We start from the raw sequence: 56,355 nt of genomic DNA on the forward strand, positions 1-56,355 counted from the left end.
GGCGTTGCGGGCCTCCACGAGCGGCCCGCAGCGCCCCCTTTCCATGTCCGGGGTCACCGCCGGCTCAGCCGGTGACGGTGCCGAACCGGATGTCGTACGACCCCTGCGGGTACAGCGTGCGCAGCGTCCGCTCGGCCTCGGCGCCCACCTCCTCGCGCGCCGCCCGGGTGAGGTCCGTGAAGGGCTCGATGACGAGGGCGTCGTCGCGCAGGCGCCACACGCCGGCGAGGAAGCCGTCGACGAGGAGCGGGCAGTGGAAGGTGTTCGCCTGCCAGGTGCGGCCGCGGTGCGGGGGCGGGATCACCCGGGTGCGGTCGGCGTGGGACAGCAGCAGGTTGTCGAACTCGGGCAGCAGGCGGGGCGGGGCCGGGGTGTCCGGGTCGGGGCGCGGGGCGTCGGGCAGGTCGAAGAGTTCGACGCCGTTCGGGTCGCGGAAGGTGACGAGGGAGGGCCGCAGGCGTTCGAAGGCGGGCCGTGTCCGGGTCAGCCCGGCCCAGGTCTGCAGGTCCCGCACGGAGGCCGGCCCGAACGCGGCGAGATAGCGCAGCACGACCGCGTCCAGGGCGGCGGGCGGCTCGGCCGGGCGGCCCAGCCAGTGCTCGACCGTGGTCACGGCGACCTGGGCGCTCCTCCCCCACAGGCCGCGCGGGGTGACCTGGACCAGGGGCAGCGTGCAGCGGGCGGCGACGGCCAGGGCCTGCGGATCGGCGTCCGGCCATTCGGCGCGCAGGGCCTCGCGCAGCTGCTTCATGGTGCGCGGCTCCGCCTCGACGAGGTCGCGGGCGAGGGCGGCGAGCCGGCCGAGGTCGACGCCGACGAGGCCGTCGCGGAACTGCTTCATGTTCAGCTCCCGGTCCCGCGCGGGCTGCACCAGGGGGCGCAGGGTGAGGCTGTCGTCGGCGGTGTGCAGATGGATGGTGGAGCGGAGCGTCACCATCCGCACCACCTCGCGGCCGTCGAGCAGCCCCGACAGCTCCTCGGGGGTGAAGCCCTCCAGGCGGGCGGCGAGCGCGTGGTACGGCGGCTTCACCTCCTGCGCCTGGAGTCCGACGAGATGTTCCACGGCCGCCTTCGCGGACATCGGCGAGCGGTCGAGGAGCAGCTGCCGGGCGAGGGTGGCCCGGTTGAGGGCGCGGGTGCCGAGCACGGGGGCGGTCGTGGCGGGCTGGGCCTTCGTCGTGGTCATGGGCGGCACGCTAGCCGCCGTTGCGGACAGCTACGGTCCTCGATGGGGGACCGTCGGACGGTGACGGTCACGTCGCGGCCCGGGGAGGCCAGGACCCGGGCCCGGCCCGGCTCGGTGCGCAGCACGGTCGCCGCGTCGGCGGTGATGTGCCAGGTGCCCGGCGGCAGGGAGAGTTCGGTCGTGCGCGGGCCGTGCCGGGACGCCCGGTAGGCCAGGCGGTACACGCCGTCCGCGGGGTCGTACGAGGCCGAGGCGACGGTGCCCGCGACGCTCGCCGCGTACGGCTCGGCGGTCAGCTCCTTGTGGGTGCGGAAGGCGCCGGTGTCGTCGACCGCGCAGTACCCGCCGCCGTAGCACCACACGTAGCCCGCCCAGCCGGAGGTGTAGCGGCCGAGGGAGGCCATGGCGTCGCGGTAGAAGAGGCCCATGTTCGGCAGGGAGTTGTCGAGCGGTCCCCACTCCCCCACCACGACGGGCACCCGGTAGCGCCTCGGGTACTCGACGACGGCCCGCTCGTAGGCCTCGATCCAGCCGGCACCGGGGTCGTAGTCGGCGCCCGCCTCCATGGCGGTGTTGTAGAAGTGCGGCGCGTACACCACCTTCGGGTCGTCGACGCGTCCGAGGCCGGTCGGTACGCCCTCGCCGACGATCGGTGTGGGCTCGACGAAGATCCAGGCGTCCCGGTCGGCCGAACGGACCGCGTCGGCGAGGCGGTTGTACATCGGGGTGATCTGGTCGCGCTCGATGCGGCGCGCGGCCGTCGGCAGGTCCTCCCCTTCGCGCGGTTCGCCCATCGGTTCGTTCATCAGGTCGTAGCCGATCACGGCCGGGTGGCGGGCGACGTGCCCGGCGAGCACCCGCCAGGCACCGGCCTGCGCGCGGCGCAGGTCGGGGTCCTCGTAGAGGTGGGTGAAGGCGCGCTGGACGGCGGGTTCGAAGTACTCGGCGAACCAGTCGTCCGGGTGGGGGGTGAAGGGCAGTCCGTCGGTCCTGGTGGCCCAGGCGGGGATGCCGCGATGGCCGAAGGCCGGGCCGAAGACGTCCTGGTGGGCGTCGATCAGGACCTTGACGTCGTTGCGCTCGGCCCAGTCGAGGACGCGGTCGATCTTCCTCAGGTATCCGGTGCTGTACTGCCCCGGCCGGGGCTCCAGGTCGTCCCAGAAGACCAGCAGGCGGGCGAGGTTGAAGCCCTGGGCCCGCATGTCGGCGAAGTGCCGTTCGGTGACGGCCGACAGGGCTTCGTCGCCCCGGTTCACCTTGTCCTCGACGTTCCAGCCGCGCAGGGTCAGCACCCGCCCGTGCCGGTCGGTGAGGGGAGGGATGTCCGGTGCGTCCGGCCGCGCCTGGGCGGCCGTCGCGGGGGTGAGCAGGGCACCGACGGCCACACTCGCGGTCAGGGTCGTTCGCAGCACGGGCAACCTCCTGCACGTAGCCGACTCCGATCGGTCGCCCGTAAACGGAACATGACGCTCCCTCAGCTTTTTTCGGCAAAGGTGTTCCCCTGGCGACTACCGGCCAGTAAATACCGTGGGTAACCCCACGTCCAGGAGGTGTCATGAGACGCTCCGGGTACCGGCTGCGGTGGCTCGCCACCGCGGCCGCGGCCGTCCTCGCCATGGCGACGGCCGCCGTTCCCGCCACCGCGACCCCCGCCACGGCCGCCGGCACACGGCCCGCGGCCGCCACCCCGCTCCCGTCCGACCTGGAGGCGATCAGGGCCAGGGAAGCCACCGCGCTCTACGGCGACCCCGCCGAACGCCCCCTCGCCGAGCGCAGGACCGCGCTGATATCGCTCGGCGACAGCGAGATCTCCGGGGAGGGCGTCGGCACCTACGAACCGCCGACGAACGGCCCCACGAACTGGTGCCACCGCTCCCCCGACGCCGCCGTCCACCGCACCGGCATCGCCGCGGACCTCACCTTCAACGTCTCCTGCTCCGGCGCCTCCACCGGCAACATCCGGATCGGGGGCGCCAAGCAGTACGCCGACGAGCTGGTGCAGAGCGACAGCCTGGCGATCAAGGCGCGCAACACCCGGATCAAGATGGTGCTGCTCGTCGCCGGGGCCAACGACGACCTCCAGTTCGGTCCCGTCATGACCGACTGCGTCCAGCGCTACCTGCTCTCCCAGGGACCCTGCGAGCCGAAGTACGCCCCCGGCTGGCAGGCCCGCGTGGACGGCCTGGTCCCGAAGGTCGAGCGGACCGTGCGCGACCTGCGGTCCGTGATGCGCGACGCGGGGTACGCCGACGGCGACTACAAGCTCGTCGTGATGAGCTACCCGAGCCCGATCGGCCCCGACTTCCGCGACAACCCCGGCTTCGGCGGCAAACTCGCCTGCGGCGGCCTCGGCTACGACTCCGACACGAAGTGGGGCCGCGACACCGCCGTACCGGCCTTCGAACGCGGGGTCCGCAAGGCCGCGGCCGCCGCGGGCGCCTCCTACCTGGACGCCTCACGCCTCTTCCACGGCCACGAGGTGTGCATGGAGGACACCTGGGCGCGCGGCCTGTACATCGATCTGTCCAAGCCCGGCACGCCGGACGAGAACTCCGTCCGGCAGTCCTTCCACCCCAACGCCCGCGGCCACGCCGCCTTCGCGTCCTGCCTCACCCGCTTCTACGCCTCGGACCTGCGCGAGGCCTCCTGCGCGGACGTCGCCTCCTCCGGCAGCCCCGTCCTGTTCCCCCACGCCTGGGACGACGTCTTCGCGCCGCTGAGGAACCAGGCGACCGGCACCTGCGTGGACGTCGCCGCCTCCGGCAGCGCCAACGGCACCGGCGTCCTCGGCTGGGACTGCGCCGACACCCGCAACCAGCGCTGGTGGTACGACCCGGCCCGGCGGACCTTCCACACCCAGCTCACCCAGGACCGCTGCCTGGACGTCCCCGGCGCGCGGTACCGCGCGGGCACCGCGCTGAACGTCTGGAACTGCTCCGGCTCGGCCAACCAGAAGTTCGTCCGCGACGGTGCGACGATCCGCCCGTCCGCCGAGCCCGGCCTGTGCCTGACGCAGGCGGCGGCCCGGGAACCGCTGCGGCTGCAGCCGTGCGACGGCTCGGCCGGCCAGCGGTTCACCTCGTAGGGCGTGGCACCGCCGCTCAGGTCGCGGTGGCCTGGGCGGCGGCCCGTCCGGTCTGACGCCCGGAGAACAGGCAGCCGCCGAGGAAGGTGCCCTCCAGCGAGCGGTAGCCGTGGACACCGCCCCCGCCGAAGCCGGCCACCTCCCCGGCGGCGTACAGACCGGGGACCGGATCGCCGGAGGCGTTCAGGACCCGGCCGGACAGGTCGGTCTGGAGGCCGCCGAGCGTCTTGCGGGTGAGGATGTTGAGGCGTACGGCGATGAGCGGACCGGCGGCGGAGTCCAGGATCCTGTGGGCCGGGGCCGTGCGGCTGAGCGAGTCGCCGACATAGCTCAGCGCGTTGCGGATGCCCATGACCTGGACGTCCTTGGTGTAGGGGTTGTCGATCTCCCGGTCGCGGGCTTCGATCTGGCGCCGCAGGTCGTCCAGCCGGATCAGGTTGTCGCCGGTGAGCCTGTTCATGCCGCTCACGAGTTCCGGCAGGGTCGTCGCGACGACGAAGTCGGCCCCCTTCTTCTTGAACCTCTCGATCGGCTCCGGGGTCTGCCAGATACGGGAGAGCAGCATCCAGACGTTCTTCTCGGTGAGGTCCGGGTTCTGTTCGGAACCGGAGAGCGCGAACTCCTTGGCGAGGATCTTCTGGGTGGTGACGAACCAGGAGTAGTCGTACCCGGTGCCGGTGATGGACTTCAGGGTGTGGAGGGTGTCGTAGCCGGGGATGTCGGGGCTGCCGAACCGCTTGCCGGTGGCGTCGAACCACATCGAGGACGGGCCGGGCAGGATGCGGATGCCGTGGCCGGGCCAGATCGGGTCGTAGTTCCTCAGGCCCTCGGTGTAGTGCCACATGCGGTCCGGGTTGACGATCCGGCCGCCGGCCCTCTCGGTGATCGCGAGCATCCGGCCGTCCACATGGGCGGGCACGCCGGTGACCATGGTTCTGGGCGGGGTGCCGAGGCGGGCGGGCCAGTTGCGCCGGACGAGGTCGTGGTCGGCGCCGATCCCGCCGGAGGTGACGACCACGACGGGGGCGCGCAGTTCGAACTCCCCCACCTGGACGCGGGAGCTGGGCCTGCCGCGCGCCGCGTCGCTCGGTTCGAGGATCGCGCCGCGGACGCCGGTGACGGCGCCGCCCGTCGTCACGATGCCGTCGACGCGGTGCCGGAACCTGAAGGAGACCTTGCCGTCCGCGCGCGCCGCCCGCACCTTCTTCTCGAACGGCTCGACGACGGCGGGGCCGGTGCCCCAGGTGACGTGGAAGCGGGGCACCGAGTTGCCGTGTCCGTCGGCGAGACCGCCGCCGCGCTCGGCCCAGCCGACGACCGGGAACCACTGCATGCCCAGCCCGGCGAGCCAGGACCGCTTCTCGCCGGACGCGAACTCCACGTACGCCTGCGCCCACTTGCGGCCCCAGTGGTCCTGGCCCGACGGGTCGTCGACGCCCCGGTCGAAGCCGGCCGTGCCCAGCCAGTCCTGCCAGGCGAGGTCGTGGGAGTCCTTGATCCCCATGAGGCGCTGTTCGTCGGAGTCGACGAGGAACAGGCCGCCGAAGGACCAGAACGCCTGCCCGCCGAGGCTCGCCTCGGGTTCCTGGTCGAGGAGCAGCACCTTGCGGCCGGCGGCGGCGAGTTCGGCGGTCGCGACCAGTCCGGCGAGGCCGTGGCCGACGACGATCGCGTCCGCGTCCTGCGACTCGGCGGCGAAGGCGGGCATCGCGCCCGCGAGGGTGGCGGCGAGCACTCCGCCGGCCGCGGTGAGGGCGTGGCGGCGGGTGATCCCGGGCACGGAGCCGGACGTGGATCCGGACGCTGATCCGGACGCGGTACCGGTCCCGGGGTGCGCTGGGGAGTTGTCCATGGACTGCCCTTCCGGAAAGAGGTGCGGAGGGTGCACGGGGGTAGGGAGGAGAGCCGTGAGGAGAGCGGTGTTACCGACGGTAGCCCCAAGGGGTGACCCGCCGCCAGAGTGCTGCGAGGGGCCCCACAGAGGCCCAGGTCACAGGGTGGGCGAGGGGAAGGTCACAGCCGCGTCCCCTGCTGCTCCTTTGTCCTTCTGGCCTAGCATCCGAGCATGACGGTCCTGCCTGACGACGGGCTCTCGCTGGCCGCCGAGTTCCCTGACGCGACCCACGAGCAGTGGCAACACCTGGTGGAAGGTGTGCTGCGCAAGGCGGGCAAGGACGTGTCGGGAGCGGCGGCGGAGCTTGCCCTGTCCACTCCGCTGGAGGACGGGTTGCGCACCCGCCCCCTGTACACCGCGAACGACAGCGCACCCGATCCCGGTTTCCCCGGATTCGCCCCCTTCGTCCGCGGCGGCCGCGCCGAGGGCAACACCGCGGGCGGCTGGGACGTACGCCAGCGCCACACGGCGGTCGCCGACGGGTCGGTGCTGGCGGACCTGGAGAACGGCGTCACCTCGCTCTGGCTGGTCGTCGGCGAGGGCGGCATCCCGGTGTCCTCACTCGGCCGGGTCCTGGACGGCGTCCATCTCGACCTGGCCCCCGTCGTCCTCGAAGCGGGCGACGAGACCGAGGCCGCCGCACGGGAGCTGCTGCGGCTCCACGCCGAGCGCGGCGTCGCCAAGGAGGCGGCGCGCGGCGGTCTCGGCGGCGACCCGCTCGGCCACGAGGCCCGTACGGGCCGGGCCGCGGAGTTCGCGCCGGCCGCCTCCCTGGCCCGGCTGTGCGCCGAGGAGTACCCGGGGCTGCGGGCGCTGACCGTGGACGCGCTGCCGTACCACGAGGCCGGCGGCTCCGCCGCGCAGGAGCTGGGCTGCTCCCTCGCGACCGGCGTGGCCTACCTGCGGGAGCTGACCGAGGCGGGCCTGACCGTCGAACAGGCCTGCGCCCAGCTGGAGTTCCGGTACTCGGCGACCGCGGACCAGTTCCTGACGATCGCCAAGCTGCGCGCGGCGCGCCGGCTGTGGGCGCGGGTCACCGAGGTGTGCGGGGCGCCCGGCAGTCAGATCCAGCACGCCGTCACCTCGCCGGTGATGATGACGCGCCGGGACCCTTGGGTGAACATGCTGCGCACGACGGTCGCCACGCTGGCCGCCGGGGTCGGCGGCGCCGACTCGGTCACCGTGCTGCCCTTCGACCACGCCCTCGGCCTGCCGGACGCGTTCGCCCGGCGCATCGCCCGCAACACCTCGACGATCCTCATCGAGGAGTCGCACCTCGCCCGGGTGATCGACCCGGCGGGCGGCTCCTGGTACGTCGAGCGGCTGACCGACGAACTCGCCCACGCCGGCTGGGAGTTCTTCCAGCGGATCGAGCGGCAGGGCGGCCAGGCCGCCGCGCTGCGCTCGGGCCGTCTCGGCGAGGACCTGGCCGCCACCTGGGCCGCGCGCAGCGAGAAGCTCGCCAAGCGGCGCGAACCCGTCACCGGTGTCAGCGAGTTCCCGCACCTCGCCGAGCAGCCCGTGGAGCGCGAGCCCGCCCCGGCGTCCCCGGCGGGCGGACTGCCCCGGGTGCGCCGCGACGAGGCGTACGAGACGCTGCGCGCCCGTTCCGACGCGCACCTCGCCGCCACCGGCGCCCGGCCCCGGATCTACCTGGCCACCCTCGGCCCGGCCGCCGCGCACACCGCGCGGGCGACGTTCGCGGCGAACCTGTTCCAGGCGGGCGGCATCGAACCCGTCACCGAGGGCACGTTCGAGGACAGCGGCGCCACCGAGGTCTGCCTGTGCTCCAGTGACGCGGTGTACGAGGAGCAGGCGGAGTCGGCCGCCCGCGAGCTGAAGGCGGCGGGCGCCGGACACGTGTTCCTGGCCGGCCGCCCTGGGCGGTACTCCGACATCGACGCGTACGTCTTCGCGGGCTGCGACGCCGTCGCCGTGCTGTCCGCGACCCTCGACCGGATGGGAGTGTCCTGATGGGAATCCCCGACTTCTCGGGAATCGAACTCGGGGTGCCCGCGTCCGCAGGCGGCGCCGACGAGTGGCGTAACGCCGTGAAGCAGGCGACCGGCGGGGACGATCCGCTGTGGGAGACCCCCGAGGGCATCCCGGTGAAGCCGCTGTACACCGGGCGCGACCTGGAGGGACTGGACTTCCTGGGCACCTACCCGGGCATGACCCCGTACCTGCGCGGCCCGTACCCGACGATGTACGTCAACCAGCCGTGGACGATCCGCCAGTACGCGGGCTTCTCCACCGCCGAGGAGTCCAACGCCTTCTACCGGCGCAACCTGGCGGCCGGCCAGAAGGGCCTGTCGGTCGCCTTCGACCTGCCCACCCACCGCGGCTACGACAGCGACCACCCGCGGGTGACCGGTGACGTCGGCATGGCGGGCGTGGCCATCGACTCCATCTACGACATGCGGCAGCTCTTCGACGGCATCCCGCTGGACAAGATGACCGTGTCGATGACGATGAACGGAGCCGTGCTGCCCGTGCTCGCCCTGTACATCGTGGCGGCGGAGGAGCAGGGGGTGCCGCCGGAGAAGCTGGCGGGGACCATCCAGAACGACATCCTCAAAGAGTTCATGGTCCGCAACACCTACATCTATCCGCCGAAGCCGTCGATGCGGATCATCTCCGACATCTTCGCCTTCACCTCGCAGCGGATGCCCCGCTACAACTCGATCTCCATCTCCGGCTACCACATCCAGGAGGCGGGCGCGACGGCCGACCTGGAGCTGGCGTACACGCTCGCGGACGGCGTGGAGTACATCCGGGCGGGCCGGGAGGCGGGCCTGGACGTGGACGCGTTCGCGCCCCGGCTGTCGTTCTTCTGGGCGATCGGCATGAACTTCTTCATGGAGGTCGCCAAGCTGCGCGCGGCCCGCCTGCTGTGGGCGAAGCTGGTCAAGCAGTTCGACCCGAAGAACACCAAGTCCCTGTCGCTGCGCACCCATTCGCAGACCTCCGGCTGGTCGCTGACCGCGCAGGACGTGTTCAACAACGTCACGCGTACGTGCGTCGAGGCGATGGCGGCCACCCAGGGCCACACCCAGTCGCTGCACACCAACGCGCTCGACGAGGCGCTCGCGCTGCCCACCGACTTCTCCGCGCGCATCGCCCGCAACACCCAGCTGCTCATCCAGCAGGAGTCCGGCACCACCCGGGTCATCGACCCGTGGGGCGGCAGCGCCTACGTCGAGCGGCTGACGTACGACCTCGCGCGGCGCGCCTGGCAGCACATCCAGGAGGTCGAGCAGGCCGGCGGCATGGCCAAGGCCATCGACGCGGGCATCCCCAAGCTGCGCATCGAGGAGGCCGCGGCCCGCACCCAGGCCCGCATCGACTCCGGGCGGCAGCCGGTCATCGGCGTCAACAAGTACCGGGTGGACAGCGACGAGCAGATCGACGTCCTGAAGGTCGACAACTCCTCGGTGCGCGCGCAGCAGATCGAGAAGCTGCGGCGGCTGCGCGCTGAGCGGGACGAGACCGCCTGCCGGGACGCGCTGGACGCGCTCACCCGGGCCGCGGGGGGCGAGGGCAACCTGCTGGAGCTGGCGGTGCGCGCGGCCCGCGCGAAGGCGACCGTCGGGGAGATCTCCGACGCCCTGGAGAAGGTGTACGGCCGGCACGCGAGCCAGATCCGTACGATCTCCGGCGTGTACCGCAACGAAGCAGGGGAGTCCCCGTCCGTGGACCGTACCCGCACCCTGGTATCCGCCTTCGAGGAGGCCGAGGGCCGCCGCCCGCGCATCCTGGTCGCCAAGATGGGCCAGGACGGCCACGACCGGGGCCAGAAGGTGATCGCCACCGCGTTCGCCGACCTCGGCTTCGACGTGGACGTCGGCCCGCTGTTCCAGACCCCGGCCGAGGTCGCCCGCCAGGCCGTCGAGGCGGACGTGCACATCGTCGGCGTCTCCTCGCTCGCCGCCGGACACCTCACCCTCGTACCGGCGTTGAAGGAGCAGCTCGCCGAGGAGGGCCGGGAGGACATCATGATCGTGGTCGGCGGGGTGATCCCGCCGCAGGACGTGCCCACGCTGCTGGAGATGGGCGCGGCGGCGGTCTTCCCGCCCGGCACGGTCATCCCGGACGCCGCGCACGACCTGGTCACGCGGCTGGCGGCCGGTCTCGGCCACGACCTCTGAGGCCGGGGCCCGCATGGCGATCGATCTCGACACGTATGTGAAGGGTGTGCTCGACGGCAAGCGGGCCCTGGTGGCCCGCGCCATCACGCTCGTCGAGTCCACCCGCCCCGACCACCGGGCCCTGGCGCAGCGGCTGCTGACCGAGCTGCTGCCGCACGGCGGCCGGGCCCGGCGGATCGGCATCAGCGGCGTGCCCGGTGTGGGCAAGTCCACCTTCATCGACGCGTTCGGCACGATGCTCACCTCGCTCGGCCACCGGGTCGCGGTGCTCGCCATCGACCCGTCCTCCAGCCGCACGGGCGGTTCGATCCTGGGCGACAAGACCCGCATGGAACGCCTGGCCGTCGACCCGGCGGCGTTCGTGCGCCCCTCCCCCACCGCGGGCACGCTGGGCGGGGTGGCGAAGGCGACGCGCGAGTCGATCGTGGTGATGGAGGCCGCCGGCTACGACGTGATCCTGGTGGAGACCGTCGGCGTCGGCCAGTCGGAGACCACCGTCGCGAACATGGTCGACTCCTTCCTGCTGCTCACCCTCGCCCGCACCGGCGACCAGTTGCAGGGCATCAAGAAGGGCGTCCTGGAACTGGCCGACGTCATCGCCGTGAACAAGGCGGACGGCCCGCACGAGCGGGACGCCCGCGCCGCCGCACGGGAACTGGCGGGCGCGCTGCGGCTCATGCACGGCAAGGACGCGTTCTGGACGCCGCCCGTGCTGAGTTGCAGCGCACGGGAGTCGACCGGCCTGGACGTCGTCTGGGAACGTCTCGAACAGCATCGCACCCTGCTGAACTCCACCGGCCGCCTCACCGCCAAACGGCGCGACCAGCAGGTCGACTGGACGTGGAGCATGGTTCGCGACGAACTCCTCGACCGCCTGCGCTCCGACCCGGCGGTACGCGCCCTCGCCCCCTCCCTCGAACAGCGGGTGCGGGACGGGGAGTTGACGTCCACCCTGGCGGCGGAACGCATCCTCGCCGCCTTCCGGGACAGCGACGGGGGTGACGGGGCGGGGCGCTGAGGCCGGTCGGCCGGCATCGGCGGCGAACGCGCGAGCGATCTCGGCAGGTCGCCACCTGACGTCGTCGTCCACGCGGACGCGCGCGGTGCCCGGCGGGTGCGCCGCGGTGCGCCGGGCCGAGCGCCCCGCTCACCCGGGCGGGTGATGGACAGTGGGGTTCGCCGCGCGGTGCGATACGGGGGTCGTCACCCAGCGTGTTCTCTCCGCCATGGCGGACTCGCCTTCGGGAGTGCTCCATGACCAGTCCCAGCCCCCAGTCCCCGCCCGCCGAACCGCAGGTCACCGTGCGGTCCGCCGGTGTTCCGGCCGTGCCGGGAGTCCTCGTCGCGGACGACGTCGTGTTCGTTCCGCATCCACCGCGGGGCCTGGTCAGCGCGGAACTGCTGACCGCCGAGATCGCCCCGGGGGCGGACGGCGGTGCCGCCGCCGAGTCCCTCGACGTCGGCGGCGTACGGCTGCTGTGCCTGGACGACGGCCGGATCAGAGCCGTGCTGGCGGTGCTCACCCTCACCAAGCCGTCCACCCTGCGCCGCAGGGTGCCGCAGTACACCGCGGCGCTTTTCGAGGACGCCGTCGCCGAGTACGGGGGCGATCTGTGGGCCGCGCTGGGCTCGCTCGGCTACGGCGTGCCGGCCGGTGCCCGCCGGGACAGCGACGCGGAGTCGGGGCCGGACCTGCGGGCGTTCACGGGCCTGAGCGGAACGCCGGTCGAGATGTACGACAGCGTCGGCACGTTCGCGGAGAGCGGCTGCGGGTGGCGCTGACCGGCGCCGGAGGAACTGGTGCGCGCGGTAAGGGCGGTGGCCGACGGCGACGAGTGGGCTCGACCCGTCGGTGACGCCGGAGCTGCTGCGGGAGTTCGCCGCCCGGCAGCCCGGCGCCTCGCAGGACCCGTGCCGGCCACCGCCGAGGTGAACCGATGCCGTCCTGTCACTCCTTCACGTCGTGGCCACGGGCCCGCAGGTCCTCGGCCAGGGCCGCGCGGGTCATGCGTCCGACGATGCCGTCCGCCGTCAGGCCCTTGCTGGTCTGGTACTCCCGGACCGCCTTCTGGGTCTTGGGTCCGGCGATGCCGTCGGCGGGCCCCGGGTCGAACCCGAGTTCCGTCAGGGCCTCCTGGACTCCTTGAGGGCTCGTAAGGTTGAAGAAAGCCATGATTCCGCCTCCTGTACCTCCCTTCCAGTGTGGTTCCTGGGGCCGCGTTCGGCGAATCGTGCGGTGGCCGGTGCGGTCGGCCGGACGTAGCGTCGGGAATGTCTTCCGCCCTTCCCGGAGTCGGCCATGAACCTCCAGGAAAAGCTCCCGATCGTCTACGTCAGGGGATTCGCGGGCGATACTTCAGGCATCAACAAGGTCGTCACCGATCCCTTCTACGGCTTCAACGAGGGTTCCACGCATGTGCGGGTGGGTCCGGGCGAGAAACCGGCTTTCCATCAGTTCGAGAGCCCGCTGCTGCGGCTTCACCTCGATGACGGCTACCACGTTCTCGTCCAGGGCGGCCAGGAGTCCTATCTGGCCTCGCACCGGGACATTCCGGCGGACAGCATCTGGGTGCATCGTTTCTACGACGCGTCGGCCACCAGCTGGGGCGCCGATCCCCGGGAATTCCGGCTGGAGGACGCCGCCGCCGACCTGCTGCGGTTGATCCGCAGGCTGCGGGAGAGGACCGGCGCGCCCCGCGTGTTTCTGGTCGCCCATTCCATGGGCGGGCTCGTGTGCCGCTGCCTGCTGCAGAAAATTCTGCCCGAGCAGGGTGAGGATCCGGCCGACTTCGTCGACAAGCTCTTCACGTACGGGACACCCCACGGCGGCATCGTCTTCGACAAGGGCTTCGGCGTCTTCGAACGGCTGCGGGACACCTTCGGCATCCAGGGGGGCGACATCTTCGGCCCGCGCCGGATGTACGAGTATCTGACGCCGCGCCTCGAATGGCGCGGCGGCGATCCGCCGGACGGCTGGGACGCCCGGGTCATGCCGCAGGGCGCGGGACGGTTCCCGCTGGAGCGGGTGTTCTGCCTGGTCGGCACCAATCCGGCCGACTACGACGTGGCGTTGGGGATGTCCGCCGCCGCGGTCGGCGCCCGCAGCGACGGACTGGTGCAGATCGACCGGGCCGCGGTGCCGGGCTCCCACGGGGCGTTCGTGCATCGCAGCCACAGCGGCCGGTACGGGCTGGTGAACTCGGAGGAGGGCTACCAGAACCTGCGCCGCTTCCTCTTCGGCGACCTGCGGGTCGAGGCCTCGCTCGTCGGTCACCGGATGCCCGCCGAGCCGGGGACGAGCTGGCAGGCCGAGGTGCTGATGGCCATTCGCGGGCTGCCCGTCGTCGTGCACGAACGGCAGGCCGCCCACTGGTGCCCGGTGCCACTGCCGAGGCCGGACGCCGCCGGCGCCGCCGAGCCCGTGCCGCTGACGACCACGTTCCTGCGCACCGACCTGCCCCGGCCCGCCACGTCGCCGACCATGCGGTACGCGCTGCACCTGCGGATCCTGTCGCTGCGGACGGACAAGGGGTTCCTCGGCTTCGGCGACCACCTGGAGCAGACCGCCGACTTCGACGACGCCCTGGTCGTGGACGTCGGCACCGGTCCGGCGCCCGCGATCTGGGCGACCTGGAACTCGCTGATCCCCGGCGCGATCAAGGACCACGAGCCGCAGGGCCGTCCGCTGACCGACGAGGATCCCGCCGTCGGCCGCTGGGTCGCGCACATCCCCTTCCCCGTGAACGCCCACCCGATCGTCGGCGAGGGCGCGAGCATCCGCCTCACGGCGACGCAGTGGCGGTGAGGCGGAGGCGGTGGGTTCGATGCGGTGGGGCCGAGACTGCGAGGCCACGGCGGTGAACCCCGCCCCCGCACACGGTCCCCACGGAACCCGCACACGCGCGCCGATAAGCTGATCTTCATGGCGATGGAGGGGGCCGGATACCCGGCGTGGGTGGCGTGCCCGGCGTGCGGGGGCACAGAGGTGCGCACGGTGGAGCAGGCGCGCACGGCGAAGGGCGCGTCGCGCCGGAACCTGTACGGCCGGCTGGCGCCCGGCCCCGACTCGGGCGGCGACGGGTGTGTGCACTTCGTCGAGGGCATGGTGCTGACCGGCATCGGCGTGGCGCTCGCGTACACCGGAGTGAGCCAGGAGAAGCCGCTCTACACGGTCGGCGGCGCCGTGCTCGCCCTGGTGTGTCTCGTGGGCACGTTCTTCGTGGTCCGTGACGACCGCCGCGGCAAGGCCGCCGCCGAGGCGGGCGGCGGACGCGCCGACCGGCTGTGGCGGCCGGCGCACTACTGCTACGGCTGCGGCTCGGTGTTCTGCCCGGGCGGCACCCCCTGGCCGGGCGCGCTGACGCCGGCCCAGTTCAAGAAGCTGGTGTGGACGGAGGCGGGCTACGCCGACCAGCTCCAGCCGGGCGACGAGGCGAAGGACGCGGAGCTGCCGCCGGGCCTGCTGCCCTGGCGCTGACCGGCGTACGGCAGCACCCGCGCGATGCGGTCGCCGTCGGTCGGCTGGGCCGAACGGCCGTGTGCCGGTTGCGGGCCTTCGAGGCCCAGCCGTCCCATGGAGCCGGATGGCCGGTCGAATGGGAGGCAGCATGCCGGGACGGCGGTACGGCCGGGGCGTGGCGGCCGTGGCGGTGCTGGCGGCCGTCGGCGCCTGCGGGTCCCTGCCCGAACGCCGGGACGCCGTCACGCTGCAGGTCACCCGCTTCGAGCGGCTGCTCGCCGCCGAACGGTACGCCCCGCTGTGCGGCACCCTCGCCCCCGCCACCCGCGAGGAACTGGAGCACACCGCCGAGGCCGCCTGTGCGCGGGCCATCGGCGAGGAGGAACTGCCGCCGGGAGGGGCCGTACGGCAGGTGGACGTGCACGGCGCGCAGGCCCGGGTGGTGCTGGAGCACGACACCGTCTTCCTCTCGCACTTCCCCGACGGCTGGAAGGTGACCGCCGCCGGGTGCCTGCCGCGGCCCGAACGGCCCTACCAGTGCGCGATCGAGGGCGGGTGACCGGTGTGAGGACGCTGTTCGCCACCACCCTGCTGATCATCGCCGCCGGCCTCGTGTACTTCACGGCGCTGGGGCTGACGCAGCGATGAGCCGCGCCGGGCGCTTCCTGCGCGAGAACAGCCTCGGGCTGGCCTTCCTGACCGCCTTCCTGATCGCCCTGGCGGGTCAGGCGATCGCCGGGCACGCCGACTTCAACAACCAGCTCACCTCCGAGGGCCTGGCGCCCGTGAGCCTCGCCGCGTACCTCGCCACCTCGGACTTCGCCGTGGACGTCACCGAGAACTGGCAGTCGGAGTACCTGCAGTTCTTCCTCTACATCTTCGGCACCGTGTGGCTGCTGCAGCGCGGCTCACCGGAGTCGAAGGAGCTGCACAAGGCGGGCACCGAGTCCGACCGGGACCAGCGGGTCGGCGAACACGCGCGGCAGGACTCGCCGCGCTGGGCCCGCGACACGGGCTGGCGGGGGCTGCTCTTCTCCCGCTCCCTGGGCCTGGTCATGGGGACGGTCTTCGTGCTGTCCTGGCTGTCCCAGTCGATCACCGGCGTCGCCGCGTACAACGAGCAGCAGCTACGGCAGCTGGAGGGCCCCACCAGCTGGGCCGCCTACCTCACCTCCGCCGACTTCTGGAACCGCACCCTGCAGAACTGGCAGTCCGAGCTGCTGGCGGTCGCCTCCATGGCGGTCCTGTCCATCTACCTGCGCCAGCGCGGCTCCCCCGAGTCCAAGCCGGTGGGCGCGTCGCACGGGGCCACCGGCGTGGAAGGCTGAGGCGCGCGATTGGAGGCCGTCCCGCGAGGGCACTCGGCGGGACCGTGACCACGCCACGACGGATTCTGCTCACCGGGTGGTTCAGCTTCCTCCACGGGGAGGCGACCGCCGGGGACGTGCTGGCGCTCGCCCGCACCGAGGAGGTGCTGGGGCGGGCCGGGCTGCCGTACGACGTCGTCTGGAGCCCCGGTTTCCGGCCGCGGGCCCTGCACCTGGACGAGGTGCGTGCCGAGCGGTACTCCCATCTGGTGTTCGTGTGCGGCCCGTTGCACGGCCCGCAGATCGAGCAACTGCACCGGCGGTTCGCCCACTGCGTGCGCGTCGCGGTGGGCACGTCCGTGCCGGACCCCGCCGCACCGGCCGTCACCGGGTTCCACCTGGTGCTGGCCCGGGACGCGCCCGGCATCACGCCGACGACCGACCTGGCGGCCCGGGCACCGGCGGCGCCCGCCCTCCCGGTGGCCGGGGTGATCCTCACCCACGGCCAGCACGAGTACGGGTCGCGGCGGCGGCACGACCAGGTCGCCGAGCGGGTGACGCGCTGGCTGGCGGGGAAGGACTGCGCGCGTCTGGAGCTGGAGACCCGGCTCGACACGCGTGACTGGCGGCTGTGCGCGACGCCCGCCCAGCTCGCCGCCGTGCTGTCCCGGCTGGATGTGGTGGTCACCGACCGGCTCCACGGCCTGGTCCTCGCCCTGCGGGCAGGCACGCCCGCGCTGGCCGTGGACCCGGTCGAGGGCGGCGCCAAGGTCACCGCCCAGGCCCGTGCCTGCGGCTGGCCCGCGCTGCTGCCCGCCGCCGAGGCGGGCCCGGAGGGGCTGGAACGGTGGTGGGGGTGGTGCCTGGGAGCGGGGCGGGAGGCGGCACGGCGGGCACGGGACCGGTTCGCCGGCGACGGTGTACAGGATGCTGTCGACGGTCTGCTGTCCGCACTGGACGGTCGCCCGCTGACCGCATACGGCTGAGCGTTTGGCGACGGTGTACAGGATGCCGTCGACGGTCTGCTGTCCGCACTGGACAGTCGCCTGCCGACCGCATACGGCTGAGCGTAGTCCGGTGACGGTATACAGAATGCCGTCGGCAGTCCGCTGCCCGCACTGGACGGTCGCCCGCCGACCGCATACCGCTGAGCGTTTGCCGGGAGAGGCCGTCGGGGACCCAGTCGCCAGGAGGTGATCGTCGTGCCAGGACCCGGAAGCAAGAAGTACGACACCCAGCGGGCGAGACTGCGCAAGGAGGCCGAGCGGTCCGGGATCTCGGACCAGGACGCCAACGAGCGGGCCAACGAGACCTTGCGGCAGGACCCCGAGCGGCGAAGCGGCGGCCCGCGCACCGAACGCGGCCGCGGCCCCAAGGGCGAGCGTTCCGAAGGCGGTGGCTGAGCGCCGGACGTGGGGCGAGGACCGGCCGGCGTCGGCCCTCACCCCGCGTCCGGCGCTCAACCGTGTGCCCCGCCGGCCGCCCCGTCACCCGTCGCCGTCACCCGGGTCCCCCGGCGCTCGTCCCGGCGCCAGCGTCAGGGCCACGGCCGCGAGATCGGGTACGACCTGCGCGCCACCTCCACCGTCCACCGACGACGACTCCGGCCACGTTCCGCTCGTCGGCAGGAGGAACGCGCGGGCGCCCGCGCGGTGCGCGGCCTCGGCGTCGGCTGAGGTGTCGCCGACGAGGGCGCAGGCGTCCGGGGCGGTGCACAGCCGGCCCGCGGCCCAGAGCAGCAGGGTGGGTTCGGGGGCGCGGCAGCGGCACTCCTCGCCGGTGCCGTGCGGGCAGACGGCCCAGACGTCGAAGGGGCCGAGGAGTTCGTCGACGCGTTCGTCGAGCTGCCGCGTCCCGGCCGCGGTGAGCGGCCCGCGCGCGGTGACGACGCCGGTGCGCAGCCCGTGCCGGCGCAGGTGCCACAGTGCCTCCGCGGCGCCCGGCACCGGGCGCACGCCGTCGGGGCCGTCCCCGGCGTTCTCGACGAGTACGCGGTCGCGGTTGAACAGCACGGCGCGGATCCGGGTCATTCGGCGACCTCCCGCCAGGCCACGGCGTGCCGGTGCCGCCGTTGGCCGGTCAGCCAGTGCCAGGTGGCGGTGGGCGGGACGAGCACGCTGGTGGCGAGCAGGGTCGTCACCTCGTCGGGGGTGCGCGGCCCGGGGCTGATCCGCGACCGGGCGAGTTCGGCGGTGCCCGCGGCCCAGCCGGCTCCGGCGGCGAGGGCGGCCGAGCGCCGGCCGGCGGCGGCGAGGGCGCAGGCGGCGGCTCCGGCAGCGGTGACGGCGAGGTGGCCGGGGAGGCGGCCGCGCGGGGCGACGGCCCGGTGCCACCAGCGGGGGCCGTGCAGTCGCCGCATGAGCGCGTCGTCGGTGTGGACGCGCTGGGCGCGCAGCGCGGCCCGGCGGTCGGCGGGTGGCACCGGCATCCTGCTGGTGCGGCGGCCCTGGCGGATGCGCAGGCCGGCGTCGAGGAGGCGCAGGGCGAGGTCGGTGTCGGCCCGGTCGGCGCTGTGGAAGCGCTCGTCGAAGCCGCGGGCCTGTTTGAGGGCGTCGGTGCGGTAGGCCATGTCGGCGGTGGTCCAGCGGGCGCGGGCCCGGGCGGCGGTCTCGCGTTCGGCCTCGGTGGGTGCGCGGCCGTCGGGCAGGGGTACGGCGAGGACGCCCTGGCTGCCCGCGATGTCGGGGGCGTCGGCGGCGAGGTCCGTGTCGAGTTGTGCGCACCAGTGCGGGCCTGGCTGGACGTCGTCGGCGAGGAAGACGGTCCAGGGGGTGGTGACCGCGCGCAGTCCGGTGTTGCGGGCGGCGGCGGGGCCGCGTCCGGCGCCGGCGAGGACGGCGGTGTGGGCGCGCAGGTCGCCGAGGACGGCCAGCGGGTGGTCCAGGGCGCCGGGTTCGGGATCGGGCCGGTCGTCGACGAGCAGGATCTGGCGTGGTGGGGGCCCGATGGACGCGGCGAGCGCGGCGAGGCAGTCGGCCAGGGAGTCGGGGACGAGGGTGGGGATCACCACGGCGTACGCGGTCATGTGCGCGCCCCCTTTCCGCGTCGGCTCCCTGCGCGCGCTGCTCTCTTCGCGGGTGCCAGGGTGCGGGCGGATCAAACGCCGGAGCGAGGTTCCGGGCGCACCGGAGGGGGTTCCGGGCACACCGAGCAGACTATAAACCACGCGTATACACGCGATGTATAGTCCCGGCATGCCTTCAGCGACAAAGAAGATGAAAAGACCGGCGGCCGGGTTCCGAACGGCTGCGCTTGTCTCCGCGGCCGTCTCCCTGACGCTCGCGCTGACGGGGTGCACCCGCCTCGACACCACCGCGCCAAGCACCGTCCGCGCGCAGGCCGCGTCCGGCGCCGAGGCCGCCGGGTTCGGCACCGTGGACTGCCGTCGCGCCAAGTGCATCGCGCTCACCTTCGACGCGGGCCCCAGCGAGCACTCCGCGCGGCTGCTCGACATCCTGAAGGACGAGCAGGTCCCGGCGACCTTCTTCCTGCTGGGCAAGCGGCACATCGAGAAGTACCCGGAGCTGGTGAGGCGGATGGCCGACGAGGGCCACGAGGTCGCCAGTCACACCTGGGACCACAAGATCCTCACCAGCCTCGACGAGGACGGGATACGCGAGGAGCTGGAGCGCCCGAACAAGGCGATAGAGGACCTCACGGGCCGCCGCCCCACCCTCATGCGCCCGCCGCAGGGCCGCACCGACGACACCGTGCACGAGATCTGCCGCGAGCTGGGACTCGCCGAGGTGCTGTGGACCGTGACGGCGAAGGACTACACCACGAACGACTCCGCGCTGATCGAGAAGCGCGTGCTGGAGCAGGCGGACCGGGACGGGATCATCCTGCTGCACGACATCTACGACGGGACCGTGCCGGCCGTGCCCGGGATCGTCGAAGCACTCAAGGAGCGCGGGTATGTGTTCGTGACCGTTCCGCAGCTCCTCGCGCCGGGGAAGGCCGAGCCGGGCAAGGTGTATCGGTAGCCCGCGTCCCTAAGATCGTCCCGTGGTCACCTTCACCCTGGAGCGCACGGCGCCGCTCCCCCTGCCCGAGGCCTGGCGCCGGCTCACCGAGTGGTCCCGGCACGCGGACGCCGTCCCGCTGACCCGCGTCACCGTGCTGACGCCGCCGCCGACCCGGGCCGGCACGGTCTTCGTGGCCCGTTCGGGCGTCGGGCCGCTCGCCTTCGACGACCGGATGGAGGTGACGGTGTGGCAGCCGCCGGGCGACGGCACGCCGGGGCTGTGCCGGCTGGAGAAGCGCGGACGGCTCGTCCTCGGCTGGGCGGAACTGGAGGTCCGGCCCGGCCCCGGCGGACGCGCCCGGGTGATCTGGCGGGAGGAGCTGGGCGTACGGCTGCTGCCCGCGCTGTTCGACCGGCCGCTGGAGCGGACCGCGCGGGCGGTGTTCGGACGGGCGGTGAACCGGCTGCTGCGGCAGCCGTGAGTCACCGCGGCGGACTCGCTCACGTGCCGGGTGCGGTGAGCGCCGGCTCGGTGGTCCGGCGGTGCGCCCTCCGGGCGTAGAGGGTGACCAGGAGGAGGACCGGAGGCAGGCCGGCCGCGGTGAACAGCAGTGCCTCCGGCAGACCGCTGCTCAGCATGGCGGCGGGGAAGCCGACGCAGCTGAGGTACGCGCCCGCCAGGATTCCGATGAGGCCCCACGAGCGGGCGGGCGGCGTGGTGGACGCGGGGTGCGAGCGCAGCCACAGGCCGCACAGGAGCGCGCCGAGCCCGAAGGGCAGTGTCAGCAGGCCGAAGGCCGTGGGCCACCGCCAGTCCTCGGCGGGTGACGCGTGCGTCTCCTGGGTGGTGGCGCCGGAGCGCACGGTGCGGATCTCGCCCTTCCAGTAGGTCAGCGTCACCTCGCTGCCGCCGCGCACCGTGTCGAACACCGGCCGCGTCCCCGCCATGCGCACCCGCCGTACGGTGTCCGAGCCCTGCTCGGTGAAGTGGATCCAGTGCCAGACGCTCCTGCCGTGGGGCTCGTCGTCCGCGCGCGTGACGGTCGCCGGGACGGACGTCGTGCACGAGCCGGAGCGGTCGCCGTCCGGGCAGGCGGGCGCGGAGGCGTACTCGCGCTGGTTCGCCAGCGCGCCCGGGACGGCGGCGAACAGACCGGCGGCGACGAGGACGAGGAGCAGGCCGGCGACGATGCAGCCCAGGCCGCGGCGGGAACGTGTCATGCGTGTCATCGTGGCACCGGCCCGGCCGGCCCCGGACTGCCTCGAACCGGCAGTCTTCGGGGGGCCGGATTGCCGTACTCGCGCACCCCGGAGCGCGGTGACGGCCGGTCAGGCCACCGAGCCGATGCGGCCGGCGGGGGCCGACGGCGTGTCGTGGTGGATCGGGGTGTGCGCGCCGGTGAGGGAGGCACCGCTGCCGCCGCGCCGGGCGGCGACGATCTCCGCGGCGATGGACAGGGCCGTCTCCTCGGGGGTACGGGCGCCCAGGTCGAGGCCGATCGGGGAACGCAGCCGGGCCAGTTCCAGCTCGGTCACGCCGACCTGCCGCAGCCGCTCGTTGCGCTCCAGGTGGGTGCGGCGCGAGCCCATGGCGCCGACGTACGCGACCGGCAGCCGCAGGGCGAGGCGGAGCAGGGGGACGTCGAACTTGGCGTCGTGGGTGAGGACGCACAGGACGGTGCGGCCGTCGACCTCGGTGCGCTCCAGGTACCGGTGGGGCCACTCGACGACGATCTCGTCGGCGTCGGGGAAGCGGGCCTCGGTGGCGAACACCGGGCGGGCGTCGCAGACGGTGACGTGGTAGCCGAGGAACTTGCCGACGCGGACCAGCGCCGAGGCGAAGTCGATCGCGCCGAAGACGATCATCCGGGGGGCGGGGACCGAGGACTCGACGAGTACGGTGAGCGGTGCTCCGCAGCGTGAGCCCTGCTCTCCGATCTCCAGGGTGCCGGTGCGGCCGGCGTCCAGGAAGGCAGCCGCCTCGGCCGCGACCGTGCGGTCGAGTTCGGGATGGGCGCCGAAGCCGCCGTCGTGGGAGCCGTCGGGACGCACCAGCAGGGCGCGGCCCAGCAGTTCGGCCGGGCCCGAGACGACACGGGCGACCGCGGCGGCCGCCCCGTCCGCGGCGGCGGCGAGGGCGGCGGCCGCCACCGGCCGGACGGGGTCGCCCGCCCGGACCGGGGTGACCAGGATGTCGATGACGCCGCCGCAGGTCAGGCCGACCGCGAAGGCGTCCTCGTCGCTGTAGCCGAAGCGCTCCAGGACGGTCTCGCCGTCCTCGAGCGCCTGCCGGCACAGCTCGTAGACCGCGCCCTCCACACAGCCGCCGGAGACCGAGCCGATCGCCGTGCCGTCGGCGTCCACCGCGAGGGCGGCGCCGGGCTGGCGGGGGGCGCTGCCGCCGACCGCGACCACGGTGGCCACGGCGAAGTCGCGTCCCTGCTCGACCCACCGGTGCAGCTCTTCGGCGATGTCCAGCATCTGTCGGTCTCCTTAAGCGGTTGGGTGAAGGGCGGTCGTGCGGGGCGCTAGTGCACGCCCATCCAGCTCTCGATCGGGTTGAGGGCGAGGAACACCACGAAGATCGCCGTGAGTGCCCACATGAAGGCGCTGATCTCGCGGACCTTGCCCTGGGCGGTCTTGATGGCGACGTAGGAGATGACGCCGGCGGCGACACCCGCGGTGATGGAGTACGTGAACGGCATGATCACGACGGTCAGGAAGACCGGGATGGCGGTGGCGCGGTCGCCCCAGTCCACGTGGCGGGCGTTCATCATCATCATGGCGCCGATGACCACCAGGGCGGCCGCGGCGACCTCGCCCGGCACGATCGCCGTCAGCGGGGTGAAGAAGAGGCAGGCGGCGAAGAACAGACCGGTGACCACGGAGGCCAGGCCGGTGCGTGCGCCCTCGCCGACGCCGGTCGCGGACTCGACGAACACGGTCTGGCCGGAGGCGCCGCCCGCGCCGCCGATCACACCGCCCGCGCCGTCGATGAACAGCGCCTTGGACAGGCCCGGCATCCGGCCCTTGTCGTCGGCGAGCTTGGCCTCGGTGCCGACGCCGATGATGGTCGCCATCGCGTCGAAGAACCCGGCGAGCACCAGGGTGAAGACGATCATGCCGACGGTCATCGCGCCGACCTCGCCCCAGCCGCCGAACTCGACGGCGCCGAAGAGCGAGAAGTCGGGCATGGAGACCGCGCTGCCATGGAGTTCGGGCGCGCCGCTCGCCCACTGCTTGGGGTCGATGACACCGGCGGCGTTGAGGATCACGGCGATCAGCGTGCCGCCGACGATGCCGATGAGGATGGCGCCGGGGACACCGCGCGCCTGGAGCATGAAGATGGCGAGCAGGGTGACGGAGAACAGCAGCACCGGCCAGCCGGAGAGTTCACCGACGGCGCCGAGCTGGACCGGGCCGCCGCCGGGAGCCGGGTTCTCGTGCACGAACCCGCCCTTGACCAGGCCGATCAGGGCGACGAACAGGCCGATGCCCATGGTGATGGCGTGCTTGAGGGCGAGCGGGATGGCGTTCATGACCATCTCGCGCAGGCCGGTGACGACCAGCAGCATGATGACCACGCCGTACATCACGCACATGCCCATCGCCTGCGGCCAGGTCATCTGCGGGGCGACCTGGGAGGCGAGGACTCCGGAGACGGAGAGGCCGGCGGCGAGGGCCAGCGGCACCTTGCCGACGAAACCCATGAGCAGCGTGGTGAAGGCCGCCGCGAACGCGGTCGCGGTGATGAGGGCCTTCTGGCCGAGCGTGTCCCCCGCGGCGTCCTTGCCGGACAGGATCAGGGGGTTGAGGAGGAGGATGTACGCCATCGCCATGAAGGTGGTGACGCCGCCGCGCACCTCACGCGCGACCGTGGATCCTCTGTGGGATATGTGAAAGTACCGGTCGAGCCAAGAGCGTCCGGCCGGAACGCGGGTTCCCGCGCCCGCGTCCTCCGCGACGGTCTTCGGCTCCAGTGACTGCTGGGTCATGTGGGCCTACTCCCAAGGTTCAAAGGGGCACCCGCAGGAGACCGCGAGGGGCGGTTGCGGGATTTGGGAAGGTGCTTCGGCCGCACGACCCGGGGGACGGCCCGAGACGAACGATTCGGTCGGTGATGCCAAGTACCGCGAGCGGTGCGGTGCTTGAGTGCTCCGGGCGGCGCGGGGAGGCTGTGACGTTCCGGTGCGCCGCCCGGAGGGTCCTACACGGTGCCGGTGAGGTGCTCGGGGCGCACCGGCGTCCGGTCGAGCTGCAGCCCGGTCGCGTTCCGGATCGCCGCGAGGACGGCCGGGGTCGACGACAGGGTGGGGGCCTCGCCGATGCCGCGCAGCCCGTAGGGGGCGTGCTCGTCGGCGAGTTCGAGCACGTCGACCGGGATGGTCGGCGTGTCGAGGATGGTGGGGATCAGGTAGTCCGTGAAGGAGGGGTTCTTCACCTTCGCCGTCTTCGGGTCGACGACGATCTCCTCCATCACCGCGACGCCGAGGCCCTGGGTGGTGCCGCCCTGGATCTGGCCGACGACGGAGAGCGGGTTGAGCGCCTTGCCGACGTCCTGGGCGCAGGCCAGTTCGATCACCTTGACCAGGCCCAGCTCGGTGTCGACCTCGACGACCGCGCGGTGGGCGGCGAAGGAGTACTGGACGTGGCCGTTGCCCTGGCCGGTGCGCAGGTCGAAGGCCTCGGTCGGCCGGTGCCGCCACTCCTCCTCGACCTCGACGGTCTCGCCTTCGAGCACGTCGGCCAGGTCGGCGAGGACCTCTCCGCCGTCGGTGACGACCTTGCCGCCCTCCAGCAGGAGTTCGGCGGTCGCCCACGCCGGGTGGTACGAGCCGAACTTGCGCCGGCCGATCTCCAGGACCTTCTCTCGGACCAGCTCGCAGGCGTTCTTCACGGCGCCGCCGGTGACGTACGTCTGCCGGGAGGCGGACGTGGAACCGGCGCTGCCGACCTGGGTGTCGGCCGGGTGGATGGTCACCTGGGTGACGCCCAGCTCGGTGCGGGCGATCTGCGCGTGGACGGTGACGCCGCCCTGGCCGACCTCCGCCATCGCGGTGTGCACGGTGGCGACCGGCTCCCCGCCGACGACCTCCATGCGCACCTTGGCGGTGGAGTAGTCGTCGAAGCCCTCGGAGAAGCCGACGTTCTTGATGCCGACCGCGTAGCCGACACCGCGGACGACGCCCTCGCCGTGCGTGGTGTTGGACAGACCGCCCGGCAGCTGCCGTACGTCCGCGCCCTCGCTGGACTCCCACTGGCGCTCCGGCGGCATCGGCATCGCCTTGACGCGGCGCAGGAGTTCGGCGACGGGGGCCGGGGAGTCGACGGGCTGCCCGGTGGGCATGATGGTGCCCTGCTCCATGGCGTTCAGCTGCCGGAACTCCACCGGGTCCATGCCGAGCTTCTTCGCCAGCTTGTCCATCTGCGCCTCGTAGGCGAAGCACGCCTGGACCGCGCCGAAGCCGCGCATGGCGCCGCAGGGCGGGTTGTTGGTGTAGAGGGCGACGGCCTCGATGTCGACGTCGTCGATCACGTAGGGGCCGACCGAGAGGGACGAGGCGTTGCCGACGACCGCCGGGGAGGCGGAGGCGTACGCGCCGCCGTCCAGGACGATCCGGCACTTCATGTGGGTGAGCTTGCCGTCCTTGGTGGCGCCGTGCTCGTAGTAGAGCTTCGCCGGGTGGCGGTGGACGTGCCCGAAGAAGGACTCGAACCGGTTGTAGACGATCTTCACGGGCTTGCCGGTGCGCAGCGCCAGCAGGCAGGCGTGGATCTGCATCGACAGGTCCTCGCGGCCGCCGAACGCGCCGCCGACGCCGGACAGCGTCATCCGCACCTTGTCCTCGGGCAGGCCGAGCACGGGGGCGATCTGGCGCAGGTCGGAGTGGAGCCACTGGGTGGCGATGTAGAGGTGGACGCCGCCGTCCTCCTCCGGTACGGCGAGGCCGGACTCGGGGCCGAGGAAGGCCTGGTCCTGCATGCCGAAGGTGTACTCGCCCTCGACGATCACGTCGGCCCGCTTGCGGGCCTCCGCCACGTCGCCGCGGATGATCGGCTGGCGGTGGACGATGTTCGGGTGCGGGACGTGGCCGCTGTGGTGGTCGTCGCGGTTCTCGTGGACGAGGATCGCGTCCGGTGCGGTCGCGGAGGCCTCGTCGGTGATGACGGGCAGCTCCTTGTAGTCGACCTTGATCTTCGCGGCGGCGCGGCGCGCGGTCTCCGGGTGGTCGGCGGCGACGATCGCGACCGGCTCGCCGTGGTGGCGGACCTTGCCGTGGGCGAGGACCGGGGTGTCCTGGATCTCCAGGCCGTAGTTCTTCACCTCGGTGGGCAGGTCGTCGTACGTCAGCACGGCGTACACGCCGGGCATCGCCAGCGCCTCGGAGGAGTCGATCGACACGATCTCGGCGTGGGCGACGGTGGAGCGCAGGATCTGGCCCCACAGCATGTCCTCGTGCCACATGTCGGACGAGTACGCGAACTCGCCGGTGACCTTCAGGGTGCCGTCCGGGCGGAGCGTGGACTCGCCGATGCCGCCCTTGGTCTGGGAGCCCTGGGTGATCTTGGTGGGTGCGCCGGTGGCAGGCATGGTCAGACCCCCTCTGACTGCCGGGCGGCCGCCAGGCGGACCGCGTCCATGATCTTCTCGTAGCCCGTGCAGCGGCACAGGTTGCCCGACAGGGCCTCGCGGATGTCCGCGTCGGTCGGGTTCGGGTTGCGCTCCAGGAGCTCGTCGGAGGCGACGAGCAGGCCCGGGGTGCAGAAGCCGCACTGGACGGCGCCGGCGTCGATGAACGCCTGCTGGATCGGGGAGAGCTCCGTGCCCTCGCCGGTCTGCGAGTCGGCGCCCTTGGCCTGCCTCCCCCAGGCTTCGCCCGGGGGGACCCCCAGCTGGGCGTCCTGGAGCGTCGTGCCGCAGGCGCCGGTGGTGCAGCCTCCCTCGGCGCGCTGCTTGGCGAAGTCCGCCAGGCCCTCGACGGTGACGACCTCGCGGCCCTCGACCTGCCCGGCGGCGACCAGGCAGGAACACACCGGGACGCCGTCGAGGCGCACGGTGCAGGAGCCGCACTCGCCCTGCTCGCAGGCGTTCTTGGAGCCCGGCAGGCCGAGCCGCTCGCGCAGCACGTACAGCAGGGACTCGCCCTCCCAGACGTCGTCGGCTTCCTGCGGACGTCCGTTGACGGTGAAGTTGACGCGCATTACGCAGCTCCCTCCGAAGCGCGGCGGGCGCCGCGGTACGACTCCCAGGTCCAGGTGAGCGTCCGGCGGGCCATCACGCCGACCGCGTGGCGGCGGTAGCTCGCGGTGCCGCGGACGTCGTCGATCGGGTTGCAGGCGGCGGAGCACAGGTCCGCGAACTGCTTGGCGACCGACGGGGTGATGATCTTGCCGTTGTCCCAGAAGCCGCCCTCCTCCAGGGCCGCGTTCAGGAACTCCTCCGCGGCCTTCGCCCGGACGGGGGTCGGCGCGGCCGAGCCGATGCCGGTGCGCACGGTGCGGGTCTCGGGGTGCAGGGCGAGTCCGAACGCGCACACGGCGATGACCATGGCGTTGCGCGTGCCGACCTTCGAGTACTGCTGGGGGCCGTCCGCCTTGTCGATGTGGACGGCGCGGATCAGCTCGTCGGGGGCGAGCGCGTTGCGCTTCACGCCGGTGTAGAAGTCGTCGATCGGGATGCGGCGGCTGCCGCGCACCGACTCGACCTCGACCTCGGCGCCCGCCGCGAGCAGCGCGGGGTGGGCGTCGCCGGCCGGGGAGGCGGTGCCGAGGTTGCCCCCGACGCCGCCGCGGTTGCGGATCTGCGGCGAGGCGACCGTGTGGGAGGCGAGAGCCAGGCCCGGCAGCTCGGCGCGCAGGTTCTCCATGATCTTGGTGTACGGGACGGAGGCACCCAGGCGCACGGAGTCCTCGCCGACCTCCCACTCGGTCAGCTCGCCGATGCGGTTGAGGTCGAGGAGGTACTCGGGCCGGCGGTGGTCGAAGTTGATCTCGACCATCACATCGGTGCCACCCGCAATCGGCACAGCGGTGGGGTGCTCGGCCTTCGCGGCGAGCGCCTCCTCCCAACTGGCGGGGCGAAGGAAGTCCATGACCGGCTCTCTTCTTCGTCTCGTGGGTCGTTCAGATTGAGCCAATCCGTGTGCGGCGGGCCCGGCTCGTTCATGTGCTGTTAACGCGGAGTGATGTCAGTACACAGCGCGGTACTCCAGCGGGGTCAGTCACCGAAACCATGAAGGAGTTGGCTGGCCAGGGCGGTCATCTTGTAGATTCGTATGAACGGAGGCCCCCTGTAACCTCTCTGCTTTCCTCTGGAAACGTCCGACCCGGCCCGCGTGACCTGGGACGCCTCCGAGGAGACGGCGAGCGACGGCACCGGGCGACCATGTGTCGGCCCGTCGAATGGCCCGCTGACCCAAACCCACCAAGACCATCAGTTTCATCGTAGGTTTCGAGACAAAGAACGGCGGCGACGAGAATGCGGCTGCGCGCACTGCTGGACACCGACGCGCTGGGCCTCAGGCTGCTCGGCGGCGAGGACGAGCTGGACCGCGGCGTCCGGGGTGTCATGACCACCGACCTCAGGGACCCCAGCCGCTACCTCTCGGGCGGCGAGCTCGTGCTCACCGGCCTCGCCTGGCGCCGGGACGCCGACGACTCGGAGCCTTTCGTGCGCATCCTGGTGCAGGCCGGCGTCGCCGCCCTCGCCGCGGGCGAGGCCGAGCTGGGGGACGTCCCCGAGGACCTGGTGACGGCCTGCGCCCGGCACCGCCTGCCGCTGTTCGCGGTGCACGAGTCGGTGGCCTTCGCCACGATCACCGAGCACGTCGTACGGCAGGTGTCCGGCGAGCGCGCCGGCGACCTCGCCGCCGTCGTCGACCGGCACCGGCGGATGATGACCTCCGGCCCCGCGGGCGGCGGCCCCGACGTCGTCCTTGACCTGCTCGGCTCCGACCTGGACCTGCGCGCCTGGGTGCTGTCGCCGACCGGGCGGCTGATCGCCGGGCCCAAGGTCGCCGGGCCCGCGCTGCCCGCCGAGCTGTGCGCGAAGCTCGCCGCCGAGCACCTGGCCGCCACCCGCGGCGGCCGGCGCGGCCCGCACCGGCTGCCGGTCGGCGGGACGACGTACTCCCTCTTCCCGATCCGCAGCAGCGGCCGCTCCCCGCAGACCGGCCGCGACGTGCGCGAGACGGTGCTGTCCGACTGGCTGCTCGCCGTCGAGGCGGACGCCGGGGACTGGGCCGACGAACGGCTCGACCTGCTGCACGGCGTCACGCAGCTGATCGCCGTGGAGCGGGACCGCCGGGACGCCGCGCGCACCGTGCGGCGGCGGCTCGCCCAGGAGGTGCTGGAGCTGGTGCAGACCGGCGCCCCGCCCGCCGAGATCGCCGCGCGGCTGCGGGTCGCCGCCCCGGTGCTGCTGCCCGGCCTCGGCGCGGCCCCGCACTGGCAGATCGTCGTCGCCCGGGTCGAGTGGGACGGCGACGAGATCGAGTCCGGCCCGGTCGCCCAGTCGCTGCTGGAGGAGGTCCTGGTCGACCCGGTCGCGACCGGCCCCGAGCCCTCCGACCGCATCGCCGTCGCCCACACCGGTGACGAGGCCATCGCCCTCGTCCCGCTGCCCGCCGTCTCCGCCGAGGACGACGGCTCCGAGTCCGGCGTCCTCGCCGACCAGCTGCTGGCCGCCGTACGGGAGCCGCTGTCGGCCGGCCTCGACGGCGACGGGCGGCTCACCCTGGGCGTCAGCGCGGCCGTGCATTCCGCGGAGGGCCTGCGCGGCGCGCTGGAGGAGGCCCGGCACGCCCGCCGGGTCGCCGCCGCACGCACCGGCCGGGTCTGCGCGGCGGGCCACCAGGAGCTGGCGTCCCACGTCCTGCTGCTGCCGTTCGTCCCCGACGACGTCCGCCGCGCCTTCACCGCCCGGCTGCTGGACCCGCTGCGCGACTACGACCGCCGGCACCGCGCCGAGCTCATCCCGACCCTGGAGGCGTTCCTGGAGTGCGACGGCTCGTGGACCCGCTGCGCCTCCCGGCTGCACCTGCACGTCAACACACTGCGCTACCGGGTCGGCCGGATCGAGCAGTTGACAGGCCGTGACCTGTCGCGCCTCGAGGACAAGCTGGACTTCTTCCTGGCGCTGCGGATGAGCTGAAACCTGAGGGGACGCGGAGTCCCACGACTTTGTGAAATCCTTCACCCACCCTCTTGGCCGGGCCGGGCGATTCGTGCTGAGATGCCGCCACCACTCAACAGCTCGACGGCGTGCTCGGGGAGGGCAACGTGGCGCATACCGCCATGTCTGGTAACGGAACGACCGCCGGTGACGATCCACTCCAGACCGCGGTATGGCGGCTGCGCTCCCGCGCCTGCTGGGCCGACGCGGCCGCCCTGCTCCAGCCGGTCACCCCGGCGGCCGCGCTGCAGCGGGCGGCGCTGCTGGTGGAGCGGTGTCTGTACACCGAGCGGGGCTGGGAGGAGGCCGAGGACGCACTGCGCACGGCCGAGGCGCTGGCCCACGGCGACGACGAACGGGGCGCGGCCGCTTGTGAACGCGGGTACTTGGCGTACGCCGCCACCCTGCACGGGGTGCGGGACCGCGCCGACGAGGCGCGTGCCGCGCTCGGCCGGGCGGCGGCGCTGATCCCGCCGGGGGCGCCGGCGCGGGCCCTGCTGGACTTCCGGCGCGGACTGCTCGCCGAGAACCTGACGCGCTCGCCGCAGGCCGCCCGGGCCGCCTACCGCCGCGCCCACGCGGGTGCCACGGCGCAGGCGGATCCGCTGCTGCAGTCCTTCACCTGGCGGCACCTCGCCGGACTCGCGCTGCGGGACGGCGAGTTGGCCGAGGCCCGGCACGGCTTCGCCGAGTCCCTGCGGATCCGCGAGGAACTGGGCTACCTCGTCGGCACGGCCCCCGCGCTCGTCTCCCTGGCCGACACCCAGCCGGAACCGGAGGCCTCCCGCCTGCGGGAGGAGGCCCGCCGTCTGTTCCAGCTGCTGGGCGGGGTGCCGACGTGGCTGGCCCGCCAACTGACGCCTCCGGCACCGGGAGCGGCGACGGCGTGACCGGCTGACGCCTCACGGACCCGCGCGGGCGGTCCCCCTAGGGGGTGTCTCGTCGATCAGGCCGGATCAGCGAGCCCGGCATGATCGGCGAGACGCCCCCTGGCGTCGGGTCACGCGCCCACGCCGGGGTAGTGCTCCCCCACCAGCGTCCGGACGCCGTCCGCGTCCCCGGCGATCAGCGCGTCCAGCAGCCCCACGTGCTGCGCCGCGTCCGTCATCAGCTCGGTGCGGGTGCGGGCGGCCGGCCCGCCGGTGAGCGGCCACTGCACCCGCCGGTGCAGGTCGTCGGCGATCCGCACCAGCTGCTCGTTGCCCGCGAGGCTCAGCACGGCGCGGTGGAACGCCCGGTCCGCCTCGGCGTAGGTGGCCCGGCAGCCGGACGCCGCCGCCCGCACGGTCGCCTCCGCGAGCGGCCGCAGTTCGGCCCACCGCGCGGCGGGCACGGCACCGGCGAGCCGCAGCAGCACCGGCACCTCGATCAGCGCCCGGACCTCGGCCAGTTCCGCCAGCTCCCGCGCGTCCCGCTCGACGACCCGGAAGCCCCGGTTGGGCACGACCTCGACGGCACCCTCCAGCGCGAGCTGCTGCATGGCCTCACGGACGGGTGTCGCCGACACCCCGAACCGCTCGCCGAGCGCGGGCGCCGAGTACACGGCACCGGGGCGCAGTTCGCCGGTGGCCAGCGCGGTGCGCAGCGCCTGGAGGATCTGCCCGCGTACGGAGGACCGCTGCACGACGGGCCGGGCCGGCCCGGGCCGCGACTGCGGAAACGGTTGTTCGCCGTGGGTGTGCTCACCGCGCACCGCCCCGCCCTGCGCCTGGGGCGGCACCCGCGTCGCGCTCGTCTCACCACCGCCCGACGGAAGATCCGAGGCATCTGAGCCATCTGAGGCATGTGAGACACCTGAGGCACCGTGGCCCGGCTCGGCGGAACCGCGCGCGGCCTGCTTCACGGATGCCTCCTGACGGGCTTGTCGTCGGTTGTCGTCGGTTGTCGGTGGTTGGGCAGATTACGGCCGGTTGTCACTCGACCGTCAAGCACCTTAGGCGGACAGCGCGGTAGTTCAAACTCCCGAGCGATTGGGTAAGGTTAGGCTTACCTATAAGATCTCGATCGGTGGTCCTGGTATGCCTGTGCCCTCGTCGGCCGTCGCGGACGCGTTCGCCCGCCTCACCGAGGTGCTCCCGGGCCTCGCCGTCACCGAACTGGACTCCGGGGAACCGGCCCCCCGGGGCGGCGGATGGGTCGCCGCCGCCTCGCTCGCGGAGGGCGGAGCCGGCCTCGACTCCTTCCTGGCCTGGGACGACGCCCAGGTCGTCCGGGACTACGGCCGGCAGGCCCGCCCGGACGTGATCGCCAGCTTCGGCCTGCACCGCTACGCCTGGCCGGCCTGCCTGCTGATCACCGTCCCGTGGTTCCTGCACCGCCGCGTCCCCCGGTTCCCCGTGACGCATGTCTCGTACGACCGCTCCGCCCCCGGCCTGTCCATGGGCCGCCTGGCCGTGCGGTCCGCCGGCTTCGCCTGCCTGCCCGGCGACCCGGCCGCCGCGCTGCCCGGCGCCCGGGTGGTCGCCGGCGAGGAGGCGCTGCGCGCCGAGGTGCGGGCCGCGGTCGCCGAGCACCTGGAACCGGTCCTCGGCGGCTTCGGCCCCCGGATGCGCCGGCGCGGCCGCGCGCTGTGGGGCATGGCGACCGACGAGGTCGTCGAGGGGCTGTGGTACGTCGCCCATCTGCTGGGCGAGCAGGAGCGGGCGCGGCACGAGCTGGAGCTGCTGCTGCCGGGGGCGACCAAGCCGTACGTCGGCTCGGCCGCGTTCCGCGAGCTGACCGGCCCGAACGGCGAGTCGCTGCCCACCCGGAACCGGGCGAGCTGCTGCATGTTCTACACGCTGCGTCCGGAGGACACCTGCGCCACCTGCCCGCGCACCTGTGACGCGGACCGGATCGTCAAGCTGGCGGCCGCGGCGGCCGCGAGCTGATCCACCGTCACTTCTGCCCCTTAAGGGTGCCTGCGACCCCTGTGTCCGTGAAGCCACAAGTGGTTCACGCAATCCTCACGTGTCGCGGGAACTTTCCGCGGAACCACCCGTACGGGTAATCTTCGTTCGAACTCAACTCCCACCCCTCAAGCGGAAGTTCGAGCATAACGCGGCCCCTGGCAGCCCCTTGCGCCTCCTTGGCGGCCTCTTGCCCCGAAACCCCCTGAGGGCCTGCGGGTTTGGGCCACTATGGCGGGCGTTACGCCCTATCCCAATGCAAGGGACCCCCAGATGAGACTGACCGAGATATCGCTGAACTGGCTGCTTCCGGGCGCCGTACTGCTCCTGGGCATGCTGGCGGCGGTGGCGGTGCTCGCGCGCGGCAAGCGGGCCGCGGGGAAGGACTCGAGCGCCGACGACTCGTGGGAGCGCAGCGAGGAGCGCCGCAGACGCAAAGAGGCCATCTACGGCACCGTTTCCTACGTTCTCCTCTTCTGCTGCGCCGCGGTCGCGGCGGCGCTCTCCTTCCACGGTCTGGTCGGCTTCGGCGAGCAGAACCTCGGCCTCACCGGCGGCTGGCAGTACCTGGTGCCGTTCGGCCTCGACGGCGCGGCGATGTTCTGCTCCGTCCTCGCGGTGCGCGAGGCCAGCCACGGTGACGCGGCGCTCGGTTCCCGGATACTCGTGTGGACCTTCGCCCTGGCCGCCGCCTGGTTCAACTGGGTGCACGCACCCCGCGGCGCGGGCCACGCCGGCGCCCCCCACTTCTTCGCGGGCATGTCACTGTCCGCCGCCGTGCTCTTCGACCGCGCGCTGAAGCAGACCCGCCGCGCCGCCCTGCGCGAGCAGGGACTGGTCCCGCGGCCGCTGCCGCAGATCCGTATCGTGCGCTGGCTGCGCGCGCCGCGCGAGACGTACCGCGCCTGGTCCCTGATGCTCCTGGAAGGCGTGCGCAGCCTCGACGAGGCGGTCGAGGAGGTCCGCGAGGACAAGCGCCAGAAGGAGCAGGAGCGGATGCGCCGCCGCGACAAGGAGCGCCTGGAGCGCGCCCAGCTGAAGGCGATCAGCCGGGGCCACCGCGGCTTCGTCGGCCGGGGCGGCGGCCGTCAGGTGGAACTGCCGTCCGTGGAGCAGGGCTCCGACATGGTCTCCGCGGAGCCTGCCATATCCACCCCGGAACCGCTGCCGGTACGCACCCGGCCCTCCCTGCAGCCGGTCCGAGGCTCGTCCGCTGACCCGATCACCGTGGACCTGACCGCCGAGGACGACACGATGGCCCTGCCCCGGCTGGAGTCCCTGGAGCGCAAGCTCAAGGACCTGGAGCAGCAGTTCGGCTAGCCCGGACCGGGGGGACCGGGCGACGACGGGACGGGGTGCGGCCGCAGGTGCCGCACCCCGTCCCGTTCGTTCACCGTCGTCCGGCCCGCGGCCGGTGCGTCACGCGGCGTCCGCGCCCAGCTCGAACCAGACCGACTTGCCCACCGCGTGCGGCCGTACGCCCCACGCGTCGGCGAGCGACTGCACCAGCAGCAGGCCCCGGCCGTGCGTACCGTCGTCGGCGTCCGGTGCGCTCGGCCGGGGCCTGCGGGCGACGAAGTCCCGCACCTCCACCCGCAGTCCGCGCGGTCCGACGGTGGCCGTCAGGACCGCGTCGTCGTCGGTGTGCACGAGGGCGTTGGTGACGAGTTCGCTGGTGAGCAGTTCCGCCACGTCCGAGCAGCCGGGAGCACCCCAGCGCCGGAGCAGTTCGCGCAGCTCCCGGCGGGCCTCCGGGACGGCCCGGAGGTCAGCCCGGCCCAGTCTGCGCTTCAGTTGGGGCGCCGGTGACTGCTCCGCGGCGCCGTCGGACTCTTCCTCCACCGTTCCTGCCGAGAAGGCCCCGACCGTCGTGGGACCGCCCCCTCGTGCCTGCCTCTTCATCTCCCCCGCCCGCGTGCCGATGTCGGTTTCCCTCCTGCTCGAACACGTTCACGGGGATCCATGCCCCGTGGGCACCGGGCCAGTCATCTCGGATCGCGGACGAAAGGGGTTCGGCCACGGCGGGAACGGTCCGGGGCGGCCGGACCGGCCCCGGCCCGCGCGTCCCGTGCCGCGGGCGAGCGGCGGGGATCGGCTCAACTGTCTATTGCCGACTGCCGTTCCGGCCGTACCCGGCCAAGAGATGGGGCGGATGGTTCCCCGGCGGTGGCCGTCCCGGGGGCGCCTCCCCTCCGGTGTCCCCGGGACGAAAGTGGCCGGAACACGTCCGTCCCGGGGCCGCCCTCCCGACCCCCGTGGCGGGAAGGCGGCCACCGGGCCGGCCTCGCGATGGTCCTCCGTTGGCTCAGTACAGCTTGTTCACCGCGGTCGTCGTCGTCTTCTTGAAGGCGCCGACCGGCGCGTCGCCGAAGTCGCCCAGCTGCGACCACTCGACGACGGTGACGGTCCGCCCGTCGCGTCCCACGCCCAGCAGGCGGATGTCGGTGGCACCCCAGGTGGTCTCGGTGTGCAGACCGTGGACGCGGGCGCCCTCCTCGACCGGCAGGCTCCCGTAACCGCGGTACGCCGCCTCCACCTCCGGGTCGGACTGCTCGATGCGGGCCGCGCAGGTCTTGATCTCCCGGTTCATCCGGTCCGCCAGCGCCTTCGCCTTCGCGGTCGTGCCGGTGACGATGGTGAGCTGGCGGGCACCGGTGTCCAGGTCGGTGTGGAACGCGCGGTAGCGGGAGTCGTAGCCGGGGAACACCTCGTCCAGGCAGAGCCGCAGCTCGTCCGGGACCCCGTCGGTGACCTCGCCCGCCGTCCAGGACGACGACGGGTGCGGCGGCAGGTCGGCGGCCGAGAGGAAGGCGGGCGCGGGCGCGGCGCCCGCCGGGCCGGCGAGTGCGGTGAGGCCGGTGAGTGCGGCGACGGCGAGTACGGTGAGCGCGCCGGCTCGGGTGCGGATGGGCATGGGTCTCCCCGTGTGCGAGTGCGTACGTCGTGGGCTGCCGCGCTCCGCCGGACGGTCGAACCGGCGCTCGGTGCGGCACCAAGAGCATCGGCCGCGGTCGCCGGCGGACGCAACAGGGGATGCCGGATCCGCCGGCATGGAACCATCCCATGCCGTCTGACGTGCAGTGATATGGAGTACCTGGGATGCCGTCCCGGGACGTGAGCGCACCGGGGGAAGGGTGTCCGGACAGGACGACGTCGCCGAGTTCGCGGCGCTGCTGCGAGAGCTGAAGGACCGCACGGACCGCAGCTACGGCTCGCTGGCCCGCCGCCTGAACATGAACACCTCCACACTGCACCGCTACTGCGCCGGAGACGCGGTCCCGCAGCACTTCGCCCCCGTCGAACGCTTCGCCGCACTGTGCGGGGCGACCCCCGAGGAACGACTGGAACTGCACCGCCGGTGGCTGTCGGCAGCAGCGGCCCGGCGCCGGCCGCGCGGGGAGCAGGGGGTGGTGACGGGCGGGGCTGGGGCAGTGCGGGAGGCTGCCGGGCCGGGGGAGGCTGCCGGGCCGGTGGAAGTTGCCGCACGGGAGGAGGCCGCCGCATCGGCGGAGGTCATCGGGCCGGTGGACGCTGCCACACCGGAGGAAGCCGCCGCAGACGACGAGGCGACGGCACCGGCGGACGCCGGCGCAAGGGCGGACGCCACCGGGCCGGCGGAGGGCATCGCACTCATGGAGGCCACCCCACGGGCGAAGGCCACCGCACCGACGGCAGCCGCCACACCCGACGAGGCCACCGCACCCCACGAACCGAAGGCACCGGCGGAAGCCACCGCGCGGGCGGACGCCACCGCACCGGACGAGGCCACCGCACCGGACGAGGCCACCGCACCGGACGAGGCCACCCCGCCGGGCAAGCCGACCGCGTCGGCGGAGGCCGCCGCAGCCGCGCCGGCACCAGGACCCGGGCCAGTACCAGCACCGAAACCCGCACCGGCACCGGGACCCGCGTCGGCGCCGGGCCCCGGGCCGGAAGCCACTGCCCCGGCCCCGGTCCTGCCCGCCCCCTGGTACCGCCGTCGCCGTACCGTCGTCAGTGCCGCCGTCGCCTGTGTCCTGCTCGCCACTGTGGGCGGCCTCGCCGCGCTGCCCACCGAGCGCGGTCCCTCGGCCGCCGGGGCGGCGCCTTCGTCCCGTACGGCGGACTCCGCCACCGCGGACTCCCGTACGGCGCCCACCGGGTCCCCCACCCGCACGCCGAGCCGCTCCGCGACACCGTCGGAGACATCGGCTCCGGCGACCTCGTCGCCACCCGCGCGGGGCAAGAGGCGGTCCGCCGGTCCCTCCCCCACCGGCCGCGGCACGCCCGCCGCCCCCGCCGTCCCGCTCGCCTGGACCGCCGACTCCCAGGTGTGGGCGCTCGGCTGCGGTCACGACTACGTCGTCGCCGCGCCGCCGGACCGGGTGCCGCCGCCCCCGGTCCCGCAGGACGCCGGGGCGTGGGCGGCGGCGCAGGGCGCGGTGCACGGCAGGGAGACGAACGTGCGGATCTCCGTGCAGGGGCTGTCGTCCACGGCCGTCGTGCTGGAGGCGCTGCGGGTGCGCGTGGCCGGGCGGACCGAGCCCGCGGCGGGCAACGCCTACGCGATGGACGAGGGCTGCGGCGGTTCGATCACGCCCCGGCACTTCGCGGTGGACCTGGACAAGGACCGGCCGATCGCCCGTTCGGTCGCCGGGAACGACGCGGGCACGCCGATCCCGGCGGTCCGGCTGCCGTACCGGGTGTCGGCGGAAGACCCGGAGGTGCTGCTGGTCACCGCGCGGACCGCGGGCTGCGACTGCCGCTGGTACCTGGAGCTGGACTGGTCCTCCCAGGGCCGCACGGGCACCGTTCGGATCGACGACCACGGCCGCCCGTTCCGCACCAGCGCCATCGAGGGCCTGCCCCGCTACACGTACGACACCTCCGCCCGCCGCTGGGCGCCTTACAGCTAGGGGGCGTCTCGACGGCGATCGGGATCACGGCGGATCCTCCCGGAGCCGCCGCAGGTCCTCTTCCAGCGTGGCGTCCGCGCTGAGCCGGTACAGCTGCCGGATCCTCAGCTCCTCCTGGTCCAAAGCCGTCTCGTACTGTGTGTCGGCCAAGGCCACGGCGTCCTCGGTGCGCTCGGTCAGGTCGTTCCGCACCGTGCTGTCCAGGACACGGAGCCCGTCGGCGAGGCGGGCCAAGGCGAGCATGGTCCCGGCGGTGCGCCGCCGTCGTTCGAGGGCGTGCACACTACGTTCCAGGTCCGCGCGTGCTTCCTGGAGCAGGGCCTCGAAGTCCCGGCACACTCGGACGGCTTCTGCCGCTTCCTTCACCCCGGCCTCCCACGCCTCCACGTCCGAGCGCAGACGGGCGGCTCTGCGGAGCGCGTCGACGGCCCCTGGGGGCAGGGCGGCCACGTTGTCGCTGGTCCTGGCGAAGGGTGCCGCGAGGCGCAGGAGTTCCTGCCGGGACGCCGACGCGCCGGCGATGCGCCTGGTGAGACGATTGCGCTCGAAGGTGGCCTCCACGAGCCGTCCCTTCAGCTCGTGCTCCATGTCGTCCAGCCGGGCAACCACCTCCCGCGTCAGTGACGGGTCATGCGGCTCGCCGTGATTCACCGTCTGGAGAAAACGCACCAGACGCTCGGCGACTCCGAGCACTTCGTCCACCCGCGCCGGGAGATCGCGCTTCTCGTCCGTCATTCACCTCGCCCCCTCAATACGGGCTGCCTTCGGACAGTTGACGTATCGCATCGGCCAGGGCGTGCAGATCCTGTTCCACCGCGGGCACCCCGCCACCGGCCCCGCGGTGCTCCACCACGGCGACCCCGAGGCTGTCGCGCAAGGAGGAGGCCGCGGCACAGATCGGGCCCAGTTGCCGGGTCTGCGCTTCGAGCCGCCCCCGGATCTCGGCGTTCAGCGCCTTCCAGCTGGGGCCGTAGAGGTGTACGAGCGAGACCTGTTTGACCGCCAGCGCACTGACTTCGGTGATGGCCGCTTCGACGGTGGCCCGCACGCGGTCCGTGATGTCCTTGTGCACGCCCGCCGCCTCCGCCACACCGGCGTTGGCGGTCAGCGCGGCCAGCCACTCGGCGGTGCGGAGCAGCGAGTCCCTGACCGGCCAGGCCGGCAGATGGCCGATGACCTCACCCATCCGCTGCGGATCGCCCTGCCGTGTCATCCGCGCGAGTTCGCCACCGACCTGAGCGGGGTCACCGAGCCGCGCCGCCCGAGCCGCTTCCGCCTCGGCCGCCTCCCTCTTCCGCTTCTCCTCCTGCTTCTCGCTGACGTACGCCCAGACGCAGAAGATGACGAAGCCGATGAACAGCAGTTCCACGAACACCCCCGACGGCCGGCCCGGCTCGGCGGCCTCCGTCATGGTGGCAGTGGGCTGCCATGAGCACCATGGGCGTCCGCCCCCCGCTCGCGTGAATGCGCCTGTGCGCCCTCCCCACGCGCTCTGCGCCACCCGCCCCGGGGCCCCGCCGCCGAGCGGAACGCGGCTTCGCGGACACCCCCTAGGGCCGAGGCACGTTGCGGAGGTTGGAGCGGGCCAGCTGGAGCATGCGGCCGACGCCGCCGTCCAGCACGATCTTCGAGGCGGACAGGGCGAAGCCGGTGACCATCTCGGCCTTGATCTTCGGGGGGATCGACAGGGCGTTGGGGTCGGTGACGACGTCGACGAGTGCGGGGCCCTTGTGTCTGAAGGCGTCCTTGAGGGCGCCGGCGAGCTGCTTGGGCTTCTCGACGCGGACGCCGTAGGCGCCGCAGGCGCGGGCGACGGCGGCGAAGTCGGGGTTGGCGTTGGCGGTGCCGTAGGAGGGCAGGCCGGCGACCAGCATCTCCAGTTCGACCATGCCGAGGGAGGAGTTGTCGAAGAGCACGACCTTCACCGGCAGGTCGTACTGGACGAGGGTGAGGAAGTCGCCCATCAGCATGGAGAACCCGCCGTCGCCGGACATCGACACGACCTGGCGGCGGCGGTCGGTGAACTGCGCCCCGATGGCCATCGGCAGCGCGTTCGCCATCGAGCCGTGGGAGAAGGAGCCGATGATGCGGCGCCGGCCGTTGGGCGAGATGTAGCGGGCCGCCCAGACGTTGCACATGCCGGTGTCGACCGTGAACACGGCGTCCTCGGCGGCGACTTCGTCGAGGACGGCGGCGACGTACTCGGGGTGGATCGGGATGTGCTTGTCGACCTTGCGGGTGTACGCCTTGACGACGCCCTCCAGCGCGTCCGCGTGTTTCTTCAGCATCTTGTCGAGGAACCGGCGGTTCTCCTTGGTCCGCACCCGCGGGATGAGACAGCGCAGCGTCTCCTTCACATCGCCCCACACGGCGAGGTCCAGCTTGGAGCGCCGGCCGAGGTGCTCGGGCCGCACGTCGACCTGGGCGATGGCCACGTCGTCCGGCAGGAAGGCGTTGTACGGGAAGTCGGTGCCGAGCAGCAGGAGCAGATCGCACTCGTGGGTGGCCTCGTAGGCGGCGCCGTAGCCGAGGAGTCCGCTCATGCCGACGTCGTACGGGTTGTCGTACTGGATGTGCTCCTTGCCGCGCAGGGCGTGCCCCACCGGTGACTTGATCTTCTCTGCGAACTCCATGACCTCGGCGTGCGCGCCCGCGGTGCCGCTGCCGCAGAACAGGGTGACCTTGTCGGCCGCGTCGATCATCCTCACCAGCCGGTCGATCTCGTCGTCGCCGGGGCGGACCGTGGGCCGGGCGGTGACCAGGGCGGTCTCGGCGGCCCGGTCGGGGGCGGGTTCGGCGGCGATGTCGCCGGGGAGGGAGACCACGCTGACGCCGGAACGGCCGACCGCGTTCTGGATGGCGGTCTGCAGCAGCCGGGGCATCTGCTTCGGGCTGGAGATCAGCTCGCTGTAGTGGCTGCACTCCTGGAACAGCCGGTCGGGATGCGTCTCCTGGAAGTAGCCGAGGCCGATCTCGCTGGACGGGATGTGCGAGGCGAGGGCGAGGACCGGGGCCATGGAGCGGTGGGCGTCGTACAGGCCGTTGATGAGGTGGAGGTTGCCGGGGCCGCAGGAGCCGGCGCAGGCCGTCAGCCTGCCGGTGATCTGGGCTTCGGCGCCGGCCGCGAAGGCGGCGGTCTCCTCGTGCCGGACGTGGATCCAGTCGATGGCGGAGTTGCGGCGGACGGCGTCCACGACGGGGTTGAGGCTGTCGCCCACGACGCCGTACAGGCGCTTGACTCCGGCGCGGGCGAGGATGTCGACGAACTGCTCGGCGACGTTCTGCTTGGCCATGGATCCATGCACCCCTTGGGTCTCGTCCCGCTCCTCGGGTCCGTCCCTCCATCAATCCACAGCGGGCGCGGTTACGCCTCCCAAACGGCCGACGCCGTACGGTCGTCGGCGTAGCCCTTCACCCGGACCTGGGTGTCGGCGAGGAACGCGGCGAGGCCCGGAGGCTGCGGGCGGGACCACCGTTCGGTGAGATGCGCGGGGAGTCCGGGTTCGCCGCGCAGGGGCTCGGCGAGGCCGGCGGTGCACATCAGGAGGACATCACCCGGTCGGGCTACGGAGGCGCGGAACCGGAACGGTTCGCGGGGTGGCTCGGGCCGCGGGTCGTACGGGCTCGGGGGTGTGGGGATGCCGAGGTCCATGGTGAGCCGGTCGCCCTCGGGGGTCTCGGCCGGCGGCGAGCCGAAACCGACGACGGGCTCACCGGTGACCTCGGTGACCGGCGGTTCGATGTCGTGCCAGGCGCCGTCGCGCAGCCGGAAGAGCCCGCCCGCGCCGACACCGAAGAACACGCGGACGCGGCAGGCGGGATCGGCGGGCAGCAGCAGGCAGCGCAGGGTCGCCGCGTACTCCTCGGGGCGCAGCCCCTGCTCGACGGCAGCGCCGCGCAGTCTGCCGAGACTGCGGTCGGTCAGCCGGTGCAGGCCCGACTTCAGGTCGCCGCGGCGGCCGGCGCGGATGTCCTCGCCGAGCCGCGCGTGACTGCGGCCGACGGCCCGGCCGATCCACCGGCACAGCTCGGCGGCGGCGTGGTGGGCGCGGGGGGTCGCCCGCGCGCCGGTGGCCATCGCCACCAGCACCAGCGACTGCTCCCCGGCGCCGAAGCGGGCGGTGAGCAGCGCGTCGCGGCGCGGTTCACCCCGGTAGCGCGCGGAGTCGCCCCGCATCGAGACCGCGCGCAACGTGCAGGTTCCCTGCCGGGCGCCGTCCAGCACGGTGTCGGGGACGAGCTCGTCGAGGCCGTCGGGATCGACGGCGGGGAGCGCGGTGGGCTCGGGATCGTAGGTCGGAGGCCCGGACCCGACGTAGCCGGGCCCCGTGACACGCACGGCCGCCTCGACGCCCGTTCCCGCGCCCACCCGGCCGACGGATGGCGGGGCCGACGTGGGAGGCGGGGGCACGGGTGGCGTGGGGGCGGGGGCGGTGTGCCGCCCGGTGGTCGAGACGGTGGGGCCCTGGGGCGCCGGGACGGCGGGGGTTGGGGGCCTTGGGGTGGGGGGTGGGGAGACGGCTTCGGGTGACTTGCCGTCGGTCGGGGGGCTGGCGGGCTCCGGCGGCCTCGGGCCGGGCGGCGGGAACGCGACCCCGGACGCCTTGCCGTCAGACGAGGGGCCGGCGGGCTCCGGCGGCCTCGGGCCGGGCACCGCCCCGGCCGACTCGGGCGGCCTGCCGCCGGGCGGCGCGGCAGCGGACTCCGGCGGCCCCGCACTGAGCGGCTGCGGCGCGGACCCGGTTGGCCTCGCACCGGGCCGGGGGTCGGCGGGCTCCGGTGGCGTCGGGGCGAACGGTGGTGCGTCAGCGGGCTCCGGCGGCCTTCCGCCAGGTGGGGGGACCGTGGGCGCCGGTGGGTCCGGTGGGCGGGGTGGGGCCTGGCGTGGGTCGCCGGGCGGGCGCGGTGGCGGCTCCGAGCCGTGTCCGCCGTGTCCGCCGTGTCCGCCGAGGGCGTCACCGGACGGTGCCGGAGGCCAACCGTCCCCCGCAGGGACATCGCCGGGCGGCGTCGGACTCCAGCCGTCCCCCGCAGGGGCGTTACGGGGCGGCGTCGGGGACCAGCCACCCCCGGCAGGGGCGCCACCGGGCGGTGCCGGAGACCAGCCGTCCCCCACAGGGGCGTCACCGGGCGGCGTCGAAGTCCAGCCATCCCCCGCAGCGGCGTCACCGGGCGTCCTCGGGGCCCACGCCCGGCTCCCAGGCCCGCTGTCGTGGCGCGGAGCGGGAACGCGCGGTGGCGGTGGGGGCGGTGGGTCCGCGGAGAGGGCTCCGGATGCGGAGGCGAAGCGGTCGTCCAGGGAGTCGGGCGTGCGTGTGGGGCCCGTGTCCTCGGTGGAGTCGTCGTACAGCTGCCCCCACCAGTCGTCGGAGTGACCGGTGGGCCTTCCCCCCTGCTGGCTCATGCCCCTAATTGTCCACCGCGCGGGCCGTGGGAAAACGGGGCATCAGGAAAATCCCGTACGCCGTGACATGTCGAACAGTGGTGCGGGCAAAGGCTGCTGGTGGTCGCCGGACGGCTCCACCCCCCACGGGAGAGCCGCCCGGCGACGGCGTGAGACCCGGCCCCGTCGGCGCCGGTGACCCCACCTTGGCAGAGCGCGAGAGGCTACGGCGATGATGTTCGGCGGCGGGTTTGCGCCGTGGCCGTTTCCCGCCACGCGTGGACACCGCGGGACGTGTCGTCGGGGAGGGGCGGAGCCTGGTGCTGGCAGCGATAGGGCTGGACGAGACGCACGAGTCGGCGTACCGCGCGCTGGTCGCGGTCGGCGCCGCCGACGTACCCGATCTGGCCCGGCGCCTGGGTCTTGGCGAGCAGGACACCGAGCGGGCGCTGCGCCGCCTGGAGCGGCACGGGCTCGCCGCCCAGTCCTCGGCCCGCCCCGGCCGCTGGGTGGCCGCCCCGCCGGGCGTGGCGCTCGGCGCGCTGCTCGCCCAGCAGCGGCACGAGCTGGAGAAGGCGGAGCTGGCGGCGGCGCTGCTCGCCGAGGAGTACCGGGCGGCGGCGTCGGAGCCGGCCGTGCACGACCTGGTCGAGGTGGTGATCGGCGCGGCCGCCGTCACCCAGCGGTTCCTGCAGTTGCAGCTCGCGGCGAGCGAGGAGGTGTGCGCGCTGGTCACCGGCACCCCGGTGGCCGTGACCGGCATGGAGAACGACGCCGAGGAGCAGGCGGCGGCCCGCGGCGTGCGCTACCGGGTGGTGGTGGAGCGGGCCGTGCTGGACCAGCCGCACGGCATCACGGAGCTGACCGCCGCCCTCGGCCGTGACGAGCAGGTGCGGGTGGTGGACAAGGTGCCGACGAAGCTGGTCGTCACCGACGGCTCGCTGGCGCTGGTGCCGCTCACCCACCCCACCGCCGAGCCGGCCGCGCTGGTCGTGCACGCGAGCGGGCTGCTGGAGCTGCTGTCAGGCCTGTTCGAGGCGGTGTGGCGGGACGCGCTGCCGTTGCGGCTCGGCGCGTCCGGTGTGCGGGAGGAGGGCCCGGACGGCCCCGACGGCACGGACCTGGAGGTGCTGTCGCTGCTGCTGGCCGGGCTGACCGACGCGAGCGTCGCCAAGCAGCTGGACCTGGGCCTGCGGACGGTGCAGCGCCGGGTGAAGCGGCTGATGGAGCTGACCGGGGTGACGACCCGGCTCCAGCTGGGCTGGCACGCGTACGAGCGGGGCTGGGTGGCGCGCGAACGCCCGTGACCCGGCGCCCGCTGTACGGCTCCCGCTGTACCGCTCCCGTGGGACTGCGCGCCGGGGCGGGCTCCTGCACTCTTGGCTCATGGGAGTGTGGGAGCTCCTGCTGGTCGGCCTGGTGATGCTGCTCGGCCTGTGCGGAGTGCTGGTGCCGGGTGCGCCCGGTTCGTGGCTGGTGTGGGCCGCGGTGATGTGGTGGGCGCTGAAGGATCCCCGGCCGGTCACGTGGGGGGTGCTGGTGGGGGCGACGGTCGTGCTGTTCCTCGCCCAGGTGGTGCGCTGGGTGCTGCCGCCCCGGCGGCTGCGGGCGGGCGGTGCCACTCCCCGGATGGCGGTGTACGCGGGGCTCGGCGCGCTGCTCGGCTTCTTCCTGCTGCCGGTGCTGGGGGCGATCCCCGGTTTCATGGGCGGCATCTACCTCGCCGAACGCCTGCGTCTGGGCCGGTCCGGGGAGGCCCGGGCGGCGCTGCGGGCCACGATGCGGTCGGGCGGGACGAGTGTGCTGGTGGAGCTGTTCGCCTGCTTGCTGATCATGGGGGCGTGGCTGGGCGCGGTGTTCTGGGGCTGAGCCCCCTCGTCTCTGCGGCTGGTCCCTCCGGCTGGTCCCTCCGGCCTAGGCCCTGTCGTTTGGATCAGGCCGGCTGTGAGGAACGGTACGTCTTGGCCGAGTCGAGCGGGGTCTGGTGCGTGCAGCTGCAAGGCGGAGGAGGGAGTCGACGCGGAGCGTCGGGGACCGACGACAACGCGGCAGATGGGCGTGCCAGGCCCCGCGACGCCGGGGTGATCCAAACAACAGGGCCTAGGGCGGGAAACCGATGTGCCGTGGGCGGCAGCGTGCTTGGCTGGGCGGCATGACCGAGTTCAGTGAGGCGGAGCGGGCGTATCTGAAGGAGCAGCGGCTGGGGCGGCTGGCCACCGTGGACCCCCGGGGGCAGCCGCAGGCGAACCCCGTCGGCTTCTTCCCCCAGGACGACGGCACGATCCTGATCGGCGGGTACGCCATGGGCCGTACGAAGAAGTGGCGCAACCTGGGGCAGAACCCCCGGCTGTCCCTGGTCGTCGACGACATCGTGAGCGTCCAGCCGTGGCAGGTGCGCGGCATCGAGATCCGCGGCGAGGCCGAACTGCTCACCGGCCCCCACGACCTGGGCCCGCACTTCAGCGAGGAACTGATCCGCATCCACCCGCGCTGGATCCACAGCTGGGGCCTGGACGGAGACGCCCCCTAGGCCAGGTCCTGGACCGGCACTCCCTCCAGGGTGAGCAGCCGGATCTTGCGGTCGAGGCCGCCCGCGTAGCCGGTGAGCGAGCCGTCGGCGCCGATCACGCGGTGGCAGGGGCGGACGATCAGCAGGGGGTTGGCGCCGATGGCGCCGCCGACGGCCCGTACGGCCGCGCGGGACGCGCCGATCCGCGCGGCGATCTCGCCGTACGTCGTGGTCGCCCCGTAGGGGATGGTGTCGAGGGCGGCCCAGACCCGCTCGCGGAAGGCGGTGCCGTGGGTCCGCAGAGGAAGGTGGAACTCCTTGAGCTCGCCGGCGAGGTAGGCGGTGAGCTGCGCGGCGGCCTCGCGGAACGGGCCGGGGTCCTGCCGCCAGCCCTCCAGGACCGTACGCCCGCCCTTCTGGCCGGGCACGGAGAGGGACGTCAGGGCGCCGTCCGGGTCGGCGGTGAGGAGGAGGGTGCCGAGGGGGCTGTCGAGGTGCGTCCAGTACGTCGCCGCGCTCGGCACAGCAGGCACAGCAGGCTCAGCAGGCCCAGTCGGTGCGGTCGGTTCAGTCGTTCCGGTGTGCACGGTTTCTCCTACTCCCCTGCTGCTCGCAGGTGTCGTACGGCATACGAGCGCCAGGGGCGCCAGGTGTCGGGGACGTCCGCGCCGGGCGGGGCGACGTCGGGGTCGCCCAGGGCGCGGGTGCGGATGACGGCGACGGTGGCCGCGTCGAGGCCGGGCAGCGCGAGCAGCGCGGCCTGCGCGTCGTCGCGGTCGGCGCCGGGATCGAGGCGTACGGCGCCGTCGGCGAGGGCGGCGGTGAGCGCGCCGAGCGGGCCGTGGGGCTCGGCCTCCGCGAGGACGGCCGGTTCGGGGAAGAGGTGGGTGAGGGTGCCGCACGGCGCGTCGAGCGCCTTGCCGTACCGCCGTACCAGGTCCTCGGCGGCGATGCGCCCCACCAGCGCCCGTACCGCCAGCTCCTCCGGGTCGGCGGCGCCCGGTGACCGCAGTCCCGGCCGGGCCGCGACCAGCGGGGCGAGGCGCGGGTCGGCGCCCAGCCGCTCGTCGACGGCGAACGGGTCGGCGTCGAGGTCGAACAGCCGTCGCAGCCGCTGCACGGCGGTGGTCAGATCGCGGGGGTCGGTCAGGTGCAGCCGGGCGTCGAGCCAGCCGCCGGTGGCCGAGCGCGGCGCGCCGGGGCGTTCGTCGACGGCGACGATGCCGGTGCCGTACGGCAGCCGCAGGGTGCGCCGGTAGGTGCGGCGGCCGGGCGGACCGCCGATCTCCTCGACGCCGGGCACGGCCTCCCGCTCCAGCAGGTCGAACACGTGCCCGGCCTGGTAGGGGCCTCGGTGGGCGAGCCGCAGCGGGATGCCGGCGCTGGTGCGGTTCGCCGTGCGGCGGCCCTTGGGGGCCGCGGCCCGCAGTTCGGTCGGGGTCGACGCGTACACGGCCCGCATCGTGTCGTTGAACTGCCGCACGCTGGCGAACCCCGACGCGAAGGCGATCTCGGTGACCGGCAGGCCGGTGGTCTGCAGCAGGACGCGCGCGGTGTGCGCCCGCTGCGCCCGGGCGAGCGCGACCGGTCCGGCGCCCAGCTCGGCGGTGAGCTGCCGCTGGACCTGCCGCGCGCTGTAGCCGAGCCGCGCGGCGAGTCCCGCCACGCCCTCCCGGTCGACGACGCCGTCGCCGATCAGGCGCATGGCCCGGCCGACGACGTCCGCGCGGACGTTCCAGTCGGCCGAGCCGGGCACGGCGTCCGGACGGCACCGCCGGCAGGCCCGGAAACCGGAGCCCTGCGCGGCGGCGGCCGTCGCGAAGAACCGTACGTTGCGCCGTTTCGGCGTCACCGCCGGGCAGCTCGGCCGGCAGTAGATGCCGGTGGTCTCGACGGCGAAGAAGAACGCCCCGTCGAACCGGGCGTCCCGGCTGCGTACGGCCTCGTACCTGCTGTCTTCGTCCATCACACCGTCCAGTGTCCGCCGCGGCGGCACGGACCGCTGGCGGAAATCGGACACCGAGCCCGGTGCGGGAGTCGGCGCCGACCGATGGGTGCCTACCGCCACCCGATGGTGGTCCTACCGCCACCCGATGATGGTCCTACCGCCACCCCTTCCGCTTGGCCTCCATCGCCGCCCGGCCCTCCGCGTGCTTGCGCTTCCAGTCCTTGCGGATCTCCGACCTGACGCGGGCGTCGGTCTTGGCCACGATCCACTGGTTCTCGCGCTTGAGCTTGCGGTAGCTGTCGAGCCGACGGGCGGGCAGTTCGCCGGTGTCGACGGCGTCGAGCACCGCGCAGCCGGGCTCGGCCTCGTGGGCGCAGTCGTGGAACCGGCACCGCTCGGCCAGCTCCTCGATCTCGGAGAACACCTGTCCGACGCCGGTCTCGGCGTCGTAGAGGCCAACGCCCCGCAGGCCGGGGGTGTCGATCAGCACTCCGCCGCCCGGCAGGGCGAGCAGGTTGCGGGTGGTGGTGGTGTGCCGGCCCTTGCCGTCCACGTCCCGGGCGGCCTGCACCGTCATGACGTCCTCGCCCTTGAGGGCGTTGGCGAGCGTGGACTTGCCCGCGCCGGACTGCCCGAGCAGCACGGACGTGCCGGTGCCGAGGACGGCGGTGAGCACGTCCAGCCCCTCCCCGTCGAGCGCGCTGACGGTGAGCACGGGGACGCCGGGCGCGGAGGTCTCCACGTCCTGGACGAGGTGCGACAGCGTCACCGGGTCGGGGACGAGGTCGGCCTTGGTGAGGACGACGACGGGTTGCGCCCCGGATTCCCAGGCGAGTGCCAGGAAGCGTTCGACGCGGCCGAGGTCGAGTTCGACGGCGAGGGAGACGGCGACGATGGCGTGGTCGACGTTGGCGGCGAGGATCTGCCCCTCGGACCGCTTGGAGGAGGTGGACCGCACGAACGCGGTCCGGCGCGGCAGGTACGCGCGGACGTAGCGCGGGTTGCCGCCCTCGGGGTCGACGGCGACCCAGTCGCCGGTGCACACGACCCGCATCGGGTCGTGCGGGGTGACGAAGGCGGTGTCGGCGCGGATCACGCCGTCCGCGGTGACCACGTCGCACTGCCCGCGGTCGACCCGGACGACCCGTCCGGGCAGCAGCCCTTCGGAGTCGTACAGGGTGAACTGCTCCGCCCAGGCGTCGTCCCAGCCGTAGGGGGCGAGGGCGGAGGAAACCGAAGTGGAAGTCAAGGGAAGGGCCCTTCACAAGGGCGGTCCCGGCATGGAGGGATGAAGGTGTGTGAGGTCAGCCGGTGACCGCGGAGGTGGACTTGATGAACTCCTGGATGCGGGCAGCGCCCATCGCAACGACAGCCATCGGTCGACACCTCCTCGTCACACACTCGTATCCGGCGGCGGTGGCGGGTCGGCCACCGCGGAACGGTCGTAACTCTAGCCCGGCCCCGTGGTGCGCCGTCAACGCGTTTTCCACTAGGGGGTGTCTCGCCGATCAGGCCGGATCAGGGAGCGGCGTCTGGCGCCGTGCATCGCAAGGCGGAGGAGGGAGCCGATGCGATGGGGGTCCCCCCTGCTCGAGCGGAGCCGAGAGCTTGGGGGAATCGGGGACCGACGACAACGCGGCGAGGCGCGGTGCCAGGTGCCGCGAGCCCGGCATGATCGGCGAGACACCCCCTAGGGCTTTCCCGCTCAGGAGGTGCCGCAGGGGCGGCCGTTGAGGGTGAAGTCGTACGCCGGTGCGTTGCGGCCCTGCCAGGAGGCGAGGAAGCCGAAGGTGAGGGTGCCGTCGGCGGGGACCGTCCGGTTGTAGTGGGCGGCGCGGGCGGTGACGCGGGAGCCGTCCTGGGTGTGGGTCGCGTCCCACATCTGGTTCACCCGCTGGCCGTCGGGGAAGGTCCAGCCGACGCGCCAGTCGTCGAGGGCGCGGTCGGTGTGGACGGTGACGGTGGCCTGGAAGCCGTCGGGCCACTGGCCGGCGAGGGAGTAGCGGACATGGCAGGACGGGGACGTGGTCTCGCCGGGGGGTGGAGCGGGGGCGGTGGAGGCGGCGGTCCCCTGGGGCTCGGGGTCCGGGTCGGGGTCGGGGCGGTGGGGCCGGTCGGCGGCGTCGGCGCCTTCGGTGCCTCGGGTGCCTTCGGGCGCGTCGGTGGCGTCGGTGGACCGCGGCCCGGACCGGCGGGTCGGGCCGGCGGAGCCCGAGTCGGCCGACGGGGTCGTGAGACGCCGGGAGGGCTCGGGGCCCGGCCGGGACGGGTGCGGGTCGGCGACCGGCTGGCGGTCGGCCGAGTCGGCGGGAGCGGCGGCGTGGTCGCCGGTGCCGTCGAAGGGGACCAGGGTGACGGCGAGCGCCAGCACGGAGACGAGGACGGCGGCGACGAGCAGCCCGTTGCGCAGGACGCGTGCCTTGTGCGCCCCGGTCTCCTCCGGGTCCCGCTCGAAGTCGTCGGGGCGGCCGGGGCCGAGCCGGGCCTCGGCGGCGCGGCGGCGGCGTTCCAGATAGGCGAGGCCGCCCCAGCCGATCACCCCGCCGGCGAGGGCGGCGGGCAGTCCGCCGCCGTGCGTGCGCAGGCATGCGGCGGCCTCGGAGCAGTGGACGCAGTGGGCGAGGTGCCGGGTCAGGTCCTCGGGGCTCTCGGTGGCCGGGTTGCGGGTGACCGCGTCGAGGAGACGGGCGTAGCCGCGGCAGGTCGGGTCGAGCGGCGCGTCGCGGTGGCCGCGCAGGCAGCGGTCCCGGAACAGGGCGCGGACCTCGGCGAGTTCGGCGGTCGCTCCGGCCGGGTCCAGGCCGAGCCGCCGGGCGGCGACGGGCAGCGGCAGGGCCTCCACCTCGGTCAGCCAGAGCAGCGCGGCGTCCGGTTCCTGCATGTCGCGCAGCCCGCGCAGGGCGAGCGGACGGCGCTGCGGGGGCCCGGTGTGGCGGGCGGCCTTGTCGGAGTTGAGCCACAGCCGCAGATCGGGGTCGAGGTGGTGCCCCTCCCCCGCGGCCTCCCAGTCGGCCGCCGTGTCGCGTACGGCGGTCAGCAGCAGCGGGATGCGCGGCAGCCGGGCGGGACGGCGGCCGGGGCCCCGGGGTACGGCGGACTCGGCGCCGCGGACTTCGCGCATGCCCCGGGCGAACGCCTCCCGGGCGAGCCGGCCGGCCGCCGCGGAGCCGGAGGTGCACAGGTCGGCGTAGGAGAGCACCGTGTCCCAGCACTCGGTGAACAGCGCCTCCTCGGTGGCGTCCCGGGGGGTCGGCAGGTCGGGCATGGGTCTCCTGCGTGCGCGGGCACGTGCGAGGTCAACTCACCCACGGTCAACTCACCGCGGTCAACTCGTCACAGTCGACTCGGCGCGGTCAACTCGTCACAGAAGAGCGGGGAGTTGCGGGGAACCTCGAGGGCGGGCACGACCCTTTCACGGTTCGCCCACAACTGACAAGCGCTGTCCCGGGGTTCACTTTCCGGCAGCGGCCGTCTCCTGCGCGGGGAGGCTGTCCATGAAGGAGCTGACGGAGAAGACGGCGTTGCCGGGGCCGGGCGGGCCGTAGCCGGGCGGGGAGGTCAGGCCGAACTCGTCCATGGTGGCGCGGTACGCCTCCAGCAGCCGGATGTGGTACTCGAGCGGCGCGCCCTGCGGGTTGGCCTTGCCGAGCGGGGTGGTGGGCTCGGGGCACCAGGTGGTGAAGCGCGGCGTGATGCCGTGGGACATGAAGAAGCGCAGGCCCTCGGTGGTGGAGGCGATGGCCTCGTCGACGGTGGTGAAGCCGAAGGGCTCGGCCATCTCCACGCCGGCCACGAAGTTGGGGATGACGTTGCGGGCGCCGAAGATCTCCGCCGAGTCGAGGATGCGCTTGTGCCACTCGTCGCGGCCGACGTAGCGCTCCTTGCCGGGGCAGTACATCTTGAACAGGTACTCGTCCCACACCTCGTAGTTGGGGTGGTAGATCTGCACGCCGTAGTCCTTGAAGCGCTGCACGTCGGCCTTGGGCAGCGCCTGGGCGACGACCTTGCCGATCCAGCGGCCGGGGAAGCGCTCCTCGATGGCCTTGGCGTAGTGGCCGTAGAAGTCGGCCTCGTCGCGGCCCGCGACGGTCTTGGTGATGGCGCCGCCGGTGAGGGTGTAGGCGGTGGACGCCTTCTGGGTGTCGTACCGGTCGATGATCTCCAGGGCCTCGAGGACCTCCTCGACGTCCTTGACTCCTGTATACGGTCGACCGGCGGCCTTGTGCTGTCGCCAGTTGTGGTTGATGTCGCAGTACTGGCACTCCTCCTTGGCGCCGAAGTACTGGCAGACGCGGAAGACGGTCAGGTAGATCAGGTAGCCCCACTGGATGGTGGGGGCCACCTCCATGACGGACTTCCCGTTGGAGAGGGTGTGCCGGTAGTACTCGGGCATCGGGGGCACGCCGACGTCGGCGATGCGCTTGCCGTCGATGTAGAGGCCGAGCATGCCCGAGTCGTCGGCGGCGACCCGGTACGGCGAGGCCGGGTTCACCCGGACCGAGACGACGGTGCGGCGCAGGTCGTAGGGGCCGCCGGTGAGGATGATCTCCTCGGGCGGGCGGCGCAGCGCGGCCTCGCCCAGCTCGGGCAGGGTGCCGTGGTCGAAGGAGAAGATGAAGTACGACTTCGGCTTGACCTCGCCGCCCTCGTTGTCGCTGAGCGCGGACGGGTCGAAGGCCACGCCGCCGCGCAGCAGGTCCTCCTTGAAGACCGCCTCCCGCGGCACATGCGGGAAGCGCTCCATCAGATCCTCGACGAGCGCGGTGCGGCTGCCCATCCCTGTCTCCTCCCTGCGGCGATTCCGTGGTGCGACGTTCGACTCCTCACGGTATGCCCCATGCCTTCTGAGGTGTGCAGCCGGGTCCACCGTGAGCCTTGACGTTTCTGACAGTTTTCGTCAGAGTCGTCAGCATGGGCAAGCGGGAAGAGATCGTGACGGCGGCCGTCGAGGTGTTCGGGCGGTACGGCTTCCGGCAGACGTCGATGGACCTGGTGGCGCAGGCCGCCGGGGTCTCCCGCCCCGCGCTGTACCAGTACTTCCGCAACAAGCAGGACGTGTTCGCGGCGGTCGCCGAGCAGGTGACCGGCCGGCTGATGGCGGCGGCGCACCGGGCCCGCGACGCCGAGGGGACGCTCGCGGACCGGGTGTACGGCGTGCTGGCGGTGCGGCTGGACGCCACGGCGGGGCTCGCCGAGCCCCGCTACCGGCAGGAGCTGGTGGAGCAGGCGCAGGCCATGGGCCTGAGCCCGGTGGACGAGAAGCTGGTCTACGTCCTCGCCCAGCTGCTCGCCGACACCGCCGAGCCGCTGGAGACGGCCTCCGCCATGCTCGCCGCCGCCTCCGGCATCGGCGGCTCGGGCGGCGGACCCGACACCGTCCACCGCCGGCTGCGCCGCCTGGTCGACCTGGTGGTGGCGGGGCTCGCTACGGAGCGCTGAGGCCCTGCCGGGGAGGGGGCGGGAGCAGAGGTCAGGAGCAGGAGGGGGCGGGAGCAGAGGTCAGGAGCAGGAGGGGGCGAGAGCAGGGGGTCAGGAGCAGGAGGCGGGACAGGAGCAGGACACGGAAGAGGGCGCCGGGAGCACAGCCAGGTAGAAGTAAGCGCTTCACACCCGCGGACCGCCGCGCCTTACACTGCCTCGGTCTCGATCCCCGGGGAGGACCCACCGCATGACCGCGACCGCACCCGTGACCAACTGGGCGGGCAACATCACGTACGCCGCCAAGGAACTGCACCGCCCGCGCTCCCTCGACGCGCTGCGCGCGCTCGTCGCGGGAAGCGGGCGGGTGCGGGTGCTGGGCAGCGGGCACTCGTTCAACGAGATCGCCGAACCGGGCCCCGACGGGGTCCTGCTGTCGCTCGCCGAGCTGCCGCCCGCGATCGACGTGGACACCTCGGCGCGGACGGTCCGGGTCGCGGGCGGCGTCCGGTACGCCGAACTGGCCCGTGTGGTGCACCGGCACGGGCTGGCGCTGCCGAACATGGCGTCGCTGCCGCACATCTCGGTGGCCGGTTCGGTGGCGACCGGGACGCACGGTTCGGGCATCGGCAACGGGCCGCTCTCCGTCGCCGTGCGCGAGGTGGAGCTGGTCACCGCCGACGGGGAGACCGTGCGGATCGGGCGGGGCGAGGAACGGTTCGGCGGCGCGGTGACCTCGCTGGGCGCGCTCGGCGTCGTCACCGCCCTCACCCTCGAACTGGAGCCCGCGTTCGAGGTGGAGCAGTACGTGTTCACCGAACTGCCGCTCGCGGGGCTGGATTCGGACGGCCTCGAGGCGGTGATGGGGGCGGCGTACAGCGTCAGCCTGTTCACCGACTGGGGCGCGCCCGGATTCCGGCAGGTGTGGGTGAAGCGGCGGGCGGATCAGCCGTACGCCGGGTTCGACCGGGCCGCGCCCGCGACCGAGGCGATGCATCCGGTACCGGGGATGCCGGCGGTGAACTGCACCGAGCAGTTCGGCGTGCCGGGGCCGTGGCACGAGCGGCTGCCGCACTTCCGGGCGGAGTTCACGCCGAGCAGCGGGGACGAGTTGCAGTCGGAGTATCTGCTGCCGCGGGGGTCGGCGGTCGACGCGCTGTATGCGATCGACAGGATCCGGGATACGGTCGCCCCCGTACTGCAGACCTGCGAGATCCGCACCGTCGCCGCCGACGACCAGTGGCTGAGCCCCGCGTACGGACGGGACTCGGTGGCCCTGCACTTCACCTGGATCGCGGACCCGGCGGCGGTCCTCCCGGCGGTGCTGCGCGTGGAACAGGCGCTGGACGGGTTCGGCGCGCGGCCGCACTGGGGCAAGGTCTTCGCGGTGCCGGCGGGTGTGGTGCGGGAGCGGTATCCGCGGCTCGGCGACTTCGCGGCGCTCGCCCGGGAGCTGGATCCCGAGGGGAAGTTCACCAACGCGTTCGTACGGAACGTGCTGGAGGGCTGACGGACCTGGCGCCGGGGCGCTGCGCCGACGGACGGACATGCCGTTTGACGCCGCGCCCCGCACAATCCGACCGACTTCTTACACCCCCTTTCCGAACCCCTTGTCGAAACTCTCCCGTTCGCCATAGCCTTGCGCCGCGCCGGTGCCGCCGTGCCCGGTTCCGCATGAGCGAAGGGAGTTCGATGAAGCGCGGCACATCTCGCGACATCCGCACCGCCAACCGCTACGAGGTGCTGCGCCAGATCATCGCCGAGTCGCCCACCTCCCGGCAGGAGCTGGCGGCCGCCACGGGGCTGAGTCTCGCCACGGTCGCCACCCTCGTCGGCGAGCTGCTCGACCTCGGGATGATCATCGAGGTCGGGTTCGAGGACTCGGCGGGCGGCCGCCCCCGGGGTCTGGTCGCCGTCAACGCGTCGGGGGGCGCGTTGATCGGCGTGGACATCGCGGAGACGTACGTCCATGTCGAGCTGTTCGACCTGGCGCTGAACGTGCTGGCGCGCGCCGAGGAGGACATGCGGCCCGGCGAGAGCCGTCCCGAGCAGGTGGTCGGCCATGTCGCCGCGGCCGTCGGCTCGGTGGTCGCGCAGGCCGGCGTCGAGGGTGCCCGGGTGCTGGGCGTCGGGGTGAGCGTGCCGGGGCAGGTGGACCGGGACACCGGCGTCGCCGAGTACGCGCCGAACTGGGACTGGCACGACGTGCCGCTGCTCGACCTGCTCACCGAGCACATCGCCTACCCGCTCCACCTGGACAATCCGCTGCGCGCCTGCGCGGTCGCCGAGCTGTGGTTCGGGGCGGCGCGCGGGCGCGGGGACGCCGTGGTGGTGAACCTCGGCACCGGCGTGGGCGCCGGTCTGGTGCTCGGCGGCGGGCTGCACCGGGGCGTCAGCAACAGCGCCGGCGAGTGGGGGCACACCACGCTCGTCCTGGACGGGCGGCTGTGCCACTGCGGCAACCACGGCTGTGTGGAGACGTACGTCGGCGCGCCCGGGATCATGCTGAACCTGCGGGAGCTGAGCCCCGGCAGCGCCCTGCTGCACCCCGAGGACCAGACCGCCACGGTGGACGCGCTGGCGCGCGGGGTCGCCGCGGGTGACCCGGTGGCCGTGAAGGTGGTGCGGGACACCGCCCGCTATCTCGGCGCCGGCATCGCCGACCTGGTCAATCTGCTCAACCCGGAGGTGGTGGTGCTCAGCAGCTGGGTCGCGGCCACGCTGGGCGAGCCGCTGCTCGCCGAGGTGCGCGAGGCCATGGCCCGCCACGCGCTGCGGCGGCCGCTCACCGCCACCGAGATCGTCCTCTCCCCGATCCCCACCGACCCGGTGTGCCTGGGCGCGGCGACGTTCGCGCTGGAGGGCGCGCTGCGGCCGGTCGGGCCGCAGAGGAAGAAGGCACAGCCCGTACGACGTACCACCACCCCTGCAAGGAGCCGTACCGCACCGCCTTCATGACGACGGAAGGGATGCACGTTGCGCACCAGCAGATCGATCCTCGGGACGGCCGCGGCCACACTGGCCGTCACCGGAGCCCTGATGTCCGCACCCCCCGCGACCGCCGCCGGACCGGCGCCCGCCGAGGTCTCCCCGCACG

The 56,355-nt window shown here is 73.4% G+C and carries 49 protein-coding genes (1 of these 49 cut by a window edge); 25 read left to right on the top strand and 24 right to left on the bottom strand.

Going from position 1 to position 56,355, the window contains the following annotated elements; translation table 11 throughout:
• Positions 1-64 precede the first annotated feature (64 nt).
• Both AMK31_RS04460 and AMK31_RS04465 read right to left on the bottom strand, forming a co-directional pair.
• Complete coding sequence (locus tag AMK31_RS04460) at positions 65-1,186, bottom strand: winged helix DNA-binding domain-containing protein (RefSeq protein ID WP_073939535.1); 1,122 nt, start codon at positions 1,184-1,186, stop codon at positions 65-67.
• Complete coding sequence (locus AMK31_RS04465) at positions 1,183-2,598, bottom strand: cellulase family glycosylhydrolase (protein ID WP_073939045.1); 1,416 nt, start codon at positions 2,596-2,598, stop codon at positions 1,183-1,185. Before AMK31_RS04465 ends, AMK31_RS04460 begins: the two co-directional genes overlap by 4 nt.
• Before the next feature lie 143 nt (positions 2,599-2,741).
• Here AMK31_RS04465 and AMK31_RS04470 point away from each other — a divergent pair, with 143 nt between their 5' ends.
• Complete coding sequence (locus tag AMK31_RS04470) at positions 2,742-4,271, top strand: ricin-type beta-trefoil lectin domain protein (RefSeq protein WP_073939046.1); 1,530 nt, start codon at positions 2,742-2,744, stop codon at positions 4,269-4,271.
• A gap of 16 nt (positions 4,272-4,287) precedes the next feature.
• Here the strand turns inward: AMK31_RS04470 and AMK31_RS04475 are convergent, their stop codons facing one another.
• Complete coding sequence (locus AMK31_RS04475) at positions 4,288-6,051, bottom strand: FAD-binding dehydrogenase (protein ID WP_073939047.1); 1,764 nt, start codon at positions 6,049-6,051, stop codon at positions 4,288-4,290.
• Positions 6,052-6,336: 285 nt separating this feature from the next.
• Between AMK31_RS04475 and AMK31_RS04480 the strand changes: the two genes are divergently transcribed.
• The 4 genes from AMK31_RS04480 to AMK31_RS04495 all read left to right on the top strand — a co-directional run bounded on the left by AMK31_RS04480 (position 6,337) and on the right by AMK31_RS04495 (position 12,095).
• Positions 6,337-8,139, top strand: a complete 1,803-nt coding sequence (locus AMK31_RS04480; protein WP_073939048.1) for a methylmalonyl-CoA mutase family protein — start codon at positions 6,337-6,339, stop codon at positions 8,137-8,139.
• Positions 8,139-10,313 (top strand): methylmalonyl-CoA mutase, encoded by a 2,175-nt coding sequence (gene scpA / locus AMK31_RS04485; RefSeq protein WP_073939049.1) that lies wholly within the window; start codon positions 8,139-8,141, stop codon positions 10,311-10,313. The genes AMK31_RS04480 and scpA overlap by 1 nt, the downstream gene beginning before the upstream one ends.
• Positions 10,314-10,326: 13 nt before the next feature.
• Positions 10,327-11,331, top strand: a complete 1,005-nt coding sequence (gene meaB / locus AMK31_RS04490) for a methylmalonyl Co-A mutase-associated GTPase MeaB (protein ID WP_073939050.1) — start codon at positions 10,327-10,329, stop codon at positions 11,329-11,331.
• A 236-nt stretch (positions 11,332-11,567) separates the two neighbouring features.
• Positions 11,568-12,095, top strand: a complete 528-nt coding sequence (locus AMK31_RS04495) for a hypothetical protein (RefSeq protein WP_073939051.1) — start codon at positions 11,568-11,570, stop codon at positions 12,093-12,095.
• Positions 12,096-12,261: 166 nt separating this feature from the next.
• On the opposite strand, the gene AMK31_RS04500 is transcribed toward AMK31_RS04495, so the two are convergent.
• Positions 12,262-12,486, bottom strand: coding sequence for a peptidoglycan-binding domain-containing protein (locus AMK31_RS04500; RefSeq protein ID WP_073939052.1), 225 nt, complete (start codon positions 12,484-12,486; stop codon positions 12,262-12,264).
• Positions 12,487-12,612: 126 nt separating this feature from the next.
• On the opposite strand from AMK31_RS04500, the gene AMK31_RS04505 reads away from it, so the two are divergent.
• The 6 genes from AMK31_RS04505 (at position 12,613) to AMK31_RS04530 (ending at position 17,482) form a co-directional block, all read left to right on the top strand.
• Positions 12,613-14,118, top strand: a complete 1,506-nt coding sequence (locus tag AMK31_RS04505; RefSeq protein WP_073939053.1) for an esterase/lipase family protein — start codon at positions 12,613-12,615, stop codon at positions 14,116-14,118.
• A 117-nt stretch (positions 14,119-14,235) separates the two neighbouring features.
• Positions 14,236-14,790 carry a hypothetical protein gene (locus AMK31_RS04510; protein ID WP_073939054.1) on the top strand — a complete coding sequence of 185 codons (555 nt, stop codon included), beginning with the start codon at positions 14,236-14,238 and terminating at the stop codon, positions 14,788-14,790.
• 130 nt (positions 14,791-14,920) lie between these two features.
• A complete protein-coding gene (locus AMK31_RS04515) occupies positions 14,921-15,331 on the top strand; it encodes a hypothetical protein (RefSeq protein ID WP_073939536.1) in 411 nt (136 codons plus the stop codon).
• Positions 15,332-15,416: 85 nt separating this feature from the next.
• A complete protein-coding gene (locus AMK31_RS04520) occupies positions 15,417-16,100 on the top strand; it encodes a DUF6766 family protein (RefSeq protein WP_073939055.1) in 684 nt (227 codons plus the stop codon).
• A 44-nt stretch (positions 16,101-16,144) separates the two neighbouring features.
• Positions 16,145-17,065, top strand: coding sequence for a polysaccharide pyruvyl transferase family protein (locus AMK31_RS04525; protein ID WP_073939056.1), 921 nt, complete (start codon positions 16,145-16,147; stop codon positions 17,063-17,065).
• 216 nt (positions 17,066-17,281) lie between these two features.
• On the top strand, positions 17,282-17,482 hold the full coding sequence (locus tag AMK31_RS04530; RefSeq protein ID WP_073939537.1) for a hypothetical protein: 201 nt from the start codon (positions 17,282-17,284) through the stop codon (positions 17,480-17,482).
• Positions 17,483-17,566: 84 nt separating this feature from the next.
• Here AMK31_RS04530 and AMK31_RS04535 read toward each other — a convergent pair whose 3' ends face one another.
• Together AMK31_RS04535 and AMK31_RS04540 are read right to left on the bottom strand one after the other, a co-directional pair.
• A complete protein-coding gene (locus tag AMK31_RS04535; RefSeq protein WP_073939057.1) occupies positions 17,567-18,109 on the bottom strand; it encodes an HAD-IIIA family hydrolase in 543 nt (180 codons plus the stop codon).
• Positions 18,106-19,104 carry a glycosyltransferase family 2 protein gene (locus AMK31_RS04540; protein ID WP_073939058.1) on the bottom strand — a complete coding sequence of 333 codons (999 nt, stop codon included), beginning with the start codon at positions 19,102-19,104 and terminating at the stop codon, positions 18,106-18,108. Before AMK31_RS04540 ends, AMK31_RS04535 begins: the two co-directional genes overlap by 4 nt.
• A 169-nt stretch (positions 19,105-19,273) precedes the next feature.
• On the opposite strand from AMK31_RS04540, the gene AMK31_RS04545 reads away from it, so the two are divergent.
• Positions 19,274-20,062 (top strand): polysaccharide deacetylase family protein, encoded by a 789-nt coding sequence (locus AMK31_RS04545; RefSeq protein ID WP_073939059.1) that lies wholly within the window; start codon positions 19,274-19,276, stop codon positions 20,060-20,062.
• Positions 20,063-20,084: 22 nt separating this feature from the next.
• Complete coding sequence (locus tag AMK31_RS04550; protein WP_073939060.1) at positions 20,085-20,525, top strand: Immediate-early protein 2; 441 nt, start codon at positions 20,085-20,087, stop codon at positions 20,523-20,525.
• 19 nt (positions 20,526-20,544) lie between these two features.
• Here the strand turns inward: AMK31_RS04550 and AMK31_RS04555 are convergent, their stop codons facing one another.
• The 6 genes from AMK31_RS04555 to AMK31_RS04580 all read right to left on the bottom strand — a co-directional run bounded on the left by AMK31_RS04555 (position 20,545) and on the right by AMK31_RS04580 (position 28,136).
• Positions 20,545-21,264 (bottom strand): hypothetical protein, encoded by a 720-nt coding sequence (locus tag AMK31_RS04555; protein ID WP_073939061.1) that lies wholly within the window; start codon positions 21,262-21,264, stop codon positions 20,545-20,547.
• A gap of 108 nt (positions 21,265-21,372) precedes the next feature.
• Positions 21,373-22,524 carry an XdhC family protein gene (locus AMK31_RS04560; RefSeq protein WP_073939062.1) on the bottom strand — a complete coding sequence of 384 codons (1,152 nt, stop codon included), beginning with the start codon at positions 22,522-22,524 and terminating at the stop codon, positions 21,373-21,375.
• Positions 22,525-22,571: 47 nt separating this feature from the next.
• Positions 22,572-24,038, bottom strand: a complete 1,467-nt coding sequence (locus AMK31_RS04565; protein WP_073939063.1) for an NCS2 family permease — start codon at positions 24,036-24,038, stop codon at positions 22,572-22,574.
• A gap of 212 nt (positions 24,039-24,250) precedes the next feature.
• Positions 24,251-26,635 carry a xanthine dehydrogenase family protein molybdopterin-binding subunit gene (locus AMK31_RS04570; RefSeq protein ID WP_073939064.1) on the bottom strand — a complete coding sequence of 795 codons (2,385 nt, stop codon included), beginning with the start codon at positions 26,633-26,635 and terminating at the stop codon, positions 24,251-24,253.
• A 2-nt stretch (positions 26,636-26,637) separates the two neighbouring features.
• Positions 26,638-27,246 (bottom strand): (2Fe-2S)-binding protein, encoded by a 609-nt coding sequence (locus AMK31_RS04575; RefSeq protein ID WP_073939065.1) that lies wholly within the window; start codon positions 27,244-27,246, stop codon positions 26,638-26,640.
• On the bottom strand, positions 27,246-28,136 hold the full coding sequence (locus AMK31_RS04580) for an FAD binding domain-containing protein (RefSeq protein WP_073939066.1): 891 nt from the start codon (positions 28,134-28,136) through the stop codon (positions 27,246-27,248). The genes AMK31_RS04575 and AMK31_RS04580 overlap by 1 nt, the downstream gene beginning before the upstream one ends.
• Before the next feature lie 386 nt (positions 28,137-28,522).
• Between AMK31_RS04580 and AMK31_RS04590 the strand changes: the two genes are divergently transcribed.
• A complete protein-coding gene (locus AMK31_RS04590; protein ID WP_073939067.1) occupies positions 28,523-30,196 on the top strand; it encodes a PucR family transcriptional regulator in 1,674 nt (557 codons plus the stop codon).
• A gap of 143 nt (positions 30,197-30,339) precedes the next feature.
• The gene (locus AMK31_RS04595; protein ID WP_073939538.1) at positions 30,340-31,107 is read left to right on the top strand and encodes a hypothetical protein; all 768 of its coding nucleotides are present in this window, start codon (positions 30,340-30,342) and stop codon (positions 31,105-31,107) included.
• Positions 31,108-31,217: 110 nt separating this feature from the next.
• Here AMK31_RS04595 and AMK31_RS04600 read toward each other — a convergent pair whose 3' ends face one another.
• Positions 31,218-32,060, bottom strand: a complete 843-nt coding sequence (locus AMK31_RS04600; RefSeq protein WP_073939068.1) for a GntR family transcriptional regulator — start codon at positions 32,058-32,060, stop codon at positions 31,218-31,220.
• A 175-nt stretch (positions 32,061-32,235) separates the two neighbouring features.
• Here AMK31_RS04600 and AMK31_RS04605 point away from each other — a divergent pair, with 175 nt between their 5' ends.
• Both AMK31_RS04605 and AMK31_RS04610 read left to right on the top strand, forming a co-directional pair.
• Complete coding sequence (locus AMK31_RS04605) at positions 32,236-33,087, top strand: (2Fe-2S)-binding protein (RefSeq protein WP_073939069.1); 852 nt, start codon at positions 32,236-32,238, stop codon at positions 33,085-33,087.
• Between the two features lie 291 nt (positions 33,088-33,378).
• Positions 33,379-34,425, top strand: coding sequence for a DUF2637 domain-containing protein (locus AMK31_RS04610; RefSeq protein ID WP_073939070.1), 1,047 nt, complete (start codon positions 33,379-33,381; stop codon positions 34,423-34,425).
• A 99-nt stretch (positions 34,426-34,524) separates the two neighbouring features.
• Here AMK31_RS04610 and AMK31_RS04615 read toward each other — a convergent pair whose 3' ends face one another.
• Both AMK31_RS04615 and AMK31_RS04620 read right to left on the bottom strand, forming a co-directional pair.
• Positions 34,525-35,007, bottom strand: coding sequence for an ATP-binding protein (locus AMK31_RS04615; protein WP_073939071.1), 483 nt, complete (start codon positions 35,005-35,007; stop codon positions 34,525-34,527).
• A gap of 403 nt (positions 35,008-35,410) precedes the next feature.
• Positions 35,411-36,019 carry a hypothetical protein gene (locus tag AMK31_RS04620; RefSeq protein ID WP_073939072.1) on the bottom strand — a complete coding sequence of 203 codons (609 nt, stop codon included), beginning with the start codon at positions 36,017-36,019 and terminating at the stop codon, positions 35,411-35,413.
• A 220-nt stretch (positions 36,020-36,239) separates the two neighbouring features.
• Between AMK31_RS04620 and AMK31_RS04625 the strand changes: the two genes are divergently transcribed.
• Positions 36,240-38,000, top strand: a complete 1,761-nt coding sequence (locus AMK31_RS04625) for a transcriptional regulator (protein WP_073939073.1) — start codon at positions 36,240-36,242, stop codon at positions 37,998-38,000.
• A gap of 24 nt (positions 38,001-38,024) precedes the next feature.
• Here the strand turns inward: AMK31_RS04625 and AMK31_RS04630 are convergent, their stop codons facing one another.
• From AMK31_RS04630 to AMK31_RS42275, 4 genes are all read right to left on the bottom strand, one after another.
• The gene (locus AMK31_RS04630) at positions 38,025-38,735 is read right to left on the bottom strand and encodes a hypothetical protein (protein ID WP_073939074.1); all 711 of its coding nucleotides are present in this window, start codon (positions 38,733-38,735) and stop codon (positions 38,025-38,027) included.
• Positions 38,736-38,748: 13 nt separating this feature from the next.
• Positions 38,749-39,411 carry a hypothetical protein gene (locus tag AMK31_RS04635; RefSeq protein WP_073939075.1) on the bottom strand — a complete coding sequence of 221 codons (663 nt, stop codon included), beginning with the start codon at positions 39,409-39,411 and terminating at the stop codon, positions 38,749-38,751.
• A 139-nt stretch (positions 39,412-39,550) separates the two neighbouring features.
• Positions 39,551-41,293 carry a pyruvate dehydrogenase gene (locus AMK31_RS04640; protein WP_073939076.1) on the bottom strand — a complete coding sequence of 581 codons (1,743 nt, stop codon included), beginning with the start codon at positions 41,291-41,293 and terminating at the stop codon, positions 39,551-39,553.
• Between the two features lie 71 nt (positions 41,294-41,364).
• Positions 41,365-42,654, bottom strand: a complete 1,290-nt coding sequence (locus AMK31_RS42275; RefSeq protein WP_079186734.1) for a protein phosphatase 2C domain-containing protein — start codon at positions 42,652-42,654, stop codon at positions 41,365-41,367.
• Between the two features lie 1,049 nt (positions 42,655-43,703).
• Here AMK31_RS42275 and AMK31_RS04655 point away from each other — a divergent pair.
• The 3 genes from AMK31_RS04655 to AMK31_RS04665 all read left to right on the top strand — a co-directional run bounded on the left by AMK31_RS04655 (position 43,704) and on the right by AMK31_RS04665 (position 45,913).
• Positions 43,704-44,690, top strand: coding sequence for a TrmB family transcriptional regulator (locus AMK31_RS04655; protein WP_073939539.1), 987 nt, complete (start codon positions 43,704-43,706; stop codon positions 44,688-44,690).
• 79 nt (positions 44,691-44,769) lie between these two features.
• Positions 44,770-45,252, top strand: a complete 483-nt coding sequence (locus tag AMK31_RS04660) for a DUF456 domain-containing protein (RefSeq protein WP_073939077.1) — start codon at positions 44,770-44,772, stop codon at positions 45,250-45,252.
• A 283-nt stretch (positions 45,253-45,535) separates the two neighbouring features.
• Positions 45,536-45,913 (top strand): PPOX class F420-dependent oxidoreductase, encoded by a 378-nt coding sequence (locus AMK31_RS04665; RefSeq protein WP_073939078.1) that lies wholly within the window; start codon positions 45,536-45,538, stop codon positions 45,911-45,913.
• On the opposite strand, the gene AMK31_RS04670 is transcribed toward AMK31_RS04665, so the two are convergent.
• The 5 genes from AMK31_RS04670 to AMK31_RS04690 all read right to left on the bottom strand — a co-directional run bounded on the left by AMK31_RS04670 (position 45,910) and on the right by AMK31_RS04690 (position 52,617).
• Positions 45,910-46,425, bottom strand: coding sequence for a methylated-DNA--[protein]-cysteine S-methyltransferase (locus tag AMK31_RS04670; RefSeq protein WP_073939079.1), 516 nt, complete (start codon positions 46,423-46,425; stop codon positions 45,910-45,912). The two genes, AMK31_RS04665 and AMK31_RS04670, sit on opposite strands and share 4 nt — an antisense overlap.
• Positions 46,426-46,487: 62 nt before the next feature.
• Positions 46,488-47,858: a bifunctional transcriptional activator/DNA repair enzyme AdaA gene (locus tag AMK31_RS04675; RefSeq protein ID WP_107468521.1), complete on the bottom strand. Its 1,371-nt coding sequence runs from the start codon at positions 47,856-47,858 to the stop codon at positions 46,488-46,490.
• Between the two features lie 136 nt (positions 47,859-47,994).
• Positions 47,995-49,089, bottom strand: a complete 1,095-nt coding sequence (rsgA, locus tag AMK31_RS04680) for a ribosome small subunit-dependent GTPase A (protein ID WP_073939081.1) — start codon at positions 49,087-49,089, stop codon at positions 47,995-47,997.
• A 456-nt stretch (positions 49,090-49,545) separates the two neighbouring features.
• A complete protein-coding gene (locus AMK31_RS04685) occupies positions 49,546-51,105 on the bottom strand; it encodes a cellulose-binding domain-containing protein (RefSeq protein WP_073939082.1) in 1,560 nt (519 codons plus the stop codon).
• A 186-nt stretch (positions 51,106-51,291) separates the two neighbouring features.
• Positions 51,292-52,617, bottom strand: coding sequence for a radical SAM protein (locus tag AMK31_RS04690; RefSeq protein ID WP_073939083.1), 1,326 nt, complete (start codon positions 52,615-52,617; stop codon positions 51,292-51,294).
• Positions 52,618-52,751: 134 nt separating this feature from the next.
• Between AMK31_RS04690 and AMK31_RS04695 the strand changes: the two genes are divergently transcribed.
• The 4 genes from AMK31_RS04695 to AMK31_RS04710 all read left to right on the top strand — a co-directional run.
• The gene (locus AMK31_RS04695) at positions 52,752-53,279 is read left to right on the top strand and encodes a TetR/AcrR family transcriptional regulator (RefSeq protein WP_073939084.1); all 528 of its coding nucleotides are present in this window, start codon (positions 52,752-52,754) and stop codon (positions 53,277-53,279) included.
• Positions 53,280-53,508: 229 nt separating this feature from the next.
• Positions 53,509-54,768 carry an FAD-binding protein gene (locus tag AMK31_RS04700; RefSeq protein ID WP_073939085.1) on the top strand — a complete coding sequence of 420 codons (1,260 nt, stop codon included), beginning with the start codon at positions 53,509-53,511 and terminating at the stop codon, positions 54,766-54,768.
• A gap of 182 nt (positions 54,769-54,950) precedes the next feature.
• Entirely contained in the window at positions 54,951-56,216 is a 1,266-nt protein-coding gene (locus AMK31_RS04705) for an ROK family transcriptional regulator (RefSeq protein ID WP_073939086.1), read from the top strand.
• Positions 56,217-56,234: 18 nt separating this feature from the next.
• On the top strand, positions 56,235-56,355 hold the start of the coding sequence (locus AMK31_RS04710; RefSeq protein WP_073939087.1) for a glycoside hydrolase. Its footprint extends 1,712 nt past the window's final position; 121 of the gene's 1,833 nt are visible here — the first part of the coding sequence; its start codon is at positions 56,235-56,237; the stop codon falls past the right edge of the window.

It is taken from the genome of Streptomyces sp. TSRI0107 (assembly GCF_001905845.1).
In the GTDB taxonomy this organism is placed as follows: Bacteria; Actinomycetota; Actinomycetes; order Streptomycetales; family Streptomycetaceae; genus Streptomyces.

Excerpts from the sequence above, each read along its gene's own strand:
- AMK31_RS04460 (WP_073939535.1), bottom strand. The coding sequence starts at position 1,186 with ATGACCACGACGAAGGCCCAGCCCGCCACGACCGCCCCCGTGCTCGGC.
- AMK31_RS04470 (WP_073939046.1), top strand. The coding sequence starts at position 2,742 with ATGAGACGCTCCGGGTACCGGCTGCGGTGGCTCGCCACCGCGGCCGCG.
- AMK31_RS04480 (WP_073939048.1), top strand. The coding sequence starts at position 6,337 with ATGACGGTCCTGCCTGACGACGGGCTCTCGCTGGCCGCCGAGTTCCCT.
- scpA (WP_073939049.1), top strand. The coding sequence starts at position 8,139 with ATGGGAATCCCCGACTTCTCGGGAATCGAACTCGGGGTGCCCGCGTCC.
- meaB (WP_073939050.1), top strand. The coding sequence starts at position 10,327 with ATGGCGATCGATCTCGACACGTATGTGAAGGGTGTGCTCGACGGCAAG.
- AMK31_RS04495 (WP_073939051.1), top strand. The coding sequence starts at position 11,568 with ATGACCAGTCCCAGCCCCCAGTCCCCGCCCGCCGAACCGCAGGTCACC.
- AMK31_RS04500 (WP_073939052.1), bottom strand. The coding sequence starts at position 12,486 with ATGGCTTTCTTCAACCTTACGAGCCCTCAAGGAGTCCAGGAGGCCCTG.
- AMK31_RS04505 (WP_073939053.1), top strand. The coding sequence starts at position 12,613 with ATGAACCTCCAGGAAAAGCTCCCGATCGTCTACGTCAGGGGATTCGCG.
- AMK31_RS04510 (WP_073939054.1), top strand. The coding sequence starts at position 14,236 with ATGGCGATGGAGGGGGCCGGATACCCGGCGTGGGTGGCGTGCCCGGCG.
- AMK31_RS04515 (WP_073939536.1), top strand. The coding sequence starts at position 14,921 with ATGCCGGGACGGCGGTACGGCCGGGGCGTGGCGGCCGTGGCGGTGCTG.
- AMK31_RS04520 (WP_073939055.1), top strand. The coding sequence starts at position 15,417 with ATGAGCCGCGCCGGGCGCTTCCTGCGCGAGAACAGCCTCGGGCTGGCC.
- AMK31_RS04535 (WP_073939057.1), bottom strand. The coding sequence starts at position 18,109 with ATGACCCGGATCCGCGCCGTGCTGTTCAACCGCGACCGCGTACTCGTC.
- AMK31_RS04540 (WP_073939058.1), bottom strand. The coding sequence starts at position 19,104 with ATGACCGCGTACGCCGTGGTGATCCCCACCCTCGTCCCCGACTCCCTG.
- AMK31_RS04545 (WP_073939059.1), top strand. The coding sequence starts at position 19,274 with ATGCCTTCAGCGACAAAGAAGATGAAAAGACCGGCGGCCGGGTTCCGA.
- AMK31_RS04555 (WP_073939061.1), bottom strand. The coding sequence starts at position 21,264 with ATGACACGTTCCCGCCGCGGCCTGGGCTGCATCGTCGCCGGCCTGCTC.
- AMK31_RS04560 (WP_073939062.1), bottom strand. The coding sequence starts at position 22,524 with ATGCTGGACATCGCCGAAGAGCTGCACCGGTGGGTCGAGCAGGGACGC.
- AMK31_RS04565 (WP_073939063.1), bottom strand. The coding sequence starts at position 24,038 with ATGACCCAGCAGTCACTGGAGCCGAAGACCGTCGCGGAGGACGCGGGC.
- AMK31_RS04570 (WP_073939064.1), bottom strand. The coding sequence starts at position 26,635 with ATGCCTGCCACCGGCGCACCCACCAAGATCACCCAGGGCTCCCAGACC.
- AMK31_RS04575 (WP_073939065.1), bottom strand. The coding sequence starts at position 27,246 with ATGCGCGTCAACTTCACCGTCAACGGACGTCCGCAGGAAGCCGACGAC.
- AMK31_RS04580 (WP_073939066.1), bottom strand. The coding sequence starts at position 28,136 with ATGGACTTCCTTCGCCCCGCCAGTTGGGAGGAGGCGCTCGCCGCGAAG.
- AMK31_RS04590 (WP_073939067.1), top strand. The coding sequence starts at position 28,523 with ATGCGGCTGCGCGCACTGCTGGACACCGACGCGCTGGGCCTCAGGCTG.
- AMK31_RS04595 (WP_073939538.1), top strand. The coding sequence starts at position 30,340 with ATGTCTGGTAACGGAACGACCGCCGGTGACGATCCACTCCAGACCGCG.
- AMK31_RS04605 (WP_073939069.1), top strand. The coding sequence starts at position 32,236 with ATGCCTGTGCCCTCGTCGGCCGTCGCGGACGCGTTCGCCCGCCTCACC.
- AMK31_RS04610 (WP_073939070.1), top strand. The coding sequence starts at position 33,379 with ATGAGACTGACCGAGATATCGCTGAACTGGCTGCTTCCGGGCGCCGTA.
- AMK31_RS04615 (WP_073939071.1), bottom strand. The coding sequence starts at position 35,007 with ATGAAGAGGCAGGCACGAGGGGGCGGTCCCACGACGGTCGGGGCCTTC.
- AMK31_RS04620 (WP_073939072.1), bottom strand. The coding sequence starts at position 36,019 with ATGCCCATCCGCACCCGAGCCGGCGCGCTCACCGTACTCGCCGTCGCC.
- AMK31_RS04630 (WP_073939074.1), bottom strand. The coding sequence starts at position 38,735 with ATGACGGACGAGAAGCGCGATCTCCCGGCGCGGGTGGACGAAGTGCTC.
- AMK31_RS04635 (WP_073939075.1), bottom strand. The coding sequence starts at position 39,411 with ATGACGGAGGCCGCCGAGCCGGGCCGGCCGTCGGGGGTGTTCGTGGAA.
- AMK31_RS04640 (WP_073939076.1), bottom strand. The coding sequence starts at position 41,293 with ATGGCCAAGCAGAACGTCGCCGAGCAGTTCGTCGACATCCTCGCCCGC.
- AMK31_RS04660 (WP_073939077.1), top strand. The coding sequence starts at position 44,770 with ATGGGAGTGTGGGAGCTCCTGCTGGTCGGCCTGGTGATGCTGCTCGGC.
- AMK31_RS04665 (WP_073939078.1), top strand. The coding sequence starts at position 45,536 with ATGACCGAGTTCAGTGAGGCGGAGCGGGCGTATCTGAAGGAGCAGCGG.
- AMK31_RS04675 (WP_107468521.1), bottom strand. The coding sequence starts at position 47,858 with ATGGACGAAGACAGCAGGTACGAGGCCGTACGCAGCCGGGACGCCCGG.
- AMK31_RS04685 (WP_073939082.1), bottom strand. The coding sequence starts at position 51,105 with ATGCCCGACCTGCCGACCCCCCGGGACGCCACCGAGGAGGCGCTGTTC.
- AMK31_RS04690 (WP_073939083.1), bottom strand. The coding sequence starts at position 52,617 with ATGGGCAGCCGCACCGCGCTCGTCGAGGATCTGATGGAGCGCTTCCCG.
- AMK31_RS04695 (WP_073939084.1), top strand. The coding sequence starts at position 52,752 with ATGGGCAAGCGGGAAGAGATCGTGACGGCGGCCGTCGAGGTGTTCGGG.
- AMK31_RS04700 (WP_073939085.1), top strand. The coding sequence starts at position 53,509 with ATGACCGCGACCGCACCCGTGACCAACTGGGCGGGCAACATCACGTAC.
- AMK31_RS04705 (WP_073939086.1), top strand. The coding sequence starts at position 54,951 with ATGAAGCGCGGCACATCTCGCGACATCCGCACCGCCAACCGCTACGAG.